Raw genomic sequence first — 57,671 nt, 5'->3', positions numbered from 1 at the left:
GGCGGGAGTGCCGGTGGAGGCACTGCGGCAGCGGCTTGGCCTGCCCGCACCGGAACTGGTCGGCCCGCTGCTGGCGGGCACCGGCTTCGAGGTGGCGGGCGGGCTCGTCCGGCGGCCCGGCGCGGGGCTCGCCCCGGCCGTCGAGAAGGCCCTGGAAACGGTGGCGAAGCGGCTCGCCGAGCACCCGTTCCGCGCCCCGGAGGCGGACGAGCTGCGGGCGCTGGGCCTCGGCCGCCGCGAGCTGGCGGCGGCCGTCCGCCTCGGCCGGCTGACGGCGGTCGCGGAGGGGGTGGTCCTGGGGCCGGACGTCGAAGAGCGCGCGATGACAGAGTTGCGCTCGCTTTCCCGGCCGTTCACGGTTTCGGAGGCCCGGCGGGCCCTGGACAGCACCCGCCGGGTGATGATCCCGCTGCTGGAACGCCTCGACGCGGCGGGCCTGACCGAACCCCTGGGTGACGGGACCCGCCGCACGGTGGGCTGAAACGTCTTGAATGAGTCATTCAAGACCTCCGAAGACCTGAATGACTCATTCAAGACATTCGGCCGGGGCGGCCGCGGACCGCGACCCGCCGGACGAGTGGTTAGACCTGCGAACCGCGGGTATCGCTACTACCGTGCCCAGCATGAGCGCGCGGCAGCGGATCGAAGGCTGGCTCGGCGGCTGGCCGGTGTACCGGCAGCTGACCGGTCCGGACCGGACAGCGCGCGCCGCCGCGGCGAAATCGGATGGTTCGGAAAAATGGCACGCCCGCACCGAAGACGCCGACAAGGTCGTCCGCTCGATCTGCCCGTACTGCGCCGTCGGCTGTGGCCAGAAGGTCTACGTCAAGGACGGCCGCGTCACGCAGATCGAGGGTGACCCGGACTCGCCCATCTCCCGCGGCCGGCTCTGCCCGAAGGGCTCGGCCAGCAAGCAGCTCGTGACCAGCCCGAGCCGCGTCACCGAAGTCCTCTACCGCCGCCCGTACGGCACCGAGTGGGAACCCCTGTCCCTCGACCAGGCGATGGACATGATCGCCGACCGGGTCCTCAAGACCCGCGCCGAGACGTGGCAGGACGTCGACGACCAGGGTCGCAAGCTCGACCGCACGCTCGGCTTCGCCAGCCTGGGCGGCGCGACGCTGGACAACGAAGAGAACTACCTGATGAAGAAGCTGTACACCGCGCTCGGCGCGATCCAGATCGAAAACCAGGCCCGTATTTGACACTCCGCCACGGTTCCCGGTCTGGGGACCTCCTTCGGTCGTGGAGGCGCCACGACGTTCCAGCAGGACCTCGCCAACGCCGACTGCATCGTCATCCAGGGCTCGAACATGGCCGAGTGTCACCCGGTCGGGTTCCAGTGGGTGATGGAGGCGAAGGCCCGTGGCGCCAAGATCATCCACGTCGACCCGCGGTTCACCCGTACCAGCGCGGTCTCGCACGTCCACGCGGCGTTGCGCGCCGGCACGGACATCGCGTTCCTCGGCGGCCTGATCAACCACGTCCTGTCGGAGGGGAAGGACTTCCGGGATTACGTGCTGGCCTACACGAACGCGGCCGCGATCCTGCGTGAGGACTTCGAAGACACCGAAGACCTCGACGGCGTCTTCTCGGGCTACGACCCCGAGCGGCGCCAGTACGACATGACGACGTGGGAGTACGAAGGCGCGCCGACGGTGCCCGCGTCCGGGTCCACCGACCCGGAGCAGCCGGGCGAGCCGGGTTCGGAGAGCCAGCACGGCGGCGAAGGCCACCAGAGCACGGCCCGGGCGGACACCTACGGCAGTGGCGGCGCGGCGGTCGGCGCCAAGCCCAAGACCGACGAGACGCTGCAGCACCCGCGCTGCGTCTACCAGGTGCTCAAGCGGCACTTCGCGCGCTACACGCCCGAACTGGTCGCCGACGTCTGCGGCCTGCCCGTGGAGCAGTTCCGGGAGATCGCCGAGGCGATCACCGCGAACTCCGGCCGTGACCGGACGACGGCCTGGGTGTACTCCGTCGGCTGGACGCACCACACGGTCGGCGCGCAGTACATCCGCACGGCGTCGATCCTGCAGACCCTGCTGGGCAACATCGGCCGGCCCGGCGGCGGCATCCTCGCGCTGCGCGGCCACGCCAGCATCCAGGGGTCCACCGACATCCCGACGCTGTTCAACCTGCTGCCCGGCTACATCCCGATGCCGCACGCGCACCAGCACCAGAGCCTCGACGAGTTCGTCGAAGCGGACGCGGGCAAGACCGGCTTCTGGGGCAACATGCGCTCCTACGCCGTGAGCCTGCTCAAGTCGTACTGGGGCGAGTCGGCGCAGCCGCACAACGACTTCCGGTTCGACTACCTGCCGCGGCTGACCGGTGACCACGGCACGTACGCGACCGTGCAGAAGCAGATCGAGGGGGAGTGCAAGGGGTACTTCCTGGTCGGGGAGAACCCGGCGGTCGGCTCGGCCAACGGCAAGTTTCAGCGGCTCGGCCTGGCCAACCTCGACTGGCTCGTCGTCCGGGACCTGCAGCTGATCGAGAGCGCGACGTTCTGGAAGGACGGCCCGGAGATCGAGACCGGTGAGCTCAAGCCGGAGGAGATCGGCACGGAGGTCTTCTTCCTGCCCGCCGCCGCGCACACCGAGAAGGACGGCAGCTTCACCAACACCCAGCGCCTGCTGCAGTGGCACCACAAGGCCGTCGAACCGCCCGGCGACGCCCGCAGCGACCTGTGGTTCTACTACCACCTGGGCCGGCTGATCCGGGAGCGGATCGGCGACGACCCGCGCGACGCGCCGATCCGCGACCTCACGTGGAGCTACCCGGTCGAAGGTCCGACCGACGACCCGAGCGCCGAGTCCGTGCTCGCCGAGATCAACGGCCACGGCCCGGACGGCCCGCTCTCGGCCTACACGCAGCTGAAGGACGACGGCTCGACCGCGTGCGGCTGCTGGATCTACTGCGGCGTGCGCGCGGACGGGAAGAACCAGGCCGCGAACCGGCAGCCCGGGAGCGAACAGGACTGGGTCGCCCAGGGCTGGGCCTGGGCGTGGCCGGCCAACCGGCGGATCCTCTACAACCGCGCGTCGGCGGACCCGGACGGGAAGCCGTGGAGCGAGCGGAAGAAGCTGCTCAGCTGGGACGCCGAAGAGGGCAAGTGGGTCGGGCCGGACGTCCCGGACTTCGAGCCGACCAAGGCGCCCGACTACGAGCCGCCCGAAGGCGCCAAGGCACAGGAGGCGCTCGGCGGACGGGACCCGTTCATCATGCAGACCGACGGCAAGGCGTGGCTCTACGTCCCGGCCGGCCTGGCCGACGGCCCGCTGCCCACGCACTACGAGCCGTTCGAAAGCCCGGTGGACAACGCGCTCTACAGCCAGCAGGAATCGCCGACGCGTCAGACGCTGGAAAGCCCGTCGAACCCGTACAACCCGTCGCGGAGCGCGGTCTACCCCTACGTCTTCACGACCTACCGGCTCACCGAGCACCACACCGCGGGCGGCATGAGCCGGACGCTGCCGTACCTGTCGGAGCTGCAGCCGGAGTTCTTCTGCGAGGTCTCGCCGGCGCTGGCGGCCGAGCGCGGCCTCGAGAACGGCGGCTGGGCGACGATCATCTCCGCGCGGACGGCGATCGAGGCCCGCGTCCTCGTCACCGACCGCGTGAAGCCGCTGAAGGTCCGCGGCCGGACGATCCACCAGGTCGGCCTGCCCTACCACTGGGGCCCGAACGGCCTGTCCCGCGGCGACGCCGCCAACGACCTGCTGTCGATCGTGATGGACCCGAACGTGCACATCCAGGAGTCCAAGGCGGCCACCTGTGACATCCGGCCGGGACGGCGCCCGCGCGGCGCCGCGCTGCCGGAGTTCGTGGCCGAGTACCGGAGGCGAGCCGATGGCTGAGTACGGCACCCAGCCCCGGATGGGGTTCTTCACCGACACGTCCGTGTGCATCGGCTGCAAGGCCTGCGAAGTGGCGTGCAAGGAGTGGAACGGCGTACCCGAATCGGGCGGCCTCGACCTGCTCGGCATGTCCTACGACAACACCGGCGCGCTGGGCTCGAACACCTGGCGGCACGTCGCCTTCGTCGAACAATCCAAGCCCGCCGCCCCGGAACCGTCCACTGTGGACCTGGGAATGCCGGACGTGGGCGCGCCGGGGCAGGACGACCCGGGCGTGCGCTGGCTGATGTCGAGCGACGTCTGCAAGCACTGCACGCACGCCGCGTGCCTCGACGTCTGCCCGACCGGCTCGCTGTTCCGCACCGAGTTCGGCACCGTCGTCGTGCAGCAGGACATCTGCAACGGCTGCGGCTACTGCGTCCCGGCCTGCCCCTATGGCGTCATCGAAAAGCGCGAGTCGGACGGCCGCGCGTTCAAGTGCACCCTCTGCTACGACCGGCTCGGCGCGGGCCTGGAACCGGCCTGCGCCAAGGCGTGCCCGACCGACTCCATCCAGTTCGGCGAGCTGGACGAGCTGCGGGAACGCGCCGACGAGCGGGTGCGGACGCTGCACGGCTCGGGCGTCCCGGAGGCCCGGCTCTACGGCCGCGACCCGGACGACGGGGTGGGCGGGGACGGCGCGTTCTTCCTGCTGCTGGACGAACCCGAGGTCTACGGGCTGCCGCCGGACCCGGTCGTCACCACGCGGGACCTGCCCGCGATGTGGAAGCGGGCGGCGGTGACGGCGGCCGGCGTGGCCGTGGCGGTCGTGGCGTCGTTCCTGGGACGGCGCCGGTGAGCCCGCGCCGCGAGCGGGCGATGGTCGAGCCCGCCGAGTTCAAGTCCTACTACGGCAGGCCGATCCTCAAGGAGCCGGCCTGGAAGCAGCCGGACGTGCCGCTGTACCTGTTCCTCGGAGGCGCGGCGGGCGCGTCGGCGACGCTGGCGGCGCTCGCCGACGTCACCGGGCGGCCGGTCCTGGCCCGCGTGGGCCGGCTCGTCGCGTCCGGTGGGTCGCTCGCGAGCGTCGTGGCGCTGATCCACGACCTGGGGAAGCCGATGCGGTTCCTGCACATGCTGCGGGTGCTGAAGCCGACGTCCCCGCTGTCGGTGGGATCGTGGATCCTGTCGCCGTTCTCGGGGCTGGCCGCGGTGTCCGCCGCGGCCGAGCTGACCGGTCTGCTGCCGGGCATCGGGCGGCTGGCGGGCGTGGGCGCGGGGGTGCTCGGCCCGGCGATGTGCACGTACACGGCGGTGCTGCTGGCGGACACGGCGACACCGTCGTGGCACGAAGCCCACGGAACGCTCCCGGTGCTGTTCGCGGGCAGCGCGCTGACGAGCGGTGCGGGTGCTGCCCTGCTGGCGGTGCCCGTGAGCGAGACCGGCCCGGCGGTCCGGGCGGGGCTGGCCGGGGCGGTCGCGGAACTGCTGGCCGAACACCACCTGGAGACCGGGCTGGGCCTGGTGTCGGAGCCGTACCGGACGGGCCGCGCGGGCAAGCTGCTGAAGGCGGCGAAGGCGCTGACGGCGGCCGGGGCGGGGCTTTCCCTGCTGGCGCGGCGGAACCGGGCGGCGGGCGTGCTGGCCGGGGCGGCCTACCTGGCTTCGGGCCTGTGCACGCGCTTCGGCGTCTACGCCGCAGGCGTGGAATCCACAAAGGACCCGAAGTACGTGGTGGTTCCGCAGCGGGAACGGATCGAGCGCGAGGGACGCTGAAGACACGAAACCGCCGCACCCCGGAAACCCGGAGTGCGGCGGCGAAGGACGTGGTCAGTCCTTGTTCGTGACGCCCTTGATGGCGTCCTTGACCTTCTCGCCCGCCTGCTTCAGCGAGCCCTTGGCCTGGTCGGACTTGCCTTCGGCCTGCCACTGCTCGTTGCCCGTGGCGTCGCCGACGGCTTCCTTCGCGCGGCCCTTGAGCTCTTCGCCCTTGTTCTCCATCTTGTCGTTCATGGCGTGCACCTTTCGTTGCGGCGACATTTCCGGATCGGCCAGTCGCCAAAAGGGCCTTGACACAGAAGTACCCACTCGTCCGCCGCATACACATCACAGCCAAACGAGGGCCGTGAAGGCGGTCACGCCCACGAGGAGCCACTTCGGGGACGGCGAGCAGCCAGCGGACCCGGGGCCGCCAAGCTCCGCCGACGGCCCGCCGTGCGGCGCGGGCTCCGGCAGCGGCGGCGTCGACAGCGTCGAACCCACAGGCCGGTCAAGCCCGAGCCACCAGTGCAACACCTCGGGGTACCCCGTGGCCGCACCCGCCAACCGGCTCAGCGGGCCGGCAGGTGGCCGCCCATCCGCTCGATCCGCTTGATGGCGGGCTCCGCGAGGATGCCGTGGACCAGCACCGACACGGCGACGGCGAGCGCGCCGACCCGCCAGAGCACGTCCTGGTGCTCCACCGGCAGCCGGTTGATCGCGTAGGCGAGGTAGTAGAGCGTGCCGATGCCGCGGACGCCGAAGAACGCGATGGCCAGCGTCGCGGGCCGCCCGGCCGAGGACCCGAGCAGCGACACCCAGCCGACCACGGGCCGCACCACCAGGACCGCGACCACGGCGATCACCACTTCGAGGGGCCGGAGGCCGAGCAGCAGCCCGTCGCCGATGGCCAGCCCCAGCCCGAGCAGGGCGAGCGGCACGAAGAGCCGTTCGAGCTGGTGGCCGAAGGCGTGCAGGACGCCGTGGTAGTCGTGCTCGCGCTCCAGCTTGCGGACGCAGACCGCCGCGGTGAACACGGCGACGAAGCCGTTGCCGTGGGCCAGCTCCGCCAGCGCGTACGGCAGGAAGGCCAGGGCGAGGAGGACCAGGCCGTCGCCGTACTCGGCGAGCCGCAGGCGATCCGACGAGGTGCGGAAGATCGCCCAGCCGAGCCCTCGGCCGGCGACCAGGCCGAGCACCACGCCGGTCGCGACCGGCAGCAGCAGGTCCACGAGCACCCAGGAGAGGTCCAGGTTCGGCCTGCTGCCCGCCATCGCCAGGCCGAGCAGGACGAACGGCATGGCCAGCCCGTCGTTCAGCCCCGCCTCGGTGGTCAGCGTGAAGCGGATTTCGTTGTTCCGGGCCAGATCCGGCTCGACGTCGGGGTGCGGCACGCCGATGTCGCCCGCCAGCACCGGGTCGGTCGGCGCCAGCGCCGCGGCCAGCAGCAGTGCCACGCCCGGCGCCAAGGCGAGCCACCAGTACCCCAGCGCGGCGATCGCGAGGATCGACAGCGGCATGGTCAGCGCGAGCAGCCGCCAGGTCGAACCCCAGCGATTCAGGCCGAACGGGCGGTCGACGGACAGGCCGGCCCCGGCCAGCGCGACGAGGATCCCCACCTGCGTGAAGGACTCGACGCCCTCCAGGTGGGAGGCGGGATCGCTCCAGCCGTTGCCGTAGGGCGCGGGCAGCGGCAGCACGCCCAGGACGATCCCGGCGATCAGCATCACCAGCGGCACCGAGAACGGCCGGTCGGCCACGAGCTTCGGCACGATCGCCGCGGCCAGGGCGAGCAGGCCGGCCACCCCGAACAGCACGGTCAACGACGACAACGTTCCTCCTGCCCGCTCATGCCGTGTGCCACCCGGGCGGGAGGTCCGTGCACGGGTCCCGGCCGAGCGTGAGCCGGTTCCGCCGACGCCCCCGCCCGGCCGGATGCGGGTAGCGTGACCGGGAGGTGGCGTCGTGCCCGGGGTTCCCCTGGTGCGCGCGGCGAAACCGGTGAGGAGGCGGCGTGACGGCGGCGAACGGGGCCGGACGGCCCTGCCGGTTCTGCGGCAGCGTGCGCGGCCCGCGGGTCCCGGGCAAGGCCGGGCCGATCTGCGTGGACTGCGTGCGAGCCGGGCTCCGGGTGGTGCGCGACGGCGCCGACCGCGAGACCCCGGGCGGTGATGTGCTCGCGGCGGTGACGTCGCCGCTGGCCGCGGTCTGCGAGTTCTGCGGCCGCCGCGAGCGCCGGACGTTCCTCGGCCTGCGGCGCCCGCTGCTGCGCGTCACGTGCGCCCAGCGGGATGCGGTGATCTGCGTCGACTGCCTGGACCACGCGGGTGATGTGCTGAACCTCGCACTGCGCCACTGAGCGCGTTTTCCGATGGCGGGCTCGGGTAACCGGGCGCAATGACCTCCACCCACTTGACCCGACCCGTGACCGCCTCGGTCACCGAGACCCTGCGCGTCGCGGCCGAAGTGGCGCTGCCCACGCTCGCGGGCGGGGTGATCAAACGCCGTCCCGCCGCGATGGGGCTGGCCGGCAAGCTGCAGGTCGACCGCCCCGCCGTCAAGCTGCTCACCCGGCTGCGGGACCGCTACGACGGCCGCCCGCTGAAGCTGCGCGTACCCGGCCGGTCCGTGGAGCTGGCCCTCTCCGGCGAGGACGTCGGCACGCTGCTGGCCGGCGCGCCGACGCCGTTCAGTCCGTCCACAGTGGAGAAGCGGGCGGCATTAGGGCACTTCCAGCCGCACGGTGTGCTGATTTCGGACGCGCATGACCGCCGTCCGCGCCGCCGCTTCACCGAAGCCGTGCTCGAGCCGGGACGTCCGCTGCACGAGCTCGCGGCGCCGTTCGCCCGCGCGATCGCGGACGAAGCTGCCGTCTTGCTCGGCGAAGCCGGCCGAGAGCTGACTTGGGACACCTTCAACGTCGCGTGGTGGCGGCTGGTGCGCACGATCGTGCTCGGGCCGGGCGCTCGTGACGACGAAACGCTCACCGACCTGCTGGAACGGCTGCGGCTCGACGCGAACTGGGCGTACGTGCACCCGCGGCGCAAGCGGCTGCGCGAGCGTTTCCACGCCCGGCTGGCCGAGCACCTCGGCCGGGCCGAGCCGGGCAGCCTGGCGGCGGCGATCGCCGAAGCCGGCGACGACGGCACCGCGGCCGACCAGGTGGCGCACTGGCTGTTCGCGTTCGACGCGGCGGGCATGGTGACGTTCCGGACGTTGGCGTTGCTGGCGACCCACCCGGCGGCGCTGGAGCGGGCCCGTTCGGAGCTCCCCGACGCCGATCCGGCCGAGCCGCAGCAGCTGGGCTACCTGCGCGCGTGCGTCCTGGACGCGGTCCGCTTGTGGCCGACCACGCCGATGATCCTGCGTGAGACGACGGAAGAGACGTCGTGGGGCCCGGCGGGCACGACGGTGCTGATCTTCACGCCGTTCTTCCACCGGGACGCGGAGCTGCCGTACGCCGACCGCTTCGAGCCGGACATCTGGCTCGATGGCCGCGCGGCGGAGAACCCCGCGCTGGTGCCGTTCAGCGCGGGCCCGGCGATCTGCCCGGGCCGTGACCTCGTCCAGTTCTGCACGAGCACGCTGCTGGCGAACCTGCTGCGCGAACACGACTTCGAGCAGAAGACGGGCCCGGTGCTGTCCCCGGACCGTCCCCTCCCGGCCACCCTGGACAACTTCCACCTCAAGTTCGCGGTGCGCCCGGCCTGAAGCGCCCCAATGTGGCCCTGGTTGCGTCCAACGCACCCAAGGCGGCCTTCGGTGCGTTGGACGCAACCAAGGCCGCCTTGGGGCGCTGGTCAGCCGGTCACGCCGGAGCGGTGAAGACGTACGTACCCGCGGGCACGAAGTACGACCCGGACGAGGACGGCACCGCTTCCGGCGGCGCCACGACCGAGTCCGGCCGGGACGTCGGCACCTGGACCGTCGCCGACGCGCCGGCCGGGACCGTCACCCGCAGCGTCAGCTTCCCGGCCGAGATCGACCAGTCGCTGACCGCGTTGCCGTACGGCGTCTCGTACGCCGACTTCGCCGACGTCAACCCGCCGCCCGGCCGCGGCGCCACCAGTAGCGACGCGTACCCGGGGGACGCCGGCGACAGCCCGCCGACCGAGCGGTACAGGAAGTCGCCCACCGACCCGAGCCCGTAGTGGTTGAACGAGTTCATCCCGGGGTCGTTGAACGAGCCGTCCGGCTTGATGCCGTCCCAGCGCTCCCAGATCGTCGTCGCGCCGTGGCCGATCATGTACCCCCAGCCGGGGAAGTCCGGCTGCAGCAGCACCTGGTACGCGACGTCCGCGTGGCCGTGCGCGGCCAGCACCGGCAGCAGGTTCTCCACGCCGAGGAACCCGACGGTGAGGTGCCCGTTCGCGGCGGCGACCCGAGCCGCCAGCTTGTCCGCCGCGGGCTGGACGCGGTCGGCCGGCAGCAGCCCGAACGCCAGCGCCAGCACGTACCCGGTCTGGGTGTTCGACCCGACCGTGCCGTCGGCGGCGACGAACCGGTTCGTGAAGGCGGCCCCCACCTGGTCGGCGAGCGTCCCGTACTTCGCGGCCTCGTCCGCGTGCCCGGTGGCCGCGGCCATCCGCGACACCAGCCGTGACGACCACGCGAAGAACGCCGTCGAAATCAGGTCGTGCGGGGTCTCGTCGGTGACGTTGAGCCAGTCGCCGAACGTCTGGTGGTCGCGGATCAGGTCCGCACCGGACGTCGAGCGCAGGTACTCGACCCACTTGACCATCGCGGCGAAGTGCTCGTCGATCACGCTCGTGTCGCCGTACCGCTGCCACAGGGTGTAGGGCACGATGACGCCCGCGTCGCCCCAGCCCGCCGAGCCCGAACCGTCGAGCACGCCCGGCGCGACATCGGTGAACGAGCCGTCGGCGTGCTGAGCGTCGACCAGGTCGTCGCTGAACTTGCCGAGGAAGTTCGCGACGTCGAGGTTGAACGTCGACGTGCCGGCGAAGATCCCGATGTCGCCGGTCCAGCCGAGCCGCTCGTCGCGCTGCGGGCAGTCGCTCGGCACGGACAGCATGTTCGAGCGCTCACCCCACAGGATGTTGTGCTGCAGCTGGTTCACCTGCGCGTTCGACGTCGTGAACGTGCCGGGCTGCGCGGCGGACGTCCACATCGCCCGGCCCGTCAACGTCGCCGCGGTCGGGGCCGACGGCAGGCCGGTCAGCTCGACGTACCGGTAGCCGTGCACGGTGAACCGCGGCTCGTACGTCTCCGCGCTTCCGGTGCCCGCCAGGGTGAACCGGTCGGTCGCCTGCGCCGCGCGCAGGTTCGTCGTGTAGATCGTGCCGTCCGGGTCGAGCACCTCGGCGTGCCGCATGGTGACCGTGGTGCCGGCCGGGCCGGTCACGGACAGCCTGTTCCAGCCGCTGAAGTTCTGGCCCAGGTCGGCCACCCACACGCCCGGCTTGGGCTGCGTCCAGGAGACGGGCTTGAACTCCTGCTGCACCGTGACGCCGTTGTCCACCTGGGACACGAGGTTCGGCTTCGCGCCGGTCTTGACGCGCGGAGCCGCCCAGGCGCGGTCGTCGAAGCCGGGCCGGTCCCAGCCGGTCGCGAGCCGGGCGTCGTATGTCTCGCCCTGGTAGAGGTCGTCGGCGCGGATCGCGCCGTCGCCGGTCTTCCACGTGCCGTCGGTCGCGACCGTGGCCGTCGTGCCGTCGGTGAACGTCAGCTTCAGCTGCGCCGAGTACCACGGCTCGGTGCCGTACTTCCGGCTGCCGGCGATGCCGACGCTGCCGGAGTACCAGCCGTTGCCGACCAGGGCGCCGAGGACGTTCTCGCCGGGCTTGATCTGCTTGGTGACGTCGGAAACGCGGTACTGCAGGCGTTTCGCGTAGTCGGTCCAGCCCGGGGCCAGAACCTCGCCGCCGACCTTGGCGCCGTTGAGGTGGGTCTCCTGCAGGCCGAGCGCGGTGGTGAGCAGCCGCGCGCTCGCGACCGGCTTCGACACCGTGAAGCTCTTGCGCAGCAGCGGAGCGGGCGCGCTCACGGCGACGTTCGCGCCCCACGGCCCGGTGCCGTACGCGGTCAGCGCCCGCGCCGCCGGCCAGGAGCTGTCGTCGAACCCGCGCTGCTGCCAGCCGTCCGGGCCGCTCTGGCTCGCTTTCCACGTGCCGTCGGTGCTCACGGTCGGTCCACCCTGGACGGTCAGCTTCGCGATCATCCCGGCCGGGCTCTGCGTGGTGTTCTCCGCGCTGACGGCGATCGTGTTCGTCCCGGCGGTCAGCAGAGTGCCGACGTCGACGACGGCGGCCGTCTTCCACGAGTCGGGCACGCGGGCCGAGTCGCTGACCCGGGTGCCGTTGACCCAGACCGTGGCGGTGTCGTCCCCGGTGACGACGAGGGTGGCCTTCGCCGGCGCCGCGGCGAGTTCGAAGGTCTTCCGGAAGAACCGGGTGGCCGGGGGCACGCCGCCGGCCGGATCGCCTTCGGGATACCAGACCCAGCTCGCGCCGGCGAGGTCCGGGCCGGCCGTGGCGCGGCCGAGGAAGGCACCGGTCCACTCGGCGGCCGGGTCGCGCAGCGCGGTTTCGAAGCGCTGCACGGCACTCCAGCCGCTCATCCGGCCTTCGCCGTCCCAGACGCGGACCTTCCAGGTGTAGGCGGTCAGCGAGGTGAGCGCCGGTCCGCCGTAGGCGACGTCGGCCTGCTGCGCGGACGTGACGCGGCCGCTGTCCCAGACGTCCTTGCCGCCGGTGGACACCATGAGCTGGTAGGCCGACTGGCGTTGCTGCGCGGCCGAAGACGCGAGCTTCCAGCCGAACCGGACCTGCGCCGGGTCGACGCCGAGGGGGTTCACGCGCTGCCCAACGGTGGCGCTCGCGACGGAGAGCGGTGTCTTGGCCGAGGCGCTCGGCGTGCCGACGCGCGTGCCCCACGGGCCGGTGCCGTAGGTGCCGAGGTCCCGGGCGGCGGCCCAGCTCCCGTCGGCGAAGCCGGGCTGTTCCCAGCCGTCCGGCGCGGTCGCCGCGCTCTTCCAGCCGGCTCCGGTCGTGACGTCGGTGGTGCCCGACGCGGTCGTGACGCGCACCCGCCCGAGCAGGCCGGCCGCGCCGCCGGCGTTGCGGACGGCGACGGCCAGGGTGTTGACCCCGGGAGCCAGTGCGGGCCGGAGGTCCACCGTCAGCGCCGAGCGCCACGAATCCATGGTGCGCGCCGATGAGGCGAGGGGCTTGCCGTTGAGCCAGACGTCGGCGGTGTCGTCGCCGGTGACGACGAACCGGGCGTCGCTGACCGCGGCCGCGGGGACGGTGAACGTGGTGCGGAAGTACCGGGTCGCGGCCGGCGCGGAGACGCGGGCATCCCCTTCCGGGTACCAGATCCAGTGCGCACCGCCCAGTTCCACCGGTGGAGCGGCGCCGGCCGGCGGAACCGCGGCGGCGGACAGGACCAGGATCGTGGCGAGCGTGGTGGTGGTCGCGCGCCAGAGCTTCGAGGGCAGCATGCGGGCTCCCTTACGGCGGGGACGGGACGAGATTTAAAACGTTTCAACCACGTGCGATACGTGACTGTAATCACGAAATCACACGTTGGCAATACTCCACCGGGACGCACGCTTGGTGAATCGCTTCGACGAGCAGGGGAATCCTAAATCGTTTTAGGACCGGCGCTTCCGCAGCCGGACGACCACCGTGACCACCGCCGCGCCCAGCACGACCAGGGCGATCGGCAGCGCCGTGGGCAGCCACGGCCAGGCTCGCCCTTCGAAGACGACGCCGTCGGTGGGCAGCTCCAGGACCTTCGCGGTCCAGCGCGCGGTCGCGACGTCCGTGCGGCGCGAGAGCGCCCCGACCGCGGTCTCGTAGGCGAAGCCGGGCCGGTCGTGGACGTACTCCGAGTCCGGGCCGCCGGGCGGCGTCGTCACCCCGCGCGTCGCGCCCGGCACGACCAACCGGTCGAGATCCGCCGAGGCCAGGGAATCCCGCGGCACGAAGGTCAGGCCGTGCCGCGACCGGATCGGAGCACCGTCGACGCTCACGGCGAGCGTGCGCGAGGACAGCGACTGGCCTTCGGTGTCGAACACCGACGCGAGCTCGATCTCGCCGACGCCGGTGGTGAGTAGCACCCCGATCTCGTCGGGGTTCCAGCGGAAACCGGCGTTGACGATCGCGGCCGCGTCCGGCATCGACGCCGGCTGGTGCACCGGGACCGTCATGCCGTAGCGCTGCCAGCCGATCGCCTTCGCGGCGCCGGCCGCCACCTCGCGGCCGGCCAGCCGTTCCACCCAGTGCAGCGTCCCGTCGATGCCGGACAGGATCCCGGCGGTGGTGACGACGTCGCCGTCGTCGACGAACCGCTGCCCGCGCACCCAGCGCACGGCCGGGTAGTCGCCGGCGAAGGCGTCGAGCTTCAGCCAGTGCGCGGTGGCGGGCCGGCCGTCGAGCAGGCCGGCGGAAGCGAGCACCCCGCCGCCGTTGCAGACGCCCAGCAGCTTCGCGCCGTGGGCGGCCTGCGTGCGAAGCCAGCTCTTGACCGGCTCGGTGCTCGGCTCGCCGACGTCCGGCAACGCGGGCACGACGACGAGGTCGGGTGCCTTCGGGCCGAGCAGGGCGGCGAGATCGTCGAAGCTCAGGTCGGGCATCAGGTCGAGGCCACCGGTCAGGGGCTTCGGCGCCCGCTCCGGCGCGACGGCGTAGACGTTGAACCGGCCGGTCGCGGCCAGGACCTCGTACGGCGCAAGGGCATCGGAGACGACGGCCCCGCGGTCGCCGACCACGACGACCGCGGTCGGCTTGGCCGGGTCGTGGACGGGCGGTGCCGCGGCGGGCACCGGCCGGTCCGGGCCGGGGGAGTAGAGCGCCCCGAACGCCGACAGCGCGGAAAGGGTCGCGCCGACGGCGGGGACGGCGAGCACGGCGACGACCAGCGCGAACCACTTCAGCACGGTCCGCATGTCAGTGCCAGTACTCGGCGCGGCGCCACACCATGGCGGCGAGCATCAGCGGGAACATGAGCACGTGCCCGGCGATCATCAGGGTGCCGCCGCCGATCGCCCCGAGCCAGAACGGCACCAGCAGCGCGACGAACGGCAGGTACATGGCGGCGGCCATCTCGGCGATCCGCGGCCACGAATGCCTGCGCAGCAGCATGGCCGCGGTCATGGCGACGGTCATGTCCGTGGCCATGACGAGCGCGTCGGCGTCCGCGCGTTCCAGCCAGGCGGCCGGCCAGAGCGGGTGCAGCGCCATCATGCCGATGAGCATGGCGGCGACCATCTCGACGTAGTGCCCGGTGAACCGGGCGAGCTTGCGGACGGTGGTCCGGGGTGGGGCGGCGGTGGTGGTGGTCATCTCGGGTTCCCTCCAGTGCGGTTTCGCTCCTGGACGAGAATCGCGGGTGCCGGCCGCGCGGGGACGTGCCGGAAGTCATGACCCGGGTCATGTGACCGCTCAGAGCAGGCCGAGGTCCCGGGCCCGCAGCGCGGCCTGGGTGCGGTCGCGGGCGCCGAGCTTGCCCAGCAGGTTCGTCACGTGGTTCTTCACCGTCCCCTCGGCAAGGAACAGTCTTGCGGCGATCTCGCGGTTGCTGCGGCCGTCCGCGAGCAGGCGCAGCACTTCCCGCTCCCGCTCGGACAACGGCACCACGAGGGGCCGGGGAGCCGGTTCCGGCAGCTGCGCGAACCGCGCGACGACCTTCGCGGCGACCGACGGCTGCAGCACCGATTCACCGCGCGCGGCGGCCAGCACCGCCTCGATCAGCCGGGCCGACGAGACGTCTTTGAGCAGGTACCCGACCGCACCCGCGCGAAGGGCGGCGAAGACGTCTTCGTCGTCGTCGAACGTCGTCAGCGCGATGACCCGCACGGACGGGTGCTCCAGCCGCAGCCGGCGGGTCGCGGCGACGCCGTCGAGGACCGGCATGCGCAGATCCATCAGCACGACGTCCGGTCGCAGGGAAGCAGCCTGGCGCAGCGCTTCCTCGCCGTTGCCTGCCTCGCCGGCGACGTCGATGCCGTCGTGGGTGGCCAGCAGCGTGCCGAGGGCTTCGCGGAACAGCGCCTGGTCGTCGACGAGCAGGACGCGGACCGGTGTCATCCCGGAACCTCCATGCTGAGCGCGCTGCCCTCGCCCGGCGCCGAGGTGAAGTCGAGCTTGCCACCCAGCTGCTCGGCGCGTTCCCGCAGCCCCAGTAGTCCGAAGCCGGGGGACGCGCCGCCATCGGAGCCGGCGCCGTCGTCGCGGACCACGACCCGGACCGAGGCGTCCGCGTAGTCCAGGACCAGCTCGACGCGGTCCGCGCCGGCGTGCTTGCGGACGTTCGTCAACCCTTCCTGTGCCGTCCGGAACAGCGCTTCGCGGTGTTCTTCCGGCAACGGCCGCTCGGCACCGGAGACCGCGAGCTCCGCCGGGACCCCCGCTTCGGAAACCAGCACCCGCAACGCTTCCGGCAAGGGCGCCGGCCGCGGTTCGCGCAACGCTTTCACCGAGCGGCGCACGTCGGAGAGCGCCTTCTCGGCCTGCTCCTGCGCCTTCGCGAGGACCTCGTCGGCCTTGCCCGGATCGGTCGGCAGCACCGCCCGCGCGGCCTTGACCTGCATCTGGACCACGGTGAGCGAGTGCCCGAGCCCGTCGTGGATGTCCCGCGCGACGCGGTTGCGTTCCTGCGCCGTCGCCAGCCGTTCGGCCTGGGTGGCGTAGTCGCGCAGCTTCTCGTGGGCTTCGGCGAGTTCCCCGCGCGAGCGCTGTTCTCGCAGCAGAAGTTCGGTGATGACGGCCGCGAACAGCACCGAAACCAGGGTGCCGAGCCCCTCCCGCAGGCCTTCGCCCAGCGACATCCCGAGGTGCACCAGCGGCACCACCGCGATGACGAGCGCGATCACCGGCAGCGGCAGGCGCAGCAGCACGCACTGGCTGACCAGCACGACGAGGAACAACGTCGCCCCGACCCCGGCGCTGATCGTGAACGTCACGAAGGCCAGCGGCAGCTGGACACCGACGTACGCGGCCGGCCACGCCCACCCGTCGCGGCCGCGCACCCAGCCGAAGCCCAGCGTCGCGAACGCGGTGAAGACCGCGCCGAGGACCAACGCGAGCACGGGCTCCCCGGACCCGAGGACCCCGAGCACGATCGAGAGGAAGGCGCCGCAGGTCAGCACCCCGAGGGCCCGGTTCATGAGGTCACTCTGGGGCGTCTGGCCCCGGCGGTCAACCACTCGCTCACGCGGCCGCCCGGGGCTCCGCCGCTTACGCTGGGGACGACGGCGAAGCCGAGACGGGAGTCCGACATCGATGTCAGTCCTCTGGGGCGTGTCCTTCGACGCCATTCCGCTGTCCGGGGTCGTGGTGGAGTTCCTCAAGACGGCGCGCCGGTTCGCCGGGCACCGGGTCCACCTCGACCTCGGCTACGACATCAAAGCCGACAAGGGCGCGTTCTTCCGGCCCTACCGCGACGAAGCCGAGCTGCTGCCCGGGTGGGTCACGCTCGACCGCGTCGAAGGCGTCGACGAAATCCCGGGCTACGACCGGGACTTCGTCGAGCGGGTCCTGCGCGAAGTCGTCCAAGACGGCGACGGGACACTGCGCCCCGAGATCGACCGGATCGCGGGCGAGCTGGCCGGGAAGATCGTGGCCACCTGGGAACGCCTCGGCGTGACGATGGTGATGGTGGAGAACGGCACGCTGCCCGAAAACCTCACCTACACCGAAGCCCTTTACCGCGCGATCGACCGCTACGGCGCCCGCCACCGCCTCGGCCGGTTCGTGTTCTGGCGCGACCACGACCTCATGTGGCAGAGCGAACCGGGCATCGCCAAGTACGGCCGGTTCCCGTACCCCGGCGTCCCCGCGCCGCGGAACTCGCCGCACATCCACTACTTCGCGCTCCACGAGCAGGCGAAGGCGAAGACCCTGGAGTGGGTGCCGGACCTGCGGGCCATCGACGTCCTGCCCAACGCGTTCGCCATCGCGCCCGCCCGCGTCGACGAGCGCAACGCGGGTTTCCGGCGCGACCACGGCATTCCCGACGACGTCCCGCTGCTCGCCCGGATCACGCGGATCATCCCGCAGAAGCGCATCGACCGGGACCTCCACCTGCTGGCCCTGCTGCCCGGCACCTGGCTGTTCGTCGCCGGCGACGTCGACGAAACCCCCGCGGAGCACGCGCGCCTCACGGACCTCGCGACCCGGCTCGGCGTCCGCGACCGGGCCGTCTTCGGCGGCTGGCTGACGCCGTACGACACCGCCGTGCCCGGCCGGTACTCGGTGCGGGATCTCCTGGCGCACGCGACGGTCGTGTCCTTCCTGACCTCCTACGACTACGAGAGCTACGGCAACCCGGTCAGCGAGGCGATCGCCTCCGGGACGCCGTACGTCACCAGCGGGTACGAGCTGTACGACGTCGTCTACGGCCGCAAGGGGTTCCGGGCGCCGGTGCTGGACATCCGGGCCCGCGACCTGCCGGACGCGGCGTTCGCCCGCGAGGTCTCCGAGCTGATCACCGACGAAGGGAAACGGGCGGAAGTGGTGCGGGCGAACTCCGAACTCGGGCAGGCGCACTTCGGGACGCGGGTCGTCGACGACCTCGTCGACCGGCTCTACCCGCCGCCGATGGGAGCCGGTACGCGGCTTTCCGTCGTGCTGCCGGTCTACAACGAGGCCGCGAACCTGCCGGCGGTCCTGCGGACGCTGCACGACCAGCGAGACGGCGACGAGCCGCTCGACAAGAGCCGGTACGAGGTCGTGCTCGTCGACAACAACTCGACCGACGACACCGTGGCCGTCGCGCGCGCCTTCGCGGCCGCCCACCCGGATCTGGCGCTGCACGTCATCCACGAGCCCGAGCAGGGCGTCTCGTGCGCGCGGCGGGCCGGGATGGACTTCGCCGCGGCGCGCAGCCGGAACCGCCCCGACACCGATCCGGGCGAGCGGTTCTACCTCGTGTCGGCCGACGCGGACTGCCGCGTCGACCCGCACTGGCTGAGCGAACTGTTCGCCGCCATGGAATCGAGCAAAGCCGCGATCGGCGTCTGCGACTACTACTACAACCCCGAACACTTCACCGGGCGGCCCCGGCTGTGGGACGCGATCCAGCGGACGCTGCGCTGCCGCGCTGTCACGTTCTCGCTGTTCGGCGGCTTTCCCGATGGGAAGGGCTTCGCCGTCGAGCGCGACGCCTACGAGCGCGCCGGCGGCATCGAGATCTTCTACCAGCTGCAGGACGGGAAGTTCGTCAGCCACCTCTCCGACGACTGGGACTTCGGGATCAAGGTCGCCAGCGGCGGCGACGCGATCACGTACGCACCGCGCTCGCGCGTCGAGATCAACCCGCGCCGTGTCGACCACGCCATCGACGAAGTCATCGCCGGCCGGGCCTACGGCTCCGACGGCATCATCGTCATGCGCGACATCCGGCCGTCGACGCCGGCCGTCGCCGCGGACCTGACCGAGGCCGAGGCGCGGCAGGCGTGGGAGTTCTCCATCAAGGACTTCACGCCGAAGAACACGATCCTGCCGGTGCTGCTGACCCCGGCGCTCCTGGAAGATGATGCCGTCATCGCGTTCTTCGGCGCCGACTTGGCGGCGCGGCTCGCCCGGCGGATCGCCGAGATCCGCGACGAGATGCGCGTCGTCGACTTCACGCCGATCCACGCGTACAAGACGCCGTCGTACCGGCTGTACTTCGAGTTCGCCGACGAGCTGTTCGCCTGCCTGCGGCAGCACGTCGGCGAGGACATCGGTTTCCCGCCGCCGCTGCCGCCGTGCCTGGCGGAGATCCCGGCGGAGCGCTTCGCGGAGTTCGTCCACTACTACTGCGAGGACCGGGAATCCGGAGAGGCCCACAACTACTTCGGCAACGGAGGGGTGTTCTGATGACCCTCGCCTACGAAGAGGCGATCGGCTCGCTGCACACGCTCGACCCGGCGTGGCCGCGGCCCGCCGTGCTCGACGTCCTCGAGGCGCCGGAGAACCGGCACCTCCTCGACTTCGTGCAGGAGGACCCGTTCGGGGCGCACGTCTTCCCCGGCAACATCCCCGGCACGCCGGCCGAGTTCCTGCGCGACCTGGACGCGCAGCTGGCTTCGTCGAGGCCGATCCATCTCTGGTCCTACATCCCGACGTGCGCGTACCGCTGCCGGTTCTGCCAGTACCCCGTGGTGCTGGTCAAGGGCAAACCCGAAGTGGCGTACGAGAAAGCGAAGCACTGGGTCGACCTCAACATCGCCGAAGCCCGGCTCTGGCTCGACGCCGTGCCGAACCTGGCCGGGGCGGAGGTGGGGGAGTTCAACGTCTTCGGCGGCACGCCGTCGCTGCTGCCGGAGCCGGAGATCCGCCGGCTCCTGGAGTTCTACCGCGCGGAGTTCGGCTTCACGCCCGACACGGCGATCCGGTTCGAGGGCGACCCGAGCACGTTCACCCCGGCCAAGCTTTCGCTCCTTCGCGAACTGGGGTGCACCAAGCTGTCGAGCGGGGTCCAGTCGTTCGACGACCACGTCCTGGAAATGTGCGGCCGCGAGCACAGTGCCGAGATGTGCGTCGACTTCGTCCGCAACGCCCGCTCGCTCGGCTTCGAGTGGGTCAGCATCGACCTGATGTACGGCCTGCTCGACCAGACCCTCGACAGCGTCCGCCGCGACCTCGACGTCGTGCTGGAGAACGAAGTCACGGCCGTGGTGTGCACGAAGCTGCACCTGGCGTCCTACAGCGACACCCGCACCGGCGTCACCGGTGAGAAGCCGGCGGCGTGGCAGCTGCCGGCGTACCGGGACAAGCTGGTGCGGGACGGCCACCGCTGGCCGACGCTCGGCGAGCAGTACCAGATGCGCGAGCTCCTCACCGACGGCCTGCGCGGCGCGGGCTACACCGAGCACCCGACGATGTACTTCGCGCGCGCCGGCCTCGGGCCCGAGAAGTGGAAGGCCATCATGGTCGACCAGGACAAGCAGGAAGCCGAGGTGGCGATCGGCCTGGGCGGCAGTTCGAGCTGCCGCGCGTCCGAGGCGATCACCGACGTCAACTCGAAGCGGTACATCGAAACCGTGTCGGCCGGGCGCATCCCGCTGGGTTCGGCGACGCGGTTCACGCCGGAGGCCCAGGAGGTGCGGGCGGTGAAGATGGCGCTGACGACGTTGCAGCCGTTGCGGGACTCCCTGCACGCGGCGCGGTTCCCGGGGCGCTCGCTGTTCGCCGAACCGTGGCTCGGGAAGTTCCGGTCGCTGGCCGCGCGGGGCCTCGTCGAGCTGCGGCCGGACGACGGCGTCGTCGAACTCACCCGGGAGGGGGAGGTACTGGTCGAGGCGATCATCACCACCGAGCTATAGATCACTACATCGAGTGACACATCGCTCGCGGGGAGCGATAAGGGCAGGCACCATGGGATTCGCCCGTGCCCGTACCGAGATCGGAGCCCCGATGAGCCGAACCGTTGCCGGACACGACGAACGACGATGGCGGGCGAGGCTCGCCGGAGCGGGCGCGCTGGCCGCGTTCGCCTCGGTGGCCGTCGCCGTTCCCGCCGAAGCCGCGCCGGACTACTCGCTCGCCGACACGAACTTCGCGGGCACGCAGATCGCTTTGCACGAAGGCGTTGTGCCGGGCTCGGCCCGGGCGGACACGACTGACCAGACGCTCGGTCACGACGTCAGCGGGCACCAGGGCCCGGTCGACTGGGCCGCCGCGGCGGCCGGCGGCGCGAAGTTCACCTACGTCAAGGCGACCGAGGGCACCGGCTTCGTCAACCCGCAGTACGGGCAGCAGTACGACGGCGCGCACGCGGCGGGCCTGATCCGCGGCGCGTACCACTTCGCCCGGCCCGACATCTCGGGCGGCGCGGAGCAGGCGGAGTACTTCATCGCCCACGGCGGCGGCTGGCGTTCCGACGGCAAGACGCTCCCGGGCGCGCTGGACATCGAATACAACCCGTACGGCGACGTCTGCTACGGCAAGAACCAGGCCGACATGACGGCGTGGATCACCGACTTCGCCCGGACCTACCTGGCGAAGGTCAAGCGCAGCGCCCTCATCTACACGAGCACGGCGTGGTGGAAGCAGTGCACCGGCAACGCGGCGAAGTTCGGGAACACGAACCCGCTGTGGCTCGCGCGGTACGGCCCGGAGGTCGGGGAGCTCCCGGCGGGCTGGGACAAGCAGAGCATCTGGCAGTTCGCGCGCGGCGGCGGCCTCCCGGGCGACCAGAACTACTACAACGGCCCGTTCGGCCGCGTCGTGGCGCTGGCCGGGGGAGCGGCTTGACGCTTCCAGCGACCGCTCAGGTCCGGCCACGGCGGCCTGCGCAGCACGGCGAGGGTGCCGAGGGTCGCGGCGACCAGGCCGGTTCCCACGGCCAGCAGCGCGACCCGTGTCGCGTCGACCGCCGGTTCGAACTTGGCCCGGCCCTCGCGGATCGCGAACACCCCGGGCGGGCTGGTCACGGTGATCACGGTCGTGCCGTCGGGTGTTTCGTACGGCTCGCCGAAGATCCGCGGTGTGCTTTCGCCCCGGTGTGGCAGGCCTCGTAGCGTCATGCCTGCTCATGCAACTCGAAAACCGGGCCGCTGACAAGATCGGACAAGCTGCTTGCCGCCTTCGTGACCGCCTCCCTACGATCGGTCGGGGAGTGGTGGCGCCCGACGTCACCACGAAGTCCTTTGTGGACCGGGAGGCACCGTGCGAGCAGCCCATCGAATCGCCCTTCTGGCCACGGTTTCCGCAGTGGTGGTCGCCTCGGCGCCCGTCGCGGACGGCGCGGGGCGCTCCTGGTTCACGTCGTGGGCGCAGTCGCAGGACGGGCACGCGGACGCACCGGTGTCGGGCCGGTCGCTGCGGATGATCACCCACCTCAGCCAGGGCGGCGACGCCGTGCGTGTCCGGCTCCAGAACACGTTCGGCACCGGGCCGCTGACCATCGGGCACGCCACCGCCGGGCTCAGCACCGAGGGTGCCGGGATTTCGGGAGTGCGTGACCTGACCTTCGCCGGCCGGTCCGCCGTCACGATTCCCGTCGGCGGCGACGTCTGGAGCGACGAAACCCGGCTCGTGACCCGCCCGGACACGAACCTCGCGGTGAGCATGTTCGTGGACGGCACGGCCACGCCCGGCCGCCACGGCGCGGCGCTGCGGGACAACTACCTGAGCGCGCCGGGCTCGGGGGACCACACCGCCGACGCTTCCGGCGGGGCGTTCACTTCGACCGTCGGCTCGACGTACGTGGTCAGCGCCGTCGACGTGCACAACGCTGCTCTGCACGGGACCGTCGTCCCGTTCGGCAGCTCGGTGGTCGACGGCATCGGCAGCACGAACTGCGGTCCCGGTTGCACCCAGCTCGGCGCGGACCGCCGCTGGACCGACGACCTGGCGCGGCGGATCGTCGCGGAGTCGCCCGCTCCGGCCCAGCTGGCGGTGGCCAACGCGGGCGTCTCGGGGACGACGAGCGCCCCTTCGTGTCCTGGGATGCCGCCGTCGGTGGCGGGCCTGGACGCGGGGAGCCGCCTCGACCGCGACGTCCTGGCGCTGCACGGCGTCACGTCGGTGATCTACTACTATGGAACGAACGACCTCGCCTACGGCTGCGACGCGGCGACGATCCTGTCCAGTTACCGTGCGGTGTTCCAGCGGCTGCGCGCGGCCGGTATCGCGGTCTACGTAACGCCGAGCACGCCGCGTCCGGGGTACAACGACGCGGCGAACCTGGCGCGGCACGAGATCGGGCTGTTCGTCTCCCGCTGGTCCTCGTGCGCCGGCACGTGTTCCGGCGTGGTGAACTTCGACGAAGTCCTGAAGGACCCGCTGAAGCCGAACAGCATCCTCCCGGCCTACGACAACGGCGACGGCATCCACGCGAACGCGGCGGGCCAGCAGGCCTTGGCGGACTTCGTGTCCCTGCCGATGCTGGCCGGCTCCGCGCGCCGATGACCCGATCCGGGCGGGTTCTTCACACGATGGCGTGACCCCGCGAGTCGGAACGACCGGACTGTGCCCGGTGGTCCCCAAAGTACCTCCGGTGATGAACAACTCGATGGACGACGCGGGTTGCTGCCTGCTGTCGGTGGCCTGGAACGTCGCCCCGCTGACCGAAGGGCGGCCGGAGTCCCGGCGGGGTGACCTCCGGCGCACCGTCGTCGCCGTGTGCCGGACCGCCGGGCACGGCGCCCGCGACTGGGCCGCGCGGAACGGGACCGGCGCCGAGGCCGAGTACCGGCCGTTCCTGCAGCTCGCCGACGTCGCCTACGAGATCGCCACGCTGCTGCAGCTGGTCGAGGACTTCCTGGTGCCGGACCTGGAACGCGAGCACCGCCGCTGGGCCGAGATCGAGGAGCTGACCGCGCGGATGACAGAGCTGTCCGAGTGGACTTCCGCGTTCTTGAGCTTGTCAGGATCCGCCTTACGCGCGTAAGGTTCGTCCTGACAAGGGAGGTCTCATGGCAGTGATCGCACGGTGTTCGTTCTGCGCGAAGCCGAACACGGAGGTGGACACGCTCGTCGGCGGGCCGGGGGTGTTCATCTGCGACGGGTGCGTCCGGTTGTGCGTCTCGGTGATCGACGGCAAGCCGGCGGACGCGCCGCTCATCGCGCCGTGGGAGCACGATCTGCCGCTCGAACAGGTGCTGCAGAACCTCGGCCCGGTCGCGGCGGCGACCACGCAGGTGCAGCAGAACCTGGCCGCGTGGGTCGGCAAGGCGCGCACCCTGGGCGGCACGTGGGCGCAGATCGGCGACGCGCTGGGCATGACCCGCCAGTCGGCGTGGGAGCGCTTCGCCAGCGAGACCTAGAGTTTGACGCCTACCCCGGCGTAGAGGCCGTCTTCTTCGGGGTCGACGACGGCGGCGAGCCGATCCGGCCGCCAGTTCGCGGAGGTGGTCAGCCCCGGTTCGACGAGTTCGAAGCCGGCGAAGAGGGCCAGCACCTCGGCACGCGAGCGCGGGTAGATGGAGTCCTGCGTCGACCGCATGGTCTCGGCGATCTTGGGGTCACGCAGGACGGCGAAGTCGTTGGTGAGATGGGTGAGCGCGAGGTGGCTGCCGGGCGCGAGGGCGTCCCGGTAGGCGGCGAAGATCCGGCTGACGTCCGGCAGGTAGTGCCCGAGGGTGATGGCCAGCAGCCCGACGGGTTCCTCGAGGTCGAGCAGCTTCTTGACGGGCTCGGAGCCGAGCACGGCCGCAGTGTCGGTGGCATCGGCCTCGAGGGCCTCGGCGTTCGGGTTGTCCCTGAGCAGCATGAGACTGTGCGCGACGGCGACGGGTTCGTAGTCGACGTAGACGACCTTGGACCGCGGATCGACCGCCTGGGCGACTTCGTGCACGTTGCCGACCGTCGGGATCCCGGAGCCGAGATCGAGGAACTGCCGGATGCCGTGCTCGAGCATGAACCGCACGACCCGGCGCAGGAAGGCCCGGTTCCGCCGCGCCACGGCGGCGACCTGAGGCTGGATGGCCTCGAGTTTCTGGGCAACGGCCCGATCGGCGGCGAGGTTGTGGGCCCCGCCGAGCAGGTAGTCGTAGATCCGGGCGGCACTGGGCCGGGAAAGGTCGGCCCCGGGCGGAATCCAGTCCGCCGCTTCCTGATCGCTCATCGCTTCCCCCTCGAATCGGCTCGGACCACCCTACCGGGTCCGCTCGTCGGTTCCAGCGTCCTACCGTGACCGGGTTTTCCGCGATCGAGTGCCGGCCCGGTCGCCGCCACGAGCACCGCGGTCGTTCACCTCACGGTGCTTCCCATTCCCGCGTGACAGTTGGAAATGCCAGATGACCAGCGCCGGCGTACCGGCGCTGACGGCTTGTGCCGCTTCGGGCACCAGGTGGCGGTGGGAGCTCAGGCGCCCAGGTCGACTCTCGGCACCGCGCACGGGTGGAATCGCGCCTTGTGCCACCCGCTCGGGGTGCATGTCGGCGATCACCAGGTGTTCGCCCGGACGCAGAACCCTGGCGAACTCCGCCAGCACCGGCTCGAGCGTCGGGACGTGGGTCAGCGCCAAGCCGCACACGACCAGATCGACCTCGGCGTCGGCGACCGGGAGCCGATGCAGATCACCGAGCAGGAACTCGGCCTGCGGCACCCGGACATGCGCCCGGGCGACCGGTTCCGCACGCGGCGTCCAGCGCAACCCCCACGGGTAGCCTCCACGAAGGCGCGGTCGAATTCTCCGGTGAACGCGCGCGGCAAGGCAACGCCTCCAAGCTGATCACGAACCGCTCAGCTGACGGCGAGCGACGGAACATCCGGAACCGGCTTTGATGACGTACGAGCTGATGAGGCCGGCCACGGTCAAGCCGTGGGAGAAGTGGCGCGTGCCAGGGTTTCCCTCCGACGCCTCGTTCGTGTTCTTGGGGGCGTCGCAGTAGGTACGGCCGTATGCGCTGGCGAAGTTCAGGTATCCACTCCCGCCGAGCCAGTCGGTGCTGTCGAACACGGTGAGCAGCGGGCTCGGCGAAAGGTCCGTTTGGTAGGACTCAAGCGCCCGCTCGGTGGTGAAGCAGGCTTGCGTTCCACCGGCGAGGTCCTGGACGCAGAACGCGTTCGCCTCGGCCGTAGCCGGCAGGAAGACGACGGTGGCCGCGGCGACCGCCACGCTGGCGACGGTTCTCCATGGTTTCCTCACTCGCGCCCTTTCGACTTTCACCGGATCTGCCCCTACGGCCTTGGACGAAGCGACCTTCGACCTCCACACGCATCACCCGGTGGATGGTTTAGCTCGCGGACGCGAAGTAGGCCATTCGCCCGTCTAGGAAATGTCGCGGGTTCCGGCACCGGATCGGCCGGTGATGGTCGCGGCGCGATGCCTCGGGCGGATGATCGGGGAGGGACCGAGGCGCGGCAACACAAAGGGCCCGTGAGCAGCGGTTATGCTGCTCACGGGCCCTGCAAGTGTGTCCGTCGGGCTGACAGGATTTGAACCTGCGACCCCTTGACCCCCAGTCAAGTGCGCTACCAAACTGCGCCACAGCCCGGACCCGCACTCGCTGAGTGCGTGAGAAGTACTCTAGCGTGCCCGCTCAACCTGCCTGCACGCGGGTCCTCGATCCGCCTGACCTGCGGAAACGCAGGTCAGGCGGATCGCGCCAAGATCAAGCCGGGTTCGACGCGTGGGTCAGGGTCTGCCATGCCACGAAGAGGTTGTTCGAGCCCGCCGGGCGCTGGCGCTCCGTCAGGGTCTGCGTGTTCGTCATCGCGATCCCCAGGCGGGTGTGCAACGCGTTGAACCCCACCTCCGTCACCGGGCCCAGGCCTAGGTTCAGCTGGCCGGAACACAGCCACGACGGCACCGCCGTGCCCAGCTGGTACTTCGACTGGAACCCCAGCGCCTGGCGCAGGCGCTCGCCCACGTCCGTTCCGTACACGTCCTGGCCCTGGATGCGCAGCGTCTCCGCCACGTCCGCGATCGACGCGATTCCATAGCCTGTGTGGGTGAAGTCGCGGCAGGTTTCCTGTGTCAGGCCGTCCACGAACGTTGCCTGGCCCTGCCAATAGCCCACGATCTGGTCCCGAGTGGACAGGCCGCTTCCGGGGACCGTCTTCGGCAGCGCGCCGTCGGAGGACAAATAGACATACGCCGCGACGCGGTTGCGGTACCTCGAAACCGCTTTGTCGAAGTTCGTCTTGTCCTCCAGGAACACCGAGATGCCGACCGCGGCCTCCATCATGGACAGTTCCCAGTTGCCGTTGCTGTTGCTTCCGTTGATGATTTTGTTCAGGTACACGTCCCTCAGCATCGTGCCGAAGCGGGCCGAGTTGGGCCAGCTCGTGTACGTGTACTTGATGATCTCCGCCGCGCGGGGCCAGGACGAGCCCGCCCAGCCCGTCTGCAGTGGCGCGTTGCTGTTGGTGTGGCTCGTGATCGTCGCCGACCACGCGTCCATCAGGGCGATCGCCTTCTGTGCGTAGCGAGCGTCGCCCGAGATGTACCAGATCAGGGCGTCCGTGTACGCCGCTATCGCGTCCTCGCGCTCGTCCGTGCAGCCGTAGTTCGGGTTCGAGTACGAGCCGCATTCGACGACCGCGCGCGGTTTCGGGGTCCGGGAAAGGGAAGCGTAGGAGCTTGCCGCGGCCTGGTCGTACGCTGCTTTCCACGGCTGGGCGCCGGCCTTCACCTGCGCCTTCACGAAGTCCAGCTGCGGGCGGCTGACCAGCACGCCCGGGTGCGTGAACGTCGCCGGCGCCGCGGGTGCCGGGGTGGCGACGAGGCCCAGGGCGAGTGGAACCGAAATGGCCGAAGTCAAGAGTCTTCTCAAGCGGGACATGGCTCTCCTCGAGACGACGATGTCTGGGGGCCCAGCAAGTGTCATGGTCCAGACCATTGCTCGTCAAGAAGTGGGGGAGTTCTTTCTTCGGCTCCTGAAGAAACGAGCCGGGAATTGTTCAGCCCGCTGAACGGAAAGCAACTTCCGTTCAGCGGGCTGAATAGCCGTACCGCTAACCGAGACCCGCGCTGACCGCGTTCATCAACGTCCCGGTGTCACCCGACATCTCCCACGCCATCACGCCGAGCAGGCCGCGCTGCTTCAGCCAGGTCGTCTTCAGCCCGATCGACCAGGCATCGTCGAACGTCCACCACTGGCCGCCGTTGCCCGTGTAGCACGACGTCGCGACCGCCGCCGTGTCGTGGTACACCGTGCACGCCGGCACGCTCGCCACGAGGTTCGCGTAGCCCCGGGTGCCCGCTTCCTCGGCGAACTGGCCCGGTGCCGCGCCGGTCGCCGACTGCCACTCGCCGTGCTTTCCGCCGTCCGCGACACCTTGCCAACCACGGCCGTAGAACGCCAAGCCCAGAGTCAACCTCCGAGGATCGACACCCGCGTTCGTGTAGGCGTTGATCGCGCTTTCCGCACTGAAGTGGAAGTTGTACGGGTCGTCCGCGTCGGCGTAGAGGTTGCCCTGGTGACCGGTGCGGTTCGGCTCCCACGAGTTGTCACTGCCCGAGCCGTGGAAGTCGTAGCCCTGCACGTTCGCGACGTCCAGGTAGCCGAAGACGCGGGACAGGTCCCAGCCCGACGCCACCTTCGCCGGGTCGGCCGGGGTGAACGCGTGCAGCTGGTACCGCTTGCCGGTCGTCGCGCCGTACGCGTCGAGCTGTGCGCGGAACTCGGCCAGCAGTGCCGTCAGGTTGTCCTTGTCGTTCGGGCTCCAGTGGTTGCCCGGGTGGCCGTCGGCGCTCGCGGGCCACTCCCAGTCGAGGTCGATCCCGTCGAAGAGGCCGGCCGCCGTGCCTGGGCCGCCCGCGCCACCGTAGGACGCGAGGTTGCCCTTGATCCACGTGTCGACGCACGACGCGACGAACTTCTTCCGCGCCGCGTCGGTGGCCGCGACGTCGGAGAAGTACTTCGAATACGTCCAGCCGCCCAGCGACACCAGCACCTTCAGGTTCGGGTGCTTCGCCTTGAGCTTCTTGAGCTGGTTGAAGTTGCCCCGCAACGACTCCCAGCCCGTGTCGGCCACGCCGTCCACCGACTGCGCCGCCGAGAACGGCCGCGAATAGTCGGCTTCGGCGTCGCCCGCGCCGTCGCCCTGGTTGGGGTCCTGCGGGTTCGCCGTGGTGCCCTTCGTGACGCCGGACAGGCACGTCAGGTTCACCGGGTCGATGTTCTCGAACGCGTACAGCAGGTGCGTGAGCTTGGAAGCCGCCCCCGAAGTCTCGAGGTTCTTCACGAAGTACTGGCGCCCGTAGATGCCCCACTGCACGAAGTAGCCGACCTTCGCGTACCCGGAAACGATGTCGCCGGTCCGCGCGGTCACGGCGGTGCTCGGCGCCGACACGTTGTCGTAGCCGTCCCGGGCGCGCACCGTGAAGGTGTACGAAGTGGACGGTGCCAGCCCGGTCACGACAGCGGAGGCCGTGGTCACCGTCGTCGCCAGGGAGGAACCGCGATAGACGTCGTAACTGACGACGCCGGTGTTGTCGGTGGACGCGGTCCACGTGAGTGACACCGAGGTCGCGTCGGCGGCCGTCGAGCGCAACCCGCCCGGCGCTGAAGGCGGAGAAGTGTCGTCGGCCGGGTTGTTGGTGGTCACCGCCAACGCGGCGCTGGCCGACGAAGCGGTTCCCTTCGAATCCTTGGCCTTCACCGTGAACGAGTAAGCGGTGCTGGGTGTGAGTCCGCTGATCGTCGCGCTCGTCCCGGTCACGGACGCAGCCAGCGAGGCCCCTTGGTAGACGTCGTACCCGGTCACCGGCAGCGAACCGGCCGTCGAGGCGTTCCAGGCCAGCGCGACCGTCTTGGTCGTCTTCGCAACCAGCCGCAGGTTCGCCGGCGCGCTCGGGGGAGTGTCCGGTGAGCCGTCGCAGTTCGCGTTGTCGACGCGGCACTGCGCCGGCGTCGCGGCCGCGCTGAGCCGGAAGGTCGGGCTGTACGGATAGGTGTTCCGGCCCGGAGCCAGCGTCGCGATGTAGTACGCCGGGGTGAGCGTGACCTGGGTGCCGTTCTGGGTCACAGTGCCGTTTTCGCCGGTCGACGCGGTGACGCCGGCGGGCAGGGTGAAGGTGATCGCCCAGTTGGTCACCGACGCGGTGCCGGTGTTGGCGACGGTGTAGGTGCCGGTCGTGCCGCTCATCGCGAGGGTCGCGGTCAGCGAACCGGCCGCGGCGGCGGGCGGGGCGAGCGCCGCGAAACCGCCGACTGCGATCAGTACGGCGGCGAGCGCGGAGCGTAGTCGTGCGGGAGTGCGTCTCATGGCGGTTCTCCAAGCGACACGAAGCAGACGGACGTGGTGGTCTAGACCACATCCGAATGTAACCCGGTGCGAGGAGAACCGCGCACGACCGAACGGCGGAAACCGCTGTCCGAACGGACTGTTAACGCCCCGAGAACGTCGCCTTGCCCGGCCCGTCGGCGAGGAACGACTTCACGGCGCCCCGGAGGTCCTCGGTTTCGAACAGCTCCGCGGCGATCGACGTGATGTTCGCGTTCGCCTCCGGGACGCCGCCGGCGGAGAAGTGGTCGAGGACGCGCTTGGTCGCCGCGTGGGCGCGCGTCGGGCCTTCGGCGAGCCGCACAGCGAAGGACCGCGCGGCGTCTTCGAAGCCGTCGTCCGGAAGAACCCGGTTGACGACGTTCCAGCGCTCGAGCGTCGCGGCGTCGTAGGTGTCGCCGGTCATCACGAACTCCTTGGCCCGGCCGATGCCCGCCCGCGCGGCGAGCCGCTGGGTGCCGCCCATGGTCGGCGTCAGCCCGACGACCTTCTCGACCAGCCCGAACTTCGCGCGCGACGCGGCCAGGATGATGTCGCAGGCCACGGCCACCTCGAACGCCCAGGTCAGGCACAGGCCGTGCGCGGCGAACACCGTCGGGAACGGCAGCGCCGCGATCCGGTCCGGCACCGCGAGCATCTCGTCGAAGAGCACCTTCGCCTCGGCGGGCGAGCCCTGCGCGTCGAACAGCGAGACGTCGACCCCGCCGCTGACGACCTTGCCCTCGGCGCGGATCAGCAGCGCCCGCGCGGGCGCCTTCTCCAGCGAATCGATTGCCGTCGACAGCGAAGACTGCAGGGCAGCCGTGTAGAGGTTCAACGGCGGAGCGTCGATCGTCAGGACGGCGAGCCCGCCGTCACGGTCGAGGCGGGCCTGGTCGGTCATGGTCACCCTGATTCTTCGGCGGAGACGAGGTCGTCCCAATACTGCTGGGCTTCCGGGCGCCAGTCGACGTGTTTGTGATGGAACAGTTCCGCCGCTTTCGTCCCGCTCCACTTCGCCGGCAGGAGCTCGGCGGGCAGCTGCGGGTCGAGGAACGGGAACCGCCGCCACTCGTGCACCAGCTCGGTCTGCGCGCGCAGCACCGCCCGGCCGCCGGTCGGGTGCAGGCCGGTGAACCGGTCGATGAAGTCCTCGTAGCGGTCCTTCAGCTCGGTCAGGTCCCAGGACCGGGCGACCATCGTCTCCTGCTCGCCGACCTCGCCGTAAGTGGCGGTGAAGGACATCGCCTGGGCGTCGAGGCCGAGCTCGCTGACGATCTGCTGGGCCTCGCGCTGACGGCTCAGGTCCGGGCTGACCCACACCCCGGCGACGGGCGAGCCGAAGCCCGCCCAGGTCAGGCGCGTGCGCAGGCGGTGCCGCAGGTCGCGCTTGGCCTCCGGCACGGAGACGATCAGCATCAGCCACTGGCCGTTCCAGGGGCGCTCTTCGCGGCCGAACGCGTAGATCCGCTCGGCGCCTTCGGTCAGGAGACGGCGGCCCGGCGGCGTCAGCGACCAGCGCACACGGCGCCCGACGCGCTCGGAGACCATCCAGCCCTCGGCGGCGGAGCGGGCCAGCGCCTGCCGCGCCGACTTCTCCTCGATGTCGAGCACGCCGAGCACCTCGACCAGCATCGACGTCCAGACCGGCTTGTCCCGCGGCAGCGTGTACTCGCCGAGCACGGTCATCAGAAGCGACCGGGCACTGGCGTGGCTGACCTCGCGGCGCCGGCTCACCGTGGGCCGGGGCGCGGACGGGCGGCCTTCCCTCGGTTTCGGCCTGCGGCCGAGGGTGACCGGGGGAGCGGATTCGCCCATGCTGTTTCACCTCACTGCTCGGGGGTATCGACAACCGAACAGGTTACCCACACTGAGTGATCAAAGCGCCACCGGACACACACAGTCGGTGGTTCTGACCATGATCTGACAGTTCACCACGGCCCCGTAGACTCGGCTACCTCATGAGCGCAACTCTCGTCGCGAAGGACCTGGCCGCGGGCCACGGTGACCGCATTCTCTTCTCCGGCCTCGATCTCGTGGTCGCGCCCGGCGACGTCGTCGGCCTGGTCGGCGTCAACGGCGCCGGCAAGTCGACGCTCCTGCGGACGCTGGCCGGGCTCGCGAAACCCGACGACGGCGAGATCCGGCTGAACCCGCCGACCGCGACCGTCGGGCACCTGCCCCAGGAGCCCGAGCGGCGCGAAGGCGAGTCGGTGCGTGCCTTCCTGGCGCGGCGCACCGGCGTGTCGGCGGCCCAGGCGGACCTCGACGCGGCGACCGAAGCCCTCACCGCGGGTGAAGCCGGCGCGGACGACCGCTACGCCGTGGCCCTCGACCGGTGGCTCGACCTGGGCGGCGCCGACCTCGACGAACGGGCCGCCGAAGTGGCGGCCGACCTCGGGCTGGCCGTCGACCTGGACCAGCCGATGACGTCGCTCTCGGGTGGGCAGGCCGCGCGCGCCGGGCTCGCGTCGCTGCTGCTGAGCCGCTACGACGTCTTCCTGCTCGACGAGCCGACCAACGACCTCGACCTGGACGGCCTCGCCCGGCTGGAGCGGTTCGTGTCCGGGTTGCGGGCGGCGACCGTGCTGGTCAGCCACGACCGCGAGTTCCTGGCCCGGACCGTCGACCGCGTCGTCGAGCTGGACCTCGTGCAGCAGCAGGTCAACGTCTTCGGCGGGGGCTACGAGGCCTACCTCGAAGAACGCGAGGTCGCGCGGCGGCACGCGCGGGAGGACTACGAGGAGTTCGCCGACACGAAGGCTGCGCTCGAAGCGCGCGGGCGGATGCAGCGGGCGTGGATGGAGAAGGGCGTCAAGAACGCCCGCCGGAAGCAGCCCGACAACGACAAGTCCGCCCGCAAGTTCCGGACCGAGGCCACCGAGAAGCAGGCGTCGAAGGCGCGGCAGACCGACCGGATGATCGAGCGCCTGGACGTCGTCGAGGAGCCGCGCAAGGAGTGGGAGCTGCGGATGGAGATCTCCGCGGCTCCGCGGGCGGGCGCGGTCGTCGCGACCCTGCGCGGCGCGGTCGTCCGGCGCGGCGGGTTCACGCTCGGGCCGGTCGACCTGCAGATCGACTGGGCGGACAAGGTCGCCATCACCGGCGCGAACGGCGCGGGCAAGTCGACGCTGCTGGCCGCGATGCTCGGCCGGCTCGCCCCGGACGAAGGCAGCGCGACGCTCGGGCCCGGCGTCGTCGTCGGCGAGGTCGACCAGGCACGGCGGCTGTTCCTCGGCGACGTCCCGCTCGCCGACGCGTTCGCGCGCGAAGTCCCGGAGCTGCCCGACGCCGACGTCCGGACGCTGCTGGCCAAGTTCGGGCTGAAGGCCGCGCACGTGCTGCGGTCCGCGGCGACGCTCTCGCCGGGCGAACGCACGCGGGCCGCGCTGGCCCTGCTCCAGGCCCGCGGGGTGAACCTGCTGGTGCTGGACGAGCCGACCAACCACCTGGACCTGCCGGCGATCGAGCAGCTCGAAGCGGCGCTGGACAAGTACCCGGGCACGCTCCTGCTGGTGACGCACGACCGCCGGATGCTCGACGCCGTGCACGTCACGCGCCGCCTCGAGGTCGACGGCGGCAAGGTCCGCGAACGGTGATCGTCCGCGAGGCGGGCCGCGACGACGGTGACTTCCTCGCCGACATGCTCGTGGCGGCCGTCAACTGGTCGCCCGAGTGGAAGAAGCAGAGCCGCCGCCGGGTGCTGGCGGCGCCGAACACCGCGCACTACATCGCGGGCTGGCCACGGGAAGACGACCTGGGCGTGGTCGCCGAAGTGGACGGCGAACGCGTCGGCGCGGCGTGGCTTCGCTTCTTCCCGCCCGAGGAACCGGGGTACGGGTTCGTCGCCGCCGACGTGCCCGAGCTGACGATCGGCGTGGCCGCCCCCTGGCGCGGCCGCGGGGTCGGGCGGGCACTCCTGCGCGCGCTCGAAGCGCGGGCCGTCGAGGCGGGCATCCGGCGGATCGGGCTCAGCGTCGAACGGAAGAACTTCGCACAGCGGCTCTACCTCGCGGAAGGCTACGAGATCGTGGGTGCGGGCTCCGCGGATTCCGACACCATGGTCAAGGTGCTCCGAGGCGGCCCTTTCCCGTGAAAGTGCCGCCTCAGCCCTTCGTCGCCCCGCCGGTCAGGTCCTTGACGAACTGCTTCTGCAGCGCCAGGTGGAAGATCAGCACCGGCAGCGTGGCCAGGAACTCGGGTGGGGACGTCGTCCGGCGCCGGGGTGGCCAAGGGATGTTCCGATGACCGGAGCGTTACCCGGCTCGTCCGAAAGGGCGGTATCTCGGCGCGTTTCTCGCACTCCGTAACAAGCAGCTGGTGTCGGGGGATTCTGCGATAAATCGGTCGGGGGAGGCTGAGACAATGGAAGATCCACCGCGAAACAAGGCGACGAAGATCGTCGATACACCGTCGGTGCACGACTTGATCGTCGCGCACCAGGAACCGGAACGGCCGAATTTCGCGCGGTTGCGCGCGGCGTTCGAGAAGAACCAAGGACGCATCCTCGAGGAGTACTACGCCCTCAATTTCCCGGCGGCGCTGCTGCTCGTCGCGCAGAAGCGCGGCCGCTGGTCCCGTGGTGTCGTCTACAAGACCAGGCTCTTCTACGACCCGAGCCGGAGTACCCCCGAGTTCGACGCCGTCTTCCGCTCCGCCCGGCGGGTCGAACGAAAGTACGCGGTCCTTCTGCGCGGGCGGGTCCAGGAGATCCTCACCCAGGGCATCTACACCACCGGGGCGCACCTGCTGGCGGTGCTCGACGCGATGTCCGCCACGCGGGACCGCACCGCGGCGGAGGCGAAGCGCATCCTGGGTGCGGCCGGCGCCGCGAAGAAGGAAACCAAGCAGATCGAGCGCTACGCCTACGTCGCCGCGATGAAGTCGGCGTTGATCCGGTACCTCTCCGGCATCTTCCTGGGCGCGCTCGTCGTGGTGGCCGGTGTGTACTCGGCGTCTGCCCTGTCGTTGAGGCTCGAAAACGGGGCGCCGGTCGTGGTGTGCCTGGCCTGTGGCGGGCTCGGGGCGATGGTGAGCGTGATGGTGCGCATCACGAATCGGCGGAAGGTGCAGGTCGGCATCGACCAAGGCCGCTTCGTCACCGTTCTTTCGGGTGCTTTCCGGTCGATCATCGGTGCGGTCTTCGGTGCGGTTCTGTTCGTACTCGTGGCCGGCGGGCTGTTGCCGATCGCGATGCCCGGTGCGGCGGAAAAGATCTGGTTGTTCTTCGCCGGCCTGTCCTTCCTGGCCGGGTTCAGCGAACGGTGGGCCCAGGACACCATCATCAGGACCCTGCCCGGCGCGTCGGACGCCACCGGCGTGCTACCGGTGGACACCGAGAGGCCGCAGGTCGAGAGCGCCGCGAAGCCGCGGCTCGCAGCTGCGGCGAAGCCACAGCTGGACGCCGGACAGGGAATGGACGACAGCTGAGTCAGGGGCGGTCGGTGAGGTATCCGCCCATCGTCTTGAAGTACTCGTGCGCGGGCAGGTCCGTGCCGTCGGCCGTGCGGACCTGTTCCACCAGCAGTCCCGGTGACTGACCGCGCCGCGCCTCCGGGCCGGCCACGATCACCACGCCCTCGCCCTCACGGATGAAGATGCGGCCCGGCGTGCCGCCGTAGTTCCCGTGGGACACCGAGGCTCGCAGGATCCGGAGCTGTTCGCCCCGGTGGTAGGTGAACGCGTTCGGGTACGGGTCGGACAGCGCGCGCACGAACCGTTCGATGTCCGCGGGCGGAGATGTCCAGTCGATGAGACTGTCCCGCGCCGCGCGCTTGTGGAAGAAGCTCGCCTTCGTGCGGTCCTGCGGCACCGGCGTGTAGCCGGTCTCGATCATCGAGATCGCTTCGGCCGTGATCGGCGCGATCAGGTCGACCGTGCGGTGGAACAGGTCCGTCGTCGTGTCCGCGGGCCCGACCGGGATCGCGCGCTGCAGGACGATGTCGCCCGCGTCGAGCTCGCCGTCCATCATGTGGGCCGTCACGCCGACCTCCTTCTCGCCGTTGATCATCGCCCAGATCAGGGGGGAGAAGCCCGCGTAGGACGGCAGCAGCGAGTCGTGGATGTTCAGCGTGCCGTGGCGCGGCAGCTCGAAGATCTCCGGCGGCAGCCACGTGCGCCAGTTGTTCGCCACGATCAGGTCGAGCTCCGCCGCCTTCAGCTCGGCCAGCAGCTCGGCGTCGTCCGGGCGGTTGCGCAGCAGGACGCGGATGCCGTTGGCCTCGGCGAGGTCGGCGACCGAGTCGGCCCAGATCCGCTCGTAGGCGTGGTCGCTCTTCGGGTGCGTGACCACGAGGGCGACCTCGTGGCCGGCGTCGATGAGCGCCTGGAGGGTCCGGTGCCCCCAGGTCTGGTAGCCGAACATCGCCACGCGCATTCGAGAGTGCCCTTCGTGATCGGGGACGAACATCACCACGAACGTACTAGGCGAGGCTCGCCTAAGTTAGGTTAGGGTTCCCTGAACGGTACCGAAGCGCGCAAGGGAGCACCATGACTGCAGAGGCCGGCGAACAGATCCCGATCTACGACCTCGTCGGGGTGGGCTTCGGCCCGTCGAACCTCGCCCTCGCCATCGCTCTCGCCGAGCACAACGCGGGCCCGGGCGAGCCGGTGACCGCGCACTTCCTCGAGCGGCAACCGCGCTTCGGCTGGCACCGCGGGATGCTGATCGACACCGCGACCATGCAGGTGTCGTTCCTCAAGGACCTGGTCACCATGCGCAACCCGACCAGCGGGTTCAGCTTCCTCAACTACCTCCGGTCGGTCGGCCGGCTGGTCGACTTCATCAACCACAAGAACCTCTTCCCGCTGCGCGTCGAGTTCCACGACTACTTCGAGTGGGCGGCCGCGAAGGTCGACGACGTCGTCTCCTACGGCACCGAGGTCGTCGCGGTGATGCCGGTCTACGACGGTCCGGAAGTCGCCTACTTCGACGTCGAGGCTTCGGACGGCTCTTCGCTGCGCGCCCGGAACCTGGTGGTGGGCACGGGCTTGCGGCCCCAGCTGCCCGAGGGCGTCACCGCCGGCGAGCGGATCTGGCACAACAGCGAGCTGCTGTTCCGCGTGGACGCGTTGCGCGCCACCGATCCCCGCCGGTTCGTCGTGGTGGGCGCCGGGCAGAGCGCGGCGGAGGTCGCGGCGTTGCTGCACGACGAGTTCCCGCGCGCCGAGGTGTGCGCGGTGTTCGCGCGCTACGGCTACAGCCCGGCCGACGACAGCTCGTTCGCGAACCGCATCTTCGACCCGGACGCCGTCGACCAGTTCTACCGCGCGGGCGAGCCGGTCAAGGACCGCCTGATGCGCTACCACGGCGCGACGAACTACTCGGCCGTCGACATCGACCTGATCGACGAGCTGTACCGCCGGATGTACCGCGAGAAGGTGCTGGGCGTGGAGCGGTTGCGGCTGTTCAACGTCTCGCGCCCGGTCGAGGTCACCGATGCGGGAACGGTGACGATCGAGTCCCTGACGACGGGTGCGCAGACGGTGCTGGAGGCCGACGCGGTCGTCTACGCCACGGGTTACCGGCCGGCGGACCCGACACCGCTGCTGGGCGAGCTCGGCTCGCGCTGCCTGCGGGACGACGAAGGACGCCTCCGCGTCGAGCGCGACTACCGGCTCACGACGGAGCCGCCCCTGCGCGGCGGGATCTACCTGCAGGGCGGCACCGAGCACACGCACGGGATCACGTCGTCGCTGCTGTCGAACACCGCGGTGCGGGTGGGGGAGATCCTGCAGTCCATTGTGGACCGCCGGGTGGTCGCCGCACCCGAAGGCGAGTACGCGGTCAGCGCGCGGTGAGCTGCTCCCGGAGGATGTCGCCGTGCCCGGCGTGCCGGGCGAAGTCCTCGATCAGGAGCAGGTAGACGAACCGGAGGCTGACCTCGCCGAGGACGTCGTGCGTCCACGTGTCGTCGAGTTCGAAGCGGGCCGCGATCTCGCGTGAGCGCGCGCTCGCCCGCTCGAATTCGGCGATCACGTCGGCGAGGCTTTCGCTCTCGGCGACGACGAAACTGGCGTCGCCCGGGGTCGTCGGCCCGTCGCACTCGGACTCGGCGAGGCCGAGCAGAAGGAGCTGGAACCAGCGGCGTTCGGCCATCGCGGCGTGCTTGACGAGGCCGATCGGCGTGGTCAGGGACGGGACCAGGCGCTGCCGGACGTCGGTTTCGGGCAGGCCGCGCGCGGTGTCGGCGACCGCGCGGCGCTGGCGGTCCATCGTCGCCTCCAGCAGGAGACGCTCGGATCCGGTGGTGATTTCGGGCAGCACGAACACAGGTCAGCTCCAGGAGTGGGGTGGTGGCCGGACGGACCTCGGAACGGCATGAGGCGGGCCACGCCCAGGATAGCGCTAGGTGACCGGCGCCGGGTGGTGGCGGCTGATCGGGATCACCATCGGTGTCCCGCTCACCGGGTCCGGCGTCACCTGGCAGCGCACGTCGAAGACCTCGTCCACGAGCTCCTCCGTGATGACCTCCACCGGCTTGCCCGACGCCACGATCCGCCCGGCCTTCATCGCGATCACGTGGTCGGCGTAGCGGCACGCCTGCGGCAGGTCGTGCAGCACCATGACCACCGTCCGGCCTTCGCCGCGGTTGAGGTCGACGACCAGGTCCAGCACGTCGATCTGGTGGGCCAGGTCGAGGTACGTCGTCGGCTCGTCGAGCAGCAGCACCGGGGTGTCCTGCGCGACCGCCATCGCGATCCACGCCCGCTGCCGCTGGCCGCCGGAGAGCTCGTCGACCGGGCGGTCGGCGAGGTCGGTCAGCTCCGTGGCCTCCAGCGCCGAGGCGACGGCGCCTTCGTCCGATGTGGACCATTGCCGCCACCAGCTCTGGTGCGGGGCGCGGCCGCGGCCGACCAGGTCGGCCACCGTCATGCCCTCCGGCGCGACCGGGGACTGCGGCAGGATCCCGAGCTGCTGGGCGACCTGGCGGGTCGGCAGGTCGTGGATCGAGCGGCCGTCGAGGTACACCCCGCCCGACTTCGGCGTGAGCAGCCGGGCGAGCGTGCGCAGCAGGGTCGACTTCCCGCACGCGTTCGGCCCGACGATCGCCGTGATCTGCTCCGCGGGGATCTCGAGGTCGAGGCCGTCTATGACGACCCGGTCGTCGTAGGCGACGCGGAGGTCCTGCACCCGCAAGGACGGTGTCATCTCGGTCAGCCTCCGGAGCCGGATCGGTTGGCCCTGGCCAGCAGCCAGAGCAGCAGCGGGGCGCCGAGCACGCCGGTCACGATGCCGACCGGGAGCGCCGACGCCGTCAGCGAGCGCGCGATGATGTCGCTGCCCAGCACCACGACCGCGCCGGTGAGCGCGGACGCCGTGATCGGCGGCGAGGAGAGCCGGGCGAGCCGTTGCGCGATCTGCGGCGCGGTCAGCGCGACGAACGAGATCGGGCCCGCCGACGCCGTCGCGAACGCGACCAGGCCGGCCCCGGCCAGCAGCAGGCCGAGCCGGACCGGCTGCACCGGCGTGCCGAGCCCGGCGGCGACGTCGTCGCCGAGCAGCAGCGTCTGCATCCAGCGGGACAGCGCCAGCACCACCGGGAACAGCACGACGAGCGCGGCGAACAGCGGCACGACGTGTTCCCAGCCGCGGTTGGCGAGGTTGCCGACCAGCCAGCCGATCGACGCCTGCGCCTCGGTGATCTGCGCCTTGCTGAGCAGGTAGTCGGTGAGGCTGGTGCACATCGCGAAGATGCCGATGCCCACCAGCAGGATCCGGTACCCGGTGGTCCCGCGCCGCCACGCCAGCGCGTACACCAGCAGCGCCGTGCACAGCCCGCCGAGCAGGCCCAGCGTGGTGGTGCCGAGGCCGCCGCCGAAGCCGAACGCGATCCCGGCGACCACGGCCGTCGCCGCGCCCGCGTTGATGCCGATCATGTCCGGGCTGGCCAGCGGGTTGCGGGTGATCGTCTGGAACACCGCGCCGGACGCGCCGAACGCGAGCCCGGCCAGCAGGCCGGTCAGCGCCCGGGGGAGGCGCAGTTCCTGCACGATGTAGCCGTTCCCGCTGTCGCTGCCGCCGAACAGGCCGGACAGCACGTCGGACACGGTCATCGGGACGTCGCCGATGGTCATGCCCACGCAGAACAGCACGAAGGCGAGCACCGCGAGGACCACGGAAACGAGCAGCAGCCGCGGCCGGACCCGGCCGGACACCGCACCGACGCGGAAGGTGACGCGGTCGCGCCGCACCTGCAGCAGGCTCATGTCAGGACTCCACGAGCTTGCGGCGGCGGACCAGGTAGATGAAGAACGGCGCGCCGAGGAACGCGACGATCACGCCGGCCCGGATCTCGCTCGGCCGCGCCATGATCCGGCCGAGGATGTCGGCGGCGAGCAGCAGGCACGGCGCGAGGATCGCGGTGTAGGGCAGCAGCCAGCGGTGGTCCGGCCCGACCACGAACCGCACCGCGTGCGGGACGATCAGGCCGAGGAACACGATCGGCCCGGCGACGGCGACCGCGGCGCCGGTCAGCAGGGTGATCGCCAGCGCGCCGCGCAGCCGCAGCGGGCCGAGCTTCCGGCCGAGCGCGATCGCGACGTCGTCACCGAGGGCCAGGCTGTTGAGCGCCGGGCCGCTCGCGATCGCCAGTACCACGCCGACCACGAGGAACGGCAGGACCTGCAGCAACGCGGTCGCGTCCACGCCGGAGAGCGAGCCGGCCGACCAGAAGCGGTAGCGGTTGAGCGCCACCGGGTCCGACAGCACCATCGCGCTGGTGAAGGACGAGAGCAGGGCCGTGACGGCGGCGCCCGCGAGCGCGAGCTTGACCGGGCTCGACCCGGCCCGCCCCCGCGTGCCGAGGTAGTAGACGACGGCGGTCGCGAGGAGCGCGCCGGCGAAGGCGAACCAGATGTAGCCGTAGAGCGAGCTGATGCCCAGCACGGTGATCGAGAAGACGATCGCGAACGCGGCCCCGGCGCTGACGCCGAGCAGGCCCGGGTCGGCGAGCGGGTTGCGGGTCAGCGCCTGCATCACCGTGCCGGCGAGCCCGAGGCCGGCACCCACGAGGACCGCGAGCAGCGTCCGCGGCATCCGGACACTGTGGATGATCACGGCGTCCGCGGAGCCGTCGTCGTGCCACAGCACCTGCCAGACGGCGCCGAACGAGATCTCCTTGGAGCCCAGCCAGACGCTCAGCAGGCAGAGGAGGACCAGGACACCGAAGGCGGCCAGGAGGCCGAGCGCACGGCCCGTGTGTGGCGGGCGTCGCGTGAGAGCGATCCCTCCGGGGTCTGTTCGCACCGCACCTCCGACTGGTACTCATTTTAGGTAAGGCTAACCGATGGTACAGCAGTGCGTTCTCACCCTCGGTTTGTTAGGTTGCCCTAAGTCCACACCCGGTTCAGGGTGTCTTGAGCAGCAGGAGGCTGGTCTCCCGGTGAGCAACGGTGACGCTGTGCAGCAGGTGGCGGAGCTCGGTTTCTGGCGTACCCGCCTCGCCTCGGCGCCGAAGGAGCTCGCCCTGCCGGTCGACCGGCCGTACTCCGCCGAGCCCGCCCCGGCCCGGCTGACCCGGCCGCGGCCGGCGGCCGACGAGCCGGCTCTCCTCGCGGCCTTCACGGTGCTGCTGTCCCGGTACGCGGGAACCGCCGACGTCGTCCTCGGCCTCGGCTCGCTGGTGCCCCTGCGGGTCGACCTCGGTGGCTCGCCCGGGTTCGCGGACGTCGACGCGCGCGTGCGCGAGGCGCGCGAAGAGGCCTTCGCCCATGAAGTCCCCTTCGACGATCTGGTCGCCGAAGTGCGGCCGGAGCCCGGTCGTGGGGGATCGGTGGTCGTCAACGTCGGTTTCGGCGCCGAGACGGACCTGCCCCTGGACCTGAACCTGACCGTCGACGGCGACACGCTCGTCGCGGACTACCGCGCGGACGTCCTCGACAAGTCCACAGTGGACCGGATGCTCGATCATCTGGAGCACCTCCTGGCCGACGCCCTGAGCCGTCCACAGTGGCCGGTCGAGCGCCTGGACCTGGTGCCGGGTCCGGAACTGCGCCGGATCCTCGAAGACTGGAACGACACCGGCCTCGACACGCCGCTGTCGACGCTGCCGGAGCTGTTCGCCGCCCGCGTCCGGGCGGCCCCGGACGCGGTGGCGCTCGTCTTCGAGGACGAGGAGCTGACCTACGCCGAGCTGGACGCGCGGGCGAACCGGCTCGCCCGCGTCCTGATCGGGCACGGAGCCGGGCCGGAACGGGTGGTCGCGCTCGCCGTGCCCCGGTCGCCGGACATGATCGTGGCCGAGCTGGCCGTGCTCAAGGCCGGCGCCGCCTACCTTCCGCTGGACCCGGACTACCCCGCGGAGCGCATCGCGTTCATGGTCACCGACGCCCGCCCGGTGTGCGTGCTGACCACGAACGACCTCGCCGGCCGCTTCGACGGCGACGTCGTGCTCCTCGACGAACTCGACCTCGGTGCCGTGCCGGACACGGATCCGGCCGCGGTGATCGTCCCGGCCAACGCCGCTTACGTCATCTACACCTCCGGCTCCACCGGCCGGCCCAAGGGCGTCGTGGTGTCGCACGCCGGCGTCGCGAAGCTCGTCGCGACGCAGTCGCAGCGGTTCGGGGTGGGCCCGCACAGCCGGGTGCTGCAGTTCGCGTCGCCGAGTTTCGACGTCGCGTTCTGGGACCTGTGCCTCGGCCTGCTTTCCGGCGGGCGCCTGGTGATCGTCCCCGCCGAGCGGCGCGTTCCGGGCCCCGAACTGGCCGAGTACGCCCACGCGAAGGGCGTCGACTTCATGATCCTGCCGCCCGCGCTGCTCGCCGAGTTCCCCGACGACTGCGACCTGCCGCGCGACAGCGTGCTGCTGGCCGGCACCGAGCGCGTGTCGCCGGAGCTGGTGCGCCGGTGGGCGCCGGGCCGCCGGATGTTCAACGCCTACGGCCCGACCGAGGCCACGACCAACTCGACGCTCGGGCTCTGCGACCCGCAGATCGCGCCCGCCTCGGCCGTCCCGATCGGCGTCCCGGACCCGGGCACCCGCGCGTACGTCCTCGACGCGTCCCTCGCGCCGGTCCCGGTCGGCGTCGTCGGCGAGCTGTACCTCGCCGGATCCGGCTTGGCGCGGGGTTACCTCGGGCGGCCGGGGCTGACGGCGGAGCGGTTCGTGGCCGACCCGTTCGGTGCGGGCGGCCGGCTCTACCGCACCGGCGACCTGGTGAAGTGGCTGCCGGACGGGCGCCTGGTGTTCCTCGGCCGCGCTGACGACCAGGTGAAGATCCGGGGCTACCGCATCGAACTCGGCGAGATCGAGTCGGTGCTCGCCGAGCACCCGCGCGTCGGCCAGTCGGTCGTCGTCGCCCAGGACGGGCAGCTGATCGCCTACGCGGTGCCGGTGCCCGACCGCGACCAGGCGGCCGAGCAGGGCCACGTCGAGGAATGGCACGCCGTCCACGAGGAGATGCTCGCCGGATCGACCGGCATCGAGGAGAACTTCGCCGGCTGGAACTCCAGCTACGACGGTTCGGACATCCCCCTCGCCGAGATGCGGGAGTGGCACGCGGCGACCATCGAGCGGATTCGTTCGATCGAGCCGAAGCGCGTCCTGGAGATCGGCGTCGGCAGCGGGCTCATCCTCTCCCGGATCGCGCCGGACGCCGAGGCGTACTGGGGCGTCGACCTCTCCGAGAGCGCGATCGAGAACGTCCGGCGCGAGGTCGCCGCGACACCGTTCGCCGACCGGGTGCACCTCGCCGCCCGCCCCGCGCACGACCTGGGCGAGCTGCCGGACGAGCCGTTCGACACCGTGGTCATCAACTCGGTCGCGCAGTACTTCCCGAGCGCCGACTACCTCGCCGAGGTCGTCCGGACCGTGGCGGCCCGGGTGCGGCCCGGCGGCACGATCTTCCTCGGCGACATCCGCAACCTCCGTTCGCTGCGGGCGTTCCGCACCGCGGTCGAGCTGCGGCACGGCCGGGCCGACGTCGCGGCGGTCGACCAGGCCATCGCGCGCGAGGGCGAACTGGTGCTCGACCCGGACTTCTTCCCGGCCCTGGCCCGCGGCCTGGACGGCTTCGGCGACGTCGACCTGTGGGTCAAGCGCGGGCAGGCGCACAACGAGCTGACGCGGCACCGCTACGACGTCGTCCTGCGGAAGGCGCCGAAGCCGGCCGCGGCCGACGAGCAGGTCGTCGCATTCGGCGATCTCGGGTCGGTGGAACGGTTCCTGGCCGCCGAGACCCCGGAACGGCTCCGCGTCACCGGGATCCCGGACACCCGGCTGGCCGGCGAACTCGCGGCGGTCCGCGCCTTGGACGAGGGCGACGCCGAGGCGGCGTTGGCCGCCCTCGACCGCCGTGACGGCGTCGACCCCGAAGCCCTGCACCGGCTCGGCGAACGCATCGGGTACCGGGTGGCGGTGACCTGGGCCGCCGAGAGTGGTGCGCTCGAGGCCGTCTTCATGCGCCCCAATGTGGCGTTCGGTGCGTCTGACGCACCCAATGTGGCGTTCGGTGCGTTGGACGCACCCAATGCCACATTGGGGCGCTCGGCCGGCGGCGCCCCCGCTTATCGCCCGGGGCGGCAGACCGGCACGCCCGCGTCGTACGCGAACAACCCGGCCGCCCGGCGGGAGACCGGCGCGCTGGTGGCGTCGCTGCGCGCGCACGTGCGCGACCGGCTGCCGCTGTACATGGTGCCTTCGGCGTTCGTCGTGCTGGACAAGCTGCCCGTGCTCGCCTCGGGCAAGCTCGACCGCAAGGCCCTGCCGAGCCCGGAGCGGTTCGCCGCCGGGCCGGGACGCGCGCCGCGCAACCCCGTCGAACAGCTGGTGTGCGAGATGTTCGCCGACGTCCTCGGATGGGGTGGGGATGGGGCAATCCACACAGTCGGCCCCGACGACGACTTCTTCGCCCTCGGCGGGCATTCGCTGCTGGCGACGCGGCTGATCCAGCGCATCCGCGCGGCGGTCGGCGCCGAGGTGCCGGTGCGGGCGGTGTTCGACGCGCCGACCCCGGCCGCGCTGGCGGAACTGCTGGCCGGGGCGGTGACCGGGACCGAGCGGCGCCCGCTCACCCGCGTCACCGAGCGGCCGGAGCGGCTGCCGCTGTCGTTCGCGCAGCAGCGGCTCTGGTTCCTGCACGGCCTGGAAGGCGGGTCGGCGACCTACAACGTCCCGCTCGTCATGCGGCTCGCGGGCGAGCTGGACGTCGAGGCGCTGCGGGCAGCGCTGCACGACGTCCTCGACCGGCACGAGGCGCTGCGGACGGTGTTCCCGACCGCCGACGGCGTGCCGTACCAGCAGATCCTGACCGAAGCCGCGGTGGAGCTGACCGTCCGCGCGGTGCCGGAGTCCGCGGTGGACTCCACTGTGGACGGATTGGTTCGCGGCGTCTTCGACCTCGGCGCCGGAGTGCCGGTGCGGGCCGCGCTGCTGACCGTCGACCCGCGGCGGCACGTGCTGGTGCTCGTCGTGCACCACATCGCCGCCGACGGCTGGTCGCTCGCCCCGCTCTGGCGGGACATCGCCACGGCCTACCGCGCCCGGCTCCGCGGCGAAGCTCCACAGTGGACGCCGCTTCCGGTGCAGTACGCGGACTACACGCTCTGGCAGCGTGAAATCCTCGCGGCCGAGGAGACCGGCCAGCTCGACTACTGGCGCACCGCCCTTGAGGGCCTGCCCGAGCGCATCCCGCTCCCGCTCGACCGGCCGCACCCGGCGGTGCCGGCCTACCGCGGCGAGTTCTTCACCTTCGCCTGGGACGCCGGCCTGAAAGCCGGGCTCACCGACCTCGCACGGGCGTGCGGTGCGAGCCCGTTCATGGTCGTGCACGCGGGCCTGACCGCCCTGCTGTCGCGGCTGGGCGGTGGCACCGACATCCCGATCGGCACCCCGATCGCCGGCCGGACCGACCCGGCGCTCGACGACCTCGTCGGCTTCTTCGTCAACACGCTCGTCCTGCGCGTCGACACCGGCGGCGACCCGTCGTTCCGCGACCTCGTGGCCCGGGTGCGGGACCGCAGCCTCGACGCCTACGCCCACCAGGACGTGCCGTTCGAGCGTCTCGTCGAAGCGCTCAACCCGGCCCGGTCGCTGGCGCACCACCCGCTGTTCCAGACCATGCTCGCCTGGCAGAACACCCCCGGCAGCAGCGTCGAACTGCCCGGGCTGACCGTGACCGAGCAGCCCGTCGGCACCGGCACGGCCAAGTTCGACCTCTGGTTCTCCTTCACCGAGCGCGCCGACGGCATCCACGGCCAGGCCGAGTTCAACGCCGAGGTCTTCGACCACACGACCGTCACCGGCCTGCTCGGCCGCCTCGAAGTCCTGCTGCGCCAGGTCGTCTCCGCGCCGGACCGCCGGCTCGGCAGCCTCGACGTGCTCACCCCGGCGGAACGCGACGCCTTGCCCGCGGTCTGGTCGGGAGACGTCGAAGACGTCCCGGCGGTCACCGTGCCCGAGCTGTTCGCGGCCCAGGTCGCGCGGACCCCGGACGCCACGGCGCTCGTCTTCGAAGACGAAGAGCTGACCTACGCCGAGCTGGACGCCGTCTCGAACCGCCTCGCCCGCGTGCTGGCCGATCGGGGCGCCGGGCCCGAGCGCGTCGTCGCCCTGGCCCTGCCGCGGTCGACGCACCTGGTCACGGCCATCCTCGCCGTGCTCAAGACCGGCGCGGCGTACCTGCCGCTCGACCCCGGCTACCCGGCCGAGCGCATCGCGTTCATGCTCGGCGACGCCGCCCCGGCGCTGGTCCTCGCGACCGGCGATGACCTGCCGCACGCAGTCCGCGTGGACGACCCGGACCTCCTCGACGGAGTTCCGGACGCTCCGCTCGATGTCGTTCTCCGGCCGGAGAGTCCCGCGTACGTCATCTACACCTCGGGTTCGACGGGCCGCCCCAAAGGCGTGGTCGTGCCGCACGAAGGCATCGTCAACCGGCTGCTGTGGATGCAGGACGAGTACGGCCTCACCGGCGACGACCGCGTGCTGCAGAAGACGCCGTCCAGCTTCGACGTGTCCGTGTGGGAGTTCCTCTGGCCGCTGATCACCGGGGCCACCGAGGTCCTCGCCCGGCCGGACGGCCACAAGGACCCGGCCTACCTCGCCCGGCTGATCCGCGACCGCGGGGTCACGACCGTCCACTTCGTCCCGTCGATGCTCCAGGTCTTCCTGCAGGAGCCGGCCGCGGGGGAGTGCACGAGCCTGCGCCGGGTCCTGTGCAGTGGCGAAGCCCTGCCCGCCGACGCTGTCGTCCAGTTCGGCCAGGTCCTGGACGCCGAGCTGCACAACCTTTACGGCCCCACCGAAGCCTCGGTCGACGTCACCTCACACCGGACGTCCATCGAGGAGCCCACTGTCCCGATCGGACGTCCGGTGTGGAACACCCGGACCTATGTCCTCGACGCCGCCCTGCGCCCGGTACCGCCCGGCACCGCCGGTGAGCTGTACCTCGCCGGCGTCCAGCTCGCCCGCGGCTACCTCGGCCGCCCCGGGCTCAGCGCGGAACGGTTCGTCGCCGACCCGTTCGGCGCGCCCGGCGCCCGGATGTACCGCACCGGCGACCTCGCCCGCTTCCGCCCCGACGGTGTCCTCGAGTTCCTCGGCCGCGGCGACGAGCAGATCAAGATCCGCGGCTTCCGCGTCGAGCCCGGCGAGATCGCCGCGACCCTCGCGACGCACGACGACGTCGCCCACGCCGTGGTCGTGGCCCGTGAGGACCGGCCGGGCGACGTCCGCCTCGTCGGTTACGTCGTCCTAGCCGACACCTCCGCGTCGCCGGCCGAGGAGTCCGAGCAGGTCGGCGAGTGGCGCGAGCTGTACGACTCGATGTATTCGGCGGCCGAGGACGAGTTCGCCGGCTGGAACTCCAGCTACACGGGCGAGCCGATCCCGCGCGCGGAGATGCGCGAGTGGCGGGACGCGATCGTCACGCGGATCCGGTCGCTGAAGCCGAAGCGGGTGCTGGAGATCGGCGTCGGCACCGGCCTGCTGCTGACCGAGCTGGCCCCGGACTGCGAGTCCTACTGGGGCACGGACTTCTCCGCCGAAGTCATCGCCGCACTGGGCGAGCGGGTCGCCGCCGACCCGGCGCTCGCCGGGCGCGTCGAACTGCGCACCGGTGACGCCGCCGACGTCACCGGACTGCCGTCCGGGTACTTCGACACGATCGTGCTCAACTCCGTCGTCCAGTATTTCCCGAGCGGGACGTACTTGCTGGAGGTGCTGCGGAAGGCCCTCGAGCTCCTCGCGCCGGATGGATCACTGTTCGTCGGCGACGTCCGCGACCTGCGCCAGGTCCGCGCCTTCCACACGGCGGTGGCCGAAGCGCGCGGGGGCGACGTCGAGCAGAACCTCCTGCGGGAGAAGGAACTCCTGGTCGCACCCGAATTCTTTGCCGGCCTGGACGGGGTCACGGCGGACATCCGGGTCAAGCGCGGCCGGGCGGTCAACGAGCTGACCCAGTACCGCTACGACGTGATCCTGCGCCCCGGCTCGGCCGTGGCACCCGAGGTCCCCGCCCTCGTGTGGGGCACCGATCTCTCCACTGTGGACGAGGTTGCCGGTCCGAGCCGGATCGAACGCGTTCCGAACGGCCGCACCGCGCCGGGCGGGGTGAACCCCGAAGACTGGTACGCATTCGGGGACGCGCACGGCTACCGCACGGTCGTCACCTGGTCCGCCGAGGGCGACGGCTCCGTCGATGTCGTGTTCACGACCGGCGAGACGGCGGGCGCGTTCCGGCCCGGCCCGGACCCGCTTCTCTCGTACACCGGCAACCCCGGCCGCTTCCGCCGGATCAGCACGTTGACCGCGGATCTGCGGACTCTCGCCGCCGACCGGCTGCCGGAGCACATGGTGCCCTCGGCGATCGTCGTCCTCGACGCGCTCCCGGTGACGGCCAACGGCAAGCTCGACCGCCGCGCCCTGCCCTCACCCGATCCCGTCGCGCCGACGTCCGACCGCGAGCCGCGCACCCCCGTCGAACGGCAGCTGTGCGAGCTGTTCGCCGACGTCCTCGGCCTGCCGCGGGTCGGCCCGGACGACAGCTTCTTCGCTCTCGGCGGCCACTCGCTGCTCGCCACCCGGCTGATCGCCCGCATCCGCACGACGCTGAACGCCGAGCTGGAAGTCCGGTCGGTGTTCGAGACGCCCACCGCCGCCGGCCTCGCCGCGCTGGTCGGTGCCGGCACCGGGACCGCGCGGCCCGAACTGGTCCCGATGGCCCGGCCCGCGCTCGTGCCCCTGTCCGGCGCGCAGCGGCGGCTGTGGTTCCTGCACCACCTCGAAGGCCCGTCGGCCACCTACAACGTCCCGCTGATCATGCGCCTGGAAGGCGAGGCCGACGTCGAGGCGCTGCGCACCGCACTGTCCGATGTGGTCGCCCGCCACGAGGCGCTGCGGACCCGCTTCCCGCAGCACGACGGCGTTCCGTACCAGGACGTCCTCCCGGCCGGCGAGATCGACCTGCCGGTGCGGGACGTCGATGATCTCGACGCCGCGCTGACCGGGCTGGTCCGCGGCCCGTTCGACCTCGAACGACACGCCCCGATGAGGGTGGAGCTGCTGCGCCTGGGCGAGCGCGAGCACGTCCTGGCGCTGGTGTTCCACCACATCGCCTCCGACGGCTGGTCGATGGCCCCGCTGTGGCGCGACATCGCGACGGCCTACGCGGCCCGGCGCGCCGGAGGAAATCCACAGTGGGCACCGCTGCCGGTGCAGTACGCGGACTACACGCTGTGGCAACGGGATCTCCTCGGCAGCGAAGACGACCCCGACAGCGTGCTGAGCACGCAGCTGGACTACTGGCGCGACACCCTGGACGGCCTGCCGGACCGCATCGAGCTGCCCCTCGACCGTCCGCACCCGGTCACCGCGACCTTCCGCGGTGAGCTGCGCACCTTCACCTGGGACGCGGATCTCCACACGCGCCTGACCGAACTGGCGCGTGAGTCCGGCGCCAGTGTGTTCATGGTCGTCCACGCGGCCCTCGCCGCCCTGCTGACCCGGCTCGGCGCGGGCACCGACGTCCCGATCGGCTCGCCCATCGCCGGCCGCACGGACCAGGCCCTCGACGACCTGGTCGGGTTCTTCGTCAACACCCTGGTGCTGCGCGTCGACACCGGCGGCGAGCCGTCGTTCCGCGACCTCGTGGCGCGCGTCCGCGAGCGCAACCTCGACGCGTACGCCCACCAGGACGTCCCGTTCGAGCGGCTCGTCGAGGTGCTCAACCCGGCGCGGTCGCTCTCGTACCACCCGCTGTTCCAGGTGATGCTCGCCGGGCAGAACAACACTCGCGCCGAGGTCACCCTGCCCGGCTTGACCGTCACCGAGATCCCGGTGACCACCGGGACGTCGAAGTTCGACCTCTCGATTTCGCTGACCGAGCGCGAGGCCGGGATCGCGGGCGTGCTCGAGTTCAACGCCGACGTCTTCGACCACCCGGGCGCGAACGCGATCCTGCGCCGCCTCGAAGTGCTGCTGCGCGCGGCACTGGCCGAGCCGGACCGCCCGGTCACCGCGCTGGACCTCCTGGCAGGCGATGAGCGCGAGCGCGTCCTGGCCGAGTGGGCCGGGTCGCTCGAACCCGCGGGCACCGAGACGTTCCCCGGCCTGTTCGCCCGCCGTGTGGCCGAAGCACCGGACGCCGTGGCGCTCGTCTTCGAGGACGTCGAACTGACGTACGCCGAGGTGAACGCGCGCGCCAACCGGCTCGCCCACCTGCTCTTGGAGTGCGGTGCCGGGCCGGAGCGCGTCGTCGCGCTGGCCGTGCCGCGGTCGGTCGACATGATCGTCGCGGAGCTGGCGGTGCTCAAGGCCGGCGCCGCGTACCTGCCGATCGACGTCGACTACCCCGGCGACCGGATCACCTACATGGTCGAGGACGCCCGCCCGGTCTGCGTCGTGACGACCCGCGAGATCGATGCGAAACTCCCCGCGGACGTTCCTCGCGTGCTCCTCGACGACCCGGGGCTCGACGGGATGTCCACAGAGGACCCGGCGGTCGTGGTGGAGCCGGAGAACGCGGCCTACGTGATCTACACGTCCGGCTCGTCCGGGCGGCCGAAGGGCGTCGTCCTCCAGCACTCCGGCGTCGCGAAGCTGGTCGCCACGCAGGTCGAGCGCTTCGGCATCGGCCCGCACAGCCGGGTGCTGCAGTTCGCGTCGCCGAGCTTCGACGTCGCGTTCTGGGACCTGTGCCTCGGCCTGCTCTCCGGCGGCCGCCTCGTCGTGGTCCCGGCCGAGCGCCGGGTGGCCGGGCCCGCGCTGACCGAGTACGCGCACCAGCACGGCGTGGACTTCATGATCCTCCCGCCCGCGCTGCTCGACGCCATGCCGGCGGACTGCGACCTCCCGCGAGACAGCGTGCTGCTGGCCGGCACCGAGCGCGTGTCGCCGGAGCTGGTCCGGCGGTGGGCGCCGGGCCGCCGCATGTTCAACGCCTACGGCCCGACCGAGGCGACCACCAACTCGACGCTCGGCGAAAGCGACCCGGTCGAGCTGGCGGACGCGACCGTCGTCCCGATCGGCATCCCGGACCCGGGCACCCGGGCGTACGTGCTCGACGCCGGGCTGCGGCCGGTCCCGCCGGGGGTGGTGGGGGAGCTGTACCTGGCCGGCTCGGGCCTCGCGCGTGGCTATCTCGGGCGGCCGGGGCTGACGGCGGAGCGGTTCGTGGCCGACCCGTTCGGTTCGGGCGGCCGCCTCTACCGCACCGGCGACCTGGTGAAGTGGCTGCCCGACGGGCGGCTGGTGTTCCTCGGCCGGGCGGACGACCAGGTCAAGATCCGCGGCTACCGCATCGAACCGGGCGAGATCGAAGCCGTGCTCACCGAGCACCCGGCGGTCGGGCAGTCGGTCGTCGTCGCTCAGGACGGCCGGCTCATCGCCTACGCCGTCCCGGTGGCCGGCCGGGACGAAGAAGCGGAGCTGGACCACGTCGGCGAGTGGCGGGAGCTGCACGAGAACGTCTTCACCGAAGCCGCTTCCGGCGGCCTGGAAGAGAACTTCACCGGCTGGAACTCCAGCTACGACGGCTCCGAGATCCCCCTCGACGAGATGCGCGAGTGGCACGCGGCCACGATCGAGCGGATCCGGTCGCTGCGGCCGAAGCGGGTGCTGGAGATCGGTGTCGGGTCGGGACTGATCCTGTCCCGGATCGCGCCGGACGCCGAGGAGTACTGGGGCGTCGACCTGTCCGAGAAGGCGATCGCGAACCTTCGGCGGGAACTCGCAGCGACGCCCTACGCGGACAAGGTCCACATCACCGCGCGCCCGGCGCACGATCTGGGTGAACTGCCGGACTTCGACACGGTGATCATCAACTCGGTCGCGCAGTACTTCCCGAGCGTCGGCTACCTCGCCGAGGTCGTCCGCACGGCCGCGGCCCGGGTCCGGCCGGGCGGCGTGGTCTTCCTCGGCGACATCCGGAACCTGCGCACCCTGCGGGCGTTCCGCACGGCGACCGAGCTGCGCCACGGCCGCCGTGACGTCGCCGCGGTGGATCAGGCCATCGCGCGTGAAGGCGAACTCGTGCTCGACCCGGACTTCTTCGCGGCACTGGCCCGCGGCCTGGACGGCTTCGACGACGTCGACCTGTGGGTGAAGCGCGGCCAGGCGCACAACGAGCTGACCCGCCACCGGTACGACGTCGTCCTGCGGAAGGCCCCGAAGCCCGGGCCGGCCGAGGAAGACGTCGTCGCGTTCGAGTCTCCGGCCCAGCTGGAACGTCTCCTCGGCGACCGTCCGGGCCGGCTGCGGGTGACCGGCGTGCCGGACGCCCGCCTGTCCGGTGAACTCGCCGCCGTCGCCGCATTGGCCGACGGCGACGCGGAAGCGGCACTGTCCGCTTTGGCCGCCCAGCCGTCCGGAGTGGATCCGGAAGAGCTGCGGGAACTCGGCGAACGCGCGGGTTACCGCGTGTATTCGGCGCCGGGGGACGCGGGCTTCCTCGAAGTCGTGTTCACCACCGGCGAGCCGGTGCGGATCCACCGCGCCCGGCCGGCCCGGGCCGCCCTGGAAGCGCTGGGGAACCACCCGGCGGGGCAGCGGGACACGAGCGCGCTGATGTCGGCCCTGCGGGCCCACGTCCGCGACCGGTTGCCGCAGTACATGGTTCCCTCGGCGTTCGTGGTCCTGGACCGGCTGCCGCTGCTCGCGTCCGGCAAGCTCGACCGCCGGGCCCTGCCCAGCCCGGACCAGCAGGCGGTCCCGGCCGGCCGGGCGCCGCGCACGCCGGTCGAAGAAGTCCTTTGCGGACTCTTCGCCGAAGTCCTCGACACCGCGTCGGTCGGCGTCGACGACGACTTCTTCGCCCTGGGCGGGCACTCGCTCATGGCGACTCGCCTGGTCGCGCGGCTGCGCGCGGTGTTCGGCGTCGAGCTGCAGGTGCGGTCGGTGTTCGAGACGCCGACGGTCGCCGGCTTGGCCGCGTTGCTGTCCACTTCAGCTGCCTCCGCCGCCCGGCCCGCGCTGGAGCGCGTCGAACCGCGGCCGGACGTGCTGCCGCTGTCGTTCGCCCAGCAGCGGCTGTGGTTCCTCCATCGCCTGGAGGGCCCGTCGGCCACCTACAACATGCCGACCGCGGTCCGGCTGACCGGCGATCTCGACGTCTCCGCGCTGAAGCTCGCCCTGTCCGATGTGGTCGGCCGCCACGAGGCCCTGCGCACGGTCTTCCCCGAGATCGACGGCGAGGCCCGGCAGCTGGTCCTCGACGACGTCACGATCCCGCTGCCGACCCGCACGGTCACCGAGACCACGCTCGCCGACGCCGTGTCGGAAACGGCCGGCGCGGTGTTCGAGCTGGAGTCCGAAATCCCCCTGCGAGCGGAACTGCTGCGGCTGGGCGCTCGTGAACACGTCCTGGTGCTGGTGTTCCACCACATCGCGTCGGACGGCTGGTCGACCGCGCCCCTGTGGCGCGACCTCGCGACGGCCTACACCGCCCGGCAGGCCGGTGAGGTTCCGCAATGGACGCCGTTGCCGGTGCAGTACGCGGACTACACGCTGTGGCAGCGCGACGTCCTCGGCGAGCCGGTCATCGAACCGCAGCTGGCCTACTGGCGTGCGGCGCTGGCGGATCTGCCGGAGCGGATCGAGCTGCCGACCGACCGGCCGCACCCGGCCGAGGCGTCCTACCGGGGCGAGCAGTTCGCCTTCGGCTGGGACGCGGAGCTCCACAGTGGACTCGTCGAGCTGGCCCGGGCCTGTGGGGCCAGCGTGTTCATGGTCGTGCACGCCGGGCTCACCGCCGTGCTCACCCGGCTCGGCGCGGGCACCGACATCCCGCTCGGCACCTCCATCGCCGGCCGGACCGACCAGGCGCTCGACGACCTCGTCGGCTTCTTCGTCAACACCTTGGTGCTGCGCGTCGACACCGGGGGCGACCCGTCGTTCCGGGACCTCGTCGCCCGCGTGCGGGACCGCAGCCTGGACGCCTACGCCCACCAGGACGTGCCGTTCGAGCGGCTGGTCGAAGCGCTGAACCCGGTGCGGTCCCTCGCGTACCACCCGCTGTTCCAGACGATGCTGGCCTGGCAGAACAACGCCGTCGCCGACCTCGCGCTGCCCGGCCTGACCGTCGCGGAGGAACCGGTCCGCACCGGCACCGCCCGCGCCGATCTGACGTTCTTCGTCGGCGAGCGGCCCGGCAGCCGGGCCGGGATCCGCGGCACGGCCGAGTACAGCAGCGACGTCTTCGACCGCGCGAGCGTCGAGACCATCCTCGACCGGCTCCGGACGCTGCTGCGGGCCGTCGTCGCCGATCCGGACACGCGGATCGGCGCGGTCGACCTGCTGACCGACGCCGAGCACGACCAGCTCGCCGCCGCCCCCGCGACGCCGCTTCCCGCGGAGACGGCCGCCGAGCTGTTTTCTGCCCAGGTCGCGCGGACCCCGGACGCTCCCGCGGTGGTGTTCGGCTCCGACCATCTCACCTACGCGGAACTCGACGCGCGAGCCACGATTCTCGCCCGGGCCCTGCTCGCTCGGGGCGCGGGGCCCGAACGCGTGGTGGCCGTGGCGCTGCCGCGGTCACCGGATCTGGTCGTCGCCCTGCTGGCGGTGCTCAAGACCGGCGCCGCCTACCTGCCGCTGGACCTGAACCACCCGGCCGAGCGCGTCGAGCTGATGCTCACCGACGCCGCCCCGCACCTGGTCGTCGCCGAGGAAGGCTTCGGTGACCGGCTGGTGCGACCCGGCGACACCGGTCCCGAAACGGCGTGGCCGGCAATCAGCCCGGACAACTCGGCGTACGTGATCTTCACGTCCGGCTCCACGGGCCGCCCGAAGGCCGTCGCCGGGAGCCAGCGCGCGCTGGCCAACCGGCTGCACTGGGGCCGGGACCTCGCCGAAGGCGTGCGCGTGGCCAAGAGCGCGCTGACGTTCATCGACGGCTCGACGGAACTGCTCGGCGGCCTCGTCGCGGGCGACCCCGTGGTCCTCGCCGACGACGCCACGGCCACCGACCCGCGCGCGCTCGCCGAACTCGTGCGGACGTCCGGCGCCCAGGTGCTGACCGTCGTCCCGAGTCTCCTCGACAGTTTCGCCGAGGACGCCCCGGCCGACGCGTTCGCCTCCGTGACGACCTGGATCACCAGTGGTGAGCCGCTTTCCGCCGCCCTCGCCGAGAAGGTGGCCCGGCGGTGGCCGTCGGCGAAGCTGGTCAACCTCTACGGCTGTTCCGAGGTCGCGGGCGACAGCCTCGCCCAGGTCTGCGGGCCGGTGGCGATCGGCCGGCCGATCGCGAACACCTGCGCGTATGTCCTCGACGCAGGCCTGCGGCCGGTGCCGCCGGGCGTCCGCGGCGAGCTGTACCTGGCCGGCGCCGGGCTCGCGCGGGGCTACCTCGGCCGACCGGCGCTGAGCGCGGAACGGTTCGTGGCGTCGCCCTTCGCGCCGGGGGAGCGGATGTACCGCACCGGCGACCTGGCCCGCCGCCGCACCGACGGCGCGCTCGAGTTCCTGGGCCGCGCGGACCAGCAGCTCAAGATCCGCGGGTTCCGCGTCGAGCCGGGCGAGGTCGAAGCCGTGCTGACCGCCGACGCCTCGGTGGCCCGCGCGGCCGTCGTCGCCCGCGACGGCCGGCTCATCGCGTACGTCGTGCCTTCCGGGGACCACGTCGACCCGGTGCAGCTGCGGAGGAAGCTCGCCGAGCGGCTGCCGGAGTACCTGGTGCCCTCGGCGATCGTCGTCCTGCCGGAGCTGCCGGTGAACGCCAACGGCAAGCTCGACCGCGCCGCCCTGCCCGACCCCGAGGTCCGGACCTCGGGCCGGGTCGCGCGGACCCCCGCCGAACAGGCGCTGGGCGACCTGTTCGCCGACGTCCTCGGTGTGCCGCGGGTCGGCCCGGACGACGGGTTCTTCGCCCTCGGCGGCCACTCGCTGCTGGCGACCCGGCTGGTCAGCCGGATCCGCGCGCTGCTCGGCGTCGAAGTGCCGATCCGGGCGGTGTTCGACGCACCCACCCCGGCCCGCCTGGCCGAACTCCTGGACCCGGGGCGGCAGAGCCGTCCGGCGCTGGTGCCGGTCGAACGGCCCGACGTGCTGCCGCTGTCGTTCGCCCAGCAGCGGCTGTGGTTCCTCGACCGCCTCGACGGGCTGAGCGCGACCTACAACATCCCGTGGGCGTGGGAGCTGACCGGACCGGTCGACGCCGGCGCGCTGCGGGCCGCCCTCGGCGATGTCGTCGCCCGGCACGAGGTTCTCCGGACGATCCTGGTCGAGGACCACGGCACCCCGAGCCAGGTGGTGCTGGCGGCGGGCGACGAACGCGCGCGGCCGGTGCTGGTCACCGAAACGGCGACCGACCTCGACGAGAGCGTCACCGCCGCGGCGTCGTACTGCTTCACCCTCGACGCCGAGATCCCGGTGCGCGCCACGCTCGTGTCGGCCGGGCCCGAGCGGCACGTGTTCGTGCTGCTGGTGCACCACATCGCCGGCGACGGCTGGTCGCTGCCGCCGCTGAAGCGCGACCTCGACACCGCCTACACCGCGCGCCTGCGCGGTGAGAGTCCACAATGGACGCCGCTGCCGGTGCAGTACGCGGACTACACGCTGTGGCAGCGGGAGATGTTCGGCCGCGCCGACGATCCGGACAGCCTTCTCGGCCGCCAGGCGGCGTTCTGGCGGGACGCCCTGTCCGGGATCCCGGACGAGCTGGCGCTCCCGGCGGACCGGCCACGCCCGGCCCGGTCGACCAACCGCGGCGCCGCCGTGCCGTTCACCGTGCCCGCCGACGTCCACCGGGGCCTGCGCGAGCTGGCCCACGGCAGCGACACCAGCACGTTCATGGTGCTGCAGGCGGCCCTCGCGGCACTGCTCACCCGGCTCGGCGCGGGCACCGACATCCCCCTCGGCACGCCGGTGGCCGGGCGCACCGACCACGCGCTGGAGGACCTCGCCGGGTTCTTCGTCAACACCCTGGTCCTGCGGACCGACACCGGCGGCGACCCGACGTTCCGGGAGCTGCTGGACCGCGTCCGCGAGGCCGACCTGGCGGCGTACGCCCACCAGGACCTGCC

37 protein-coding genes and 1 tRNA gene (2 of these 38 cut by a window edge) are annotated in these 57,671 nt (G+C 71.6%); 17 read left to right on the top strand and 21 right to left on the bottom strand.

The genetic code is table 11. The features are described 5' to 3' along the window. From selB to nrfD, 4 genes are all read left to right on the top strand, one after another. Positions 1–481, top strand: the 3' portion of a protein-coding gene (gene selB, locus ACZ4TR_RS11060; protein WP_465286872.1) for a selenocysteine-specific translation elongation factor. The gene continues 1,244 nt to the left of window position 1, outside the view; the window shows 481 of its 1,725 coding nt (coding positions 1,245–1,725); the start codon falls outside the window, past its left edge; it ends in the stop codon at positions 479–481. A gap of 142 nt (positions 482–623) precedes the next feature. Beyond that, a complete protein-coding gene (gene fdh, locus ACZ4TR_RS11055; RefSeq protein ID WP_465286871.1) occupies positions 624–3,863 on the top strand; it encodes a formate dehydrogenase in 3,240 nt (1,079 codons plus the stop codon). Next, positions 3,856–4,701: a 4Fe-4S dicluster domain-containing protein gene (locus ACZ4TR_RS11050; RefSeq protein ID WP_465286869.1), complete on the top strand. Its 846-nt coding sequence runs from the start codon at positions 3,856–3,858 to the stop codon at positions 4,699–4,701. Before fdh ends, ACZ4TR_RS11050 begins: the two co-directional genes overlap by 8 nt. Further along, entirely contained in the window at positions 4,698–5,618 is a 921-nt protein-coding gene (gene nrfD / locus ACZ4TR_RS11045) for an NrfD/PsrC family molybdoenzyme membrane anchor subunit (RefSeq protein WP_465286868.1), read from the top strand. The genes ACZ4TR_RS11050 and nrfD overlap by 4 nt, the downstream gene beginning before the upstream one ends. A gap of 54 nt (positions 5,619–5,672) precedes the next feature. Here the strand turns inward: nrfD and ACZ4TR_RS11040 are convergent, their stop codons facing one another. Both ACZ4TR_RS11040 and ACZ4TR_RS11035 read right to left on the bottom strand, forming a co-directional pair. Further along, on the bottom strand, positions 5,673–5,855 hold the full coding sequence (locus ACZ4TR_RS11040; RefSeq protein WP_465286867.1) for a CsbD family protein: 183 nt from the start codon (positions 5,853–5,855) through the stop codon (positions 5,673–5,675). Between the two features lie 317 nt (positions 5,856–6,172). Further along, positions 6,173–7,432, bottom strand: a complete 1,260-nt coding sequence (locus tag ACZ4TR_RS11035) for a cation:proton antiporter domain-containing protein (protein ID WP_465286866.1) — start codon at positions 7,430–7,432, stop codon at positions 6,173–6,175. Between the two features lie 182 nt (positions 7,433–7,614). Here ACZ4TR_RS11035 and ACZ4TR_RS11030 point away from each other — a divergent pair, with 182 nt between their 5' ends. Continuing rightward, a complete protein-coding gene (locus tag ACZ4TR_RS11030; protein WP_364528461.1) occupies positions 7,615–7,959 on the top strand; it encodes a hypothetical protein in 345 nt (114 codons plus the stop codon). Positions 7,960–7,997: 38 nt separating this feature from the next. Beyond that, entirely contained in the window at positions 7,998–9,311 is a 1,314-nt protein-coding gene (locus ACZ4TR_RS11025; RefSeq protein WP_465286865.1) for a cytochrome P450, read from the top strand. A 97-nt stretch (positions 9,312–9,408) separates the two neighbouring features. On the opposite strand, the gene ACZ4TR_RS11020 is transcribed toward ACZ4TR_RS11025, so the two are convergent. From ACZ4TR_RS11020 to ACZ4TR_RS11000, 5 genes are all read right to left on the bottom strand, one after another. Continuing rightward, positions 9,409–13,062: a family 78 glycoside hydrolase catalytic domain gene (locus ACZ4TR_RS11020; protein ID WP_465286864.1), complete on the bottom strand. Its 3,654-nt coding sequence runs from the start codon at positions 13,060–13,062 to the stop codon at positions 9,409–9,411. A 153-nt stretch (positions 13,063–13,215) separates the two neighbouring features. Beyond that, positions 13,216–14,511, bottom strand: a complete 1,296-nt coding sequence (locus ACZ4TR_RS11015; RefSeq protein WP_465286863.1) for a GlxA family transcriptional regulator — start codon at positions 14,509–14,511, stop codon at positions 13,216–13,218. A 1-nt stretch (position 14,512) separates the two neighbouring features. After that, positions 14,513–14,908 (bottom strand): hypothetical protein, encoded by a 396-nt coding sequence (locus tag ACZ4TR_RS11010; RefSeq protein WP_465286862.1) that lies wholly within the window; start codon positions 14,906–14,908, stop codon positions 14,513–14,515. 99 nt (positions 14,909–15,007) lie between these two features. Further along, positions 15,008–15,652: a response regulator gene (locus tag ACZ4TR_RS11005; protein WP_465286861.1), complete on the bottom strand. Its 645-nt coding sequence runs from the start codon at positions 15,650–15,652 to the stop codon at positions 15,008–15,010. Continuing rightward, on the bottom strand, positions 15,649–16,731 hold the full coding sequence (locus tag ACZ4TR_RS11000; protein WP_465286860.1) for a sensor histidine kinase: 1,083 nt from the start codon (positions 16,729–16,731) through the stop codon (positions 15,649–15,651). The genes ACZ4TR_RS11005 and ACZ4TR_RS11000 overlap by 4 nt, the downstream gene beginning before the upstream one ends. Before the next feature lie 115 nt (positions 16,732–16,846). Between ACZ4TR_RS11000 and ACZ4TR_RS10995 the strand changes: the two genes are divergently transcribed. The 3 genes from ACZ4TR_RS10995 (at position 16,847) to ACZ4TR_RS10985 (ending at position 21,805) form a co-directional block, all read left to right on the top strand. Further along, positions 16,847–19,426 carry a glycosyltransferase gene (locus tag ACZ4TR_RS10995; RefSeq protein WP_465286859.1) on the top strand — a complete coding sequence of 860 codons (2,580 nt, stop codon included), beginning with the start codon at positions 16,847–16,849 and terminating at the stop codon, positions 19,424–19,426. Then, complete coding sequence (locus ACZ4TR_RS10990) at positions 19,426–20,874, top strand: radical SAM protein (protein ID WP_465286858.1); 1,449 nt, start codon at positions 19,426–19,428, stop codon at positions 20,872–20,874. Before ACZ4TR_RS10995 ends, ACZ4TR_RS10990 begins: the two co-directional genes overlap by 1 nt. Positions 20,875–20,965: 91 nt before the next feature. Then, entirely contained in the window at positions 20,966–21,805 is an 840-nt protein-coding gene (locus tag ACZ4TR_RS10985; protein ID WP_465286857.1) for a GH25 family lysozyme, read from the top strand. Here ACZ4TR_RS10985 and ACZ4TR_RS10980 read toward each other — a convergent pair. After that, complete coding sequence (locus tag ACZ4TR_RS10980) at positions 21,754–22,077, bottom strand: hypothetical protein (RefSeq protein ID WP_465286856.1); 324 nt, start codon at positions 22,075–22,077, stop codon at positions 21,754–21,756. The genes ACZ4TR_RS10985 and ACZ4TR_RS10980 overlap by 52 nt on opposite strands. Positions 22,078–22,264: 187 nt before the next feature. Here ACZ4TR_RS10980 and ACZ4TR_RS10975 point away from each other — a divergent pair, with 187 nt between their 5' ends. The 3 genes from ACZ4TR_RS10975 (at position 22,265) to ACZ4TR_RS10965 (ending at position 24,321) form a co-directional block, all read left to right on the top strand. After that, positions 22,265–23,464, top strand: a complete 1,200-nt coding sequence (locus ACZ4TR_RS10975) for a GDSL-type esterase/lipase family protein (RefSeq protein WP_465286855.1) — start codon at positions 22,265–22,267, stop codon at positions 23,462–23,464. A gap of 91 nt (positions 23,465–23,555) precedes the next feature. After that, positions 23,556–23,945 carry a hypothetical protein gene (locus ACZ4TR_RS10970; protein ID WP_465287344.1) on the top strand — a complete coding sequence of 130 codons (390 nt, stop codon included), beginning with the start codon at positions 23,556–23,558 and terminating at the stop codon, positions 23,943–23,945. A gap of 25 nt (positions 23,946–23,970) precedes the next feature. Beyond that, positions 23,971–24,321 carry a ClpX C4-type zinc finger protein gene (locus ACZ4TR_RS10965; RefSeq protein WP_465286854.1) on the top strand — a complete coding sequence of 117 codons (351 nt, stop codon included), beginning with the start codon at positions 23,971–23,973 and terminating at the stop codon, positions 24,319–24,321. On the opposite strand, the gene ACZ4TR_RS10960 is transcribed toward ACZ4TR_RS10965, so the two are convergent. The 8 genes from ACZ4TR_RS10960 to ACZ4TR_RS10925 all read right to left on the bottom strand — a co-directional run bounded on the left by ACZ4TR_RS10960 (position 24,318) and on the right by ACZ4TR_RS10925 (position 32,029). Next, positions 24,318–25,121 carry an SAM-dependent methyltransferase gene (locus ACZ4TR_RS10960; RefSeq protein ID WP_465286853.1) on the bottom strand — a complete coding sequence of 268 codons (804 nt, stop codon included), beginning with the start codon at positions 25,119–25,121 and terminating at the stop codon, positions 24,318–24,320. The genes ACZ4TR_RS10965 and ACZ4TR_RS10960 overlap by 4 nt on opposite strands. A 60-nt stretch (positions 25,122–25,181) precedes the next feature. Next, on the bottom strand, positions 25,182–25,652 hold the full coding sequence (locus ACZ4TR_RS10955) for a class I SAM-dependent methyltransferase (RefSeq protein WP_465286852.1): 471 nt from the start codon (positions 25,650–25,652) through the stop codon (positions 25,182–25,184). 78 nt (positions 25,653–25,730) lie between these two features. After that, a complete protein-coding gene (locus tag ACZ4TR_RS10950) occupies positions 25,731–26,117 on the bottom strand; it encodes a hypothetical protein (RefSeq protein WP_465286851.1) in 387 nt (128 codons plus the stop codon). A gap of 305 nt (positions 26,118–26,422) precedes the next feature. Beyond that, a tRNA-Pro gene (locus tag ACZ4TR_RS10945) sits at positions 26,423–26,496 on the bottom strand. A 117-nt stretch (positions 26,497–26,613) separates the two neighbouring features. Then, a complete protein-coding gene (locus ACZ4TR_RS10940; protein ID WP_465286850.1) occupies positions 26,614–27,786 on the bottom strand; it encodes an alginate lyase family protein in 1,173 nt (390 codons plus the stop codon). 172 nt (positions 27,787–27,958) lie between these two features. Continuing rightward, entirely contained in the window at positions 27,959–30,214 is a 2,256-nt protein-coding gene (locus ACZ4TR_RS10935; RefSeq protein ID WP_465286849.1) for a glycosyl hydrolase family 18 protein, read from the bottom strand. 121 nt (positions 30,215–30,335) lie between these two features. Further along, positions 30,336–31,115 carry an enoyl-CoA hydratase/isomerase family protein gene (locus tag ACZ4TR_RS10930; RefSeq protein WP_465286848.1) on the bottom strand — a complete coding sequence of 260 codons (780 nt, stop codon included), beginning with the start codon at positions 31,113–31,115 and terminating at the stop codon, positions 30,336–30,338. Positions 31,116–31,117: 2 nt separating this feature from the next. Further along, positions 31,118–32,029 (bottom strand): PaaX family transcriptional regulator, encoded by a 912-nt coding sequence (locus ACZ4TR_RS10925; protein ID WP_364519600.1) that lies wholly within the window; start codon positions 32,027–32,029, stop codon positions 31,118–31,120. A 143-nt stretch (positions 32,030–32,172) separates the two neighbouring features. On the opposite strand from ACZ4TR_RS10925, the gene ACZ4TR_RS10920 reads away from it, so the two are divergent. From ACZ4TR_RS10920 to ACZ4TR_RS10910, 3 genes are all read left to right on the top strand, one after another. After that, a complete protein-coding gene (locus ACZ4TR_RS10920) occupies positions 32,173–33,810 on the top strand; it encodes an ABC-F family ATP-binding cassette domain-containing protein (RefSeq protein ID WP_465286847.1) in 1,638 nt (545 codons plus the stop codon). Continuing rightward, entirely contained in the window at positions 33,807–34,307 is a 501-nt protein-coding gene (locus ACZ4TR_RS10915; protein ID WP_465286846.1) for a GNAT family N-acetyltransferase, read from the top strand. The genes ACZ4TR_RS10920 and ACZ4TR_RS10915 overlap by 4 nt, the downstream gene beginning before the upstream one ends. A gap of 224 nt (positions 34,308–34,531) precedes the next feature. Further along, positions 34,532–35,641: a hypothetical protein gene (locus ACZ4TR_RS10910; protein ID WP_465286845.1), complete on the top strand. Its 1,110-nt coding sequence runs from the start codon at positions 34,532–34,534 to the stop codon at positions 35,639–35,641. A gap of 1 nt (position 35,642) precedes the next feature. On the opposite strand, the gene ACZ4TR_RS10905 is transcribed toward ACZ4TR_RS10910, so the two are convergent. Further along, positions 35,643–36,587, bottom strand: coding sequence for a methionyl-tRNA formyltransferase (locus tag ACZ4TR_RS10905; RefSeq protein ID WP_364519636.1), 945 nt, complete (start codon positions 36,585–36,587; stop codon positions 35,643–35,645). Between the two features lie 113 nt (positions 36,588–36,700). Here ACZ4TR_RS10905 and ACZ4TR_RS10900 point away from each other — a divergent pair, with 113 nt between their 5' ends. Further along, the gene (locus ACZ4TR_RS10900) at positions 36,701–38,011 is read left to right on the top strand and encodes a lysine N(6)-hydroxylase/L-ornithine N(5)-oxygenase family protein (protein ID WP_465286844.1); all 1,311 of its coding nucleotides are present in this window, start codon (positions 36,701–36,703) and stop codon (positions 38,009–38,011) included. Here the strand turns inward: ACZ4TR_RS10900 and ACZ4TR_RS10895 are convergent. The 4 genes from ACZ4TR_RS10895 to ACZ4TR_RS10880 all read right to left on the bottom strand — a co-directional run bounded on the left by ACZ4TR_RS10895 (position 37,998) and on the right by ACZ4TR_RS10880 (position 41,459). Next, on the bottom strand, positions 37,998–38,483 hold the full coding sequence (locus tag ACZ4TR_RS10895) for a DinB family protein (RefSeq protein ID WP_465286843.1): 486 nt from the start codon (positions 38,481–38,483) through the stop codon (positions 37,998–38,000). The two genes, ACZ4TR_RS10900 and ACZ4TR_RS10895, sit on opposite strands and share 14 nt — an antisense overlap. A 75-nt stretch (positions 38,484–38,558) precedes the next feature. Continuing rightward, entirely contained in the window at positions 38,559–39,362 is an 804-nt protein-coding gene (locus ACZ4TR_RS10890; protein ID WP_465286842.1) for an ABC transporter ATP-binding protein, read from the bottom strand. Between the two features lie 5 nt (positions 39,363–39,367). Further along, positions 39,368–40,420 (bottom strand): FecCD family ABC transporter permease, encoded by a 1,053-nt coding sequence (locus ACZ4TR_RS10885; protein WP_465286841.1) that lies wholly within the window; start codon positions 40,418–40,420, stop codon positions 39,368–39,370. Position 40,421: 1 nt separating this feature from the next. After that, on the bottom strand, positions 40,422–41,459 hold the full coding sequence (locus ACZ4TR_RS10880) for a FecCD family ABC transporter permease (protein WP_465286840.1): 1,038 nt from the start codon (positions 41,457–41,459) through the stop codon (positions 40,422–40,424). A gap of 136 nt (positions 41,460–41,595) precedes the next feature. Between ACZ4TR_RS10880 and ACZ4TR_RS10875 the strand changes: the two genes are divergently transcribed. Then, positions 41,596–57,671 carry the 5' portion of an amino acid adenylation domain-containing protein gene (locus ACZ4TR_RS10875; protein ID WP_465286839.1) on the top strand. Its footprint extends 2,113 nt past the window's final position, so 16,076 of the gene's 18,189 nt are visible here — the first part of the coding sequence; it begins with the start codon at positions 41,596–41,598; its stop codon lies off the right edge, out of view.

This window comes from Amycolatopsis sp. NPDC028719 (assembly GCF_055565395.1).
This window is presented reverse-complemented; position numbering and strand designations above follow the sequence as displayed.

What these genes read in the sequence shown, in the direction of transcription:
- ACZ4TR_RS11050 (WP_465286869.1), top strand. Translation starts at nt 3,856, where the DNA reads ATGGCTGAGTACGGCACCCAGCCCCGGATGGGGTTCTTCACCGACACG.
- ACZ4TR_RS11040 (WP_465286867.1), bottom strand. Translation starts at nt 5,855, where the DNA reads ATGAACGACAAGATGGAGAACAAGGGCGAAGAGCTCAAGGGCCGCGCG.
- ACZ4TR_RS11025 (WP_465286865.1), top strand. Translation starts at nt 7,998, where the DNA reads ATGACCTCCACCCACTTGACCCGACCCGTGACCGCCTCGGTCACCGAG.
- ACZ4TR_RS11020 (WP_465286864.1), bottom strand. Translation starts at nt 13,062, where the DNA reads ATGCTGCCCTCGAAGCTCTGGCGCGCGACCACCACCACGCTCGCCACG.
- ACZ4TR_RS11015 (WP_465286863.1), bottom strand. Translation starts at nt 14,511, where the DNA reads ATGCGGACCGTGCTGAAGTGGTTCGCGCTGGTCGTCGCCGTGCTCGCC.
- ACZ4TR_RS11010 (WP_465286862.1), bottom strand. Translation starts at nt 14,908, where the DNA reads ATGACCACCACCACCGCCGCCCCACCCCGGACCACCGTCCGCAAGCTC.
- ACZ4TR_RS11005 (WP_465286861.1), bottom strand. Translation starts at nt 15,652, where the DNA reads ATGACACCGGTCCGCGTCCTGCTCGTCGACGACCAGGCGCTGTTCCGC.
- ACZ4TR_RS11000 (WP_465286860.1), bottom strand. Translation starts at nt 16,731, where the DNA reads ATGAACCGGGCCCTCGGGGTGCTGACCTGCGGCGCCTTCCTCTCGATC.
- ACZ4TR_RS10995 (WP_465286859.1), top strand. Translation starts at nt 16,847, where the DNA reads ATGTCAGTCCTCTGGGGCGTGTCCTTCGACGCCATTCCGCTGTCCGGG.
- ACZ4TR_RS10990 (WP_465286858.1), top strand. Translation starts at nt 19,426, where the DNA reads ATGACCCTCGCCTACGAAGAGGCGATCGGCTCGCTGCACACGCTCGAC.
- ACZ4TR_RS10985 (WP_465286857.1), top strand. Translation starts at nt 20,966, where the DNA reads ATGAGCCGAACCGTTGCCGGACACGACGAACGACGATGGCGGGCGAGG.
- ACZ4TR_RS10980 (WP_465286856.1), bottom strand. Translation starts at nt 22,077, where the DNA reads ATGACGCTACGAGGCCTGCCACACCGGGGCGAAAGCACACCGCGGATC.
- ACZ4TR_RS10970 (WP_465287344.1), top strand. Translation starts at nt 23,556, where the DNA reads ATGAACAACTCGATGGACGACGCGGGTTGCTGCCTGCTGTCGGTGGCC.
- ACZ4TR_RS10965 (WP_465286854.1), top strand. Translation starts at nt 23,971, where the DNA reads ATGGCAGTGATCGCACGGTGTTCGTTCTGCGCGAAGCCGAACACGGAG.
- ACZ4TR_RS10960 (WP_465286853.1), bottom strand. Translation starts at nt 25,121, where the DNA reads ATGAGCGATCAGGAAGCGGCGGACTGGATTCCGCCCGGGGCCGACCTT.
- ACZ4TR_RS10940 (WP_465286850.1), bottom strand. Translation starts at nt 27,786, where the DNA reads ATGTCCCGCTTGAGAAGACTCTTGACTTCGGCCATTTCGGTTCCACTC.
- ACZ4TR_RS10935 (WP_465286849.1), bottom strand. Translation starts at nt 30,214, where the DNA reads ATGAGACGCACTCCCGCACGACTACGCTCCGCGCTCGCCGCCGTACTG.
- ACZ4TR_RS10930 (WP_465286848.1), bottom strand. Translation starts at nt 31,115, where the DNA reads ATGACCGACCAGGCCCGCCTCGACCGTGACGGCGGGCTCGCCGTCCTG.
- ACZ4TR_RS10925 (WP_364519600.1), bottom strand. Translation starts at nt 32,029, where the DNA reads ATGGGCGAATCCGCTCCCCCGGTCACCCTCGGCCGCAGGCCGAAACCG.
- ACZ4TR_RS10920 (WP_465286847.1), top strand. Translation starts at nt 32,173, where the DNA reads ATGAGCGCAACTCTCGTCGCGAAGGACCTGGCCGCGGGCCACGGTGAC.
- ACZ4TR_RS10905 (WP_364519636.1), bottom strand. Translation starts at nt 36,587, where the DNA reads ATGCGCGTGGCGATGTTCGGCTACCAGACCTGGGGGCACCGGACCCTC.
- ACZ4TR_RS10900 (WP_465286844.1), top strand. Translation starts at nt 36,701, where the DNA reads ATGACTGCAGAGGCCGGCGAACAGATCCCGATCTACGACCTCGTCGGG.
- ACZ4TR_RS10890 (WP_465286842.1), bottom strand. Translation starts at nt 39,362, where the DNA reads ATGACACCGTCCTTGCGGGTGCAGGACCTCCGCGTCGCCTACGACGAC.
- ACZ4TR_RS10885 (WP_465286841.1), bottom strand. Translation starts at nt 40,420, where the DNA reads ATGAGCCTGCTGCAGGTGCGGCGCGACCGCGTCACCTTCCGCGTCGGT.